The 53610-nt window shown below is 62.7% G+C and carries 62 protein-coding genes, 1 tRNA gene and 1 pseudogene (2 of these 64 only partly in view); 33 read left to right on the forward strand and 31 right to left on the reverse strand.

Going from position 1 to position 53610, the window contains the following annotated elements; all coding sequences use genetic code 11:
• Positions 1 to 51 carry the beginning of a hypothetical protein gene (locus LB532_RS10000; protein ID WP_140637949.1) on the reverse strand. The gene continues 192 nt to the left of window position 1, outside the view, so 51 of the gene's 243 nt are visible here — the first part of the coding sequence; the start codon lies at positions 49 to 51; its stop codon lies off the left edge, out of view.
• Positions 52 to 80: 29 nt separating this feature from the next.
• On the reverse strand, positions 81 to 308 hold the full coding sequence (locus tag LB532_RS10005; RefSeq protein ID WP_140637948.1) for a hypothetical protein: 228 nt from the start codon (positions 306 to 308) through the stop codon (positions 81 to 83).
• A 311-nt stretch (positions 309 to 619) separates the two neighbouring features.
• Between LB532_RS10005 and LB532_RS10010 the strand changes: the two genes are divergently transcribed.
• Entirely contained in the window at positions 620 to 919 is a 300-nt protein-coding gene (locus LB532_RS10010) for a DUF1236 domain-containing protein (protein WP_140638308.1), read from the forward strand.
• 409 nt (positions 920 to 1328) lie between these two features.
• Positions 1329 to 1414 (forward strand) — tRNA-Leu (locus LB532_RS10015).
• Between the two features lie 39 nt (positions 1415 to 1453).
• Here the strand turns inward: LB532_RS10015 and LB532_RS10020 are convergent.
• Positions 1454 to 2032 (reverse strand): NUDIX domain-containing protein, encoded by a 579-nt coding sequence (locus tag LB532_RS10020; RefSeq protein WP_140637947.1) that lies wholly within the window; start codon positions 2030 to 2032, stop codon positions 1454 to 1456.
• 153 nt (positions 2033 to 2185) lie between these two features.
• Here LB532_RS10020 and LB532_RS10025 point away from each other — a divergent pair, with 153 nt between their 5' ends.
• The 3 genes from LB532_RS10025 (at position 2186) to LB532_RS10035 (ending at position 3970) form a co-directional block, all read left to right on the forward strand.
• On the forward strand, positions 2186 to 3289 hold the full coding sequence (locus tag LB532_RS10025; protein ID WP_140637946.1) for an NADH:flavin oxidoreductase/NADH oxidase: 1104 nt from the start codon (positions 2186 to 2188) through the stop codon (positions 3287 to 3289).
• Positions 3290 to 3420: 131 nt separating this feature from the next.
• Complete coding sequence (locus LB532_RS10030) at positions 3421 to 3699, forward strand: DUF982 domain-containing protein (protein WP_224556753.1); 279 nt, start codon at positions 3421 to 3423, stop codon at positions 3697 to 3699.
• Between the two features lie 31 nt (positions 3700 to 3730).
• Positions 3731 to 3970: a DUF2188 domain-containing protein gene (locus LB532_RS10035; protein ID WP_140493732.1), complete on the forward strand. Its 240-nt coding sequence runs from the start codon at positions 3731 to 3733 to the stop codon at positions 3968 to 3970.
• A gap of 106 nt (positions 3971 to 4076) precedes the next feature.
• Here LB532_RS10035 and LB532_RS10040 read toward each other — a convergent pair whose 3' ends face one another.
• Both LB532_RS10040 and wrbA read right to left on the reverse strand, forming a co-directional pair.
• Complete coding sequence (locus tag LB532_RS10040) at positions 4077 to 4373, reverse strand: hypothetical protein (protein ID WP_140637945.1); 297 nt, start codon at positions 4371 to 4373, stop codon at positions 4077 to 4079.
• A gap of 171 nt (positions 4374 to 4544) precedes the next feature.
• On the reverse strand, positions 4545 to 5144 hold the full coding sequence (gene wrbA / locus LB532_RS10045; protein ID WP_140637944.1) for an NAD(P)H:quinone oxidoreductase type IV: 600 nt from the start codon (positions 5142 to 5144) through the stop codon (positions 4545 to 4547).
• 173 nt (positions 5145 to 5317) lie between these two features.
• Between wrbA and LB532_RS10050 the strand changes: the two genes are divergently transcribed.
• The 6 genes from LB532_RS10050 (at position 5318) to LB532_RS10075 (ending at position 13146) form a co-directional block, all read left to right on the forward strand.
• On the forward strand, positions 5318 to 6061 hold the full coding sequence (locus tag LB532_RS10050; RefSeq protein WP_140637943.1) for a competence/damage-inducible protein A: 744 nt from the start codon (positions 5318 to 5320) through the stop codon (positions 6059 to 6061).
• Positions 6062 to 6142: 81 nt separating this feature from the next.
• Positions 6143 to 6976, forward strand: a complete 834-nt coding sequence (locus LB532_RS10055) for a universal stress protein (RefSeq protein ID WP_140637942.1) — start codon at positions 6143 to 6145, stop codon at positions 6974 to 6976.
• A gap of 114 nt (positions 6977 to 7090) precedes the next feature.
• Positions 7091 to 7591, forward strand: coding sequence for a xanthine phosphoribosyltransferase (gene gpt, locus LB532_RS10060; protein WP_140493737.1), 501 nt, complete (start codon positions 7091 to 7093; stop codon positions 7589 to 7591).
• A 208-nt stretch (positions 7592 to 7799) separates the two neighbouring features.
• Positions 7800 to 8288, forward strand: coding sequence for an NUDIX hydrolase (locus LB532_RS10065; RefSeq protein WP_140637941.1), 489 nt, complete (start codon positions 7800 to 7802; stop codon positions 8286 to 8288).
• A gap of 108 nt (positions 8289 to 8396) precedes the next feature.
• The gene (locus LB532_RS10070; protein ID WP_140637940.1) at positions 8397 to 8702 is read left to right on the forward strand and encodes a PilZ domain-containing protein; all 306 of its coding nucleotides are present in this window, start codon (positions 8397 to 8399) and stop codon (positions 8700 to 8702) included.
• Positions 8703 to 9378: 676 nt separating this feature from the next.
• On the forward strand, positions 9379 to 13146 hold the full coding sequence (locus tag LB532_RS10075) for a vitamin B12-dependent ribonucleotide reductase (RefSeq protein ID WP_140637939.1): 3768 nt from the start codon (positions 9379 to 9381) through the stop codon (positions 13144 to 13146).
• Between the two features lie 170 nt (positions 13147 to 13316).
• Here the strand turns inward: LB532_RS10075 and LB532_RS10080 are convergent, their stop codons facing one another.
• From LB532_RS10080 to LB532_RS10120, 9 genes and pseudogenes are all read right to left on the reverse strand, one after another.
• On the reverse strand, positions 13317 to 14381 hold the full coding sequence (locus LB532_RS10080; protein ID WP_140637938.1) for a GH25 family lysozyme: 1065 nt from the start codon (positions 14379 to 14381) through the stop codon (positions 13317 to 13319).
• Positions 14382 to 14532: 151 nt separating this feature from the next.
• On the reverse strand, positions 14533 to 15324 hold the full coding sequence (locus LB532_RS10085) for a phosphodiester glycosidase family protein (protein ID WP_140637937.1): 792 nt from the start codon (positions 15322 to 15324) through the stop codon (positions 14533 to 14535).
• 132 nt (positions 15325 to 15456) lie between these two features.
• Positions 15457 to 16083, reverse strand: coding sequence for a transglutaminase-like cysteine peptidase (locus LB532_RS10090; RefSeq protein WP_224556756.1), 627 nt, complete (start codon positions 16081 to 16083; stop codon positions 15457 to 15459).
• Positions 16084 to 16301: 218 nt separating this feature from the next.
• A pseudogene (locus LB532_RS10095) lies at positions 16302 to 16469 on the reverse strand (undecaprenyl-diphosphate phosphatase); the annotation flags it as partial.
• A 209-nt stretch (positions 16470 to 16678) separates the two neighbouring features.
• Complete coding sequence (locus LB532_RS10100; RefSeq protein WP_140637935.1) at positions 16679 to 16876, reverse strand: hypothetical protein; 198 nt, start codon at positions 16874 to 16876, stop codon at positions 16679 to 16681.
• A 270-nt stretch (positions 16877 to 17146) separates the two neighbouring features.
• Positions 17147 to 17542: a GFA family protein gene (locus tag LB532_RS10105; protein WP_140637934.1), complete on the reverse strand. Its 396-nt coding sequence runs from the start codon at positions 17540 to 17542 to the stop codon at positions 17147 to 17149.
• Between the two features lie 149 nt (positions 17543 to 17691).
• A complete protein-coding gene (locus tag LB532_RS10110; RefSeq protein WP_140637933.1) occupies positions 17692 to 18648 on the reverse strand; it encodes an alpha/beta fold hydrolase in 957 nt (318 codons plus the stop codon).
• Between the two features lie 207 nt (positions 18649 to 18855).
• The gene (locus tag LB532_RS10115; RefSeq protein WP_006206067.1) at positions 18856 to 19104 is read right to left on the reverse strand and encodes a ParB N-terminal domain-containing protein; all 249 of its coding nucleotides are present in this window, start codon (positions 19102 to 19104) and stop codon (positions 18856 to 18858) included.
• A 125-nt stretch (positions 19105 to 19229) separates the two neighbouring features.
• A complete protein-coding gene (locus LB532_RS10120; RefSeq protein ID WP_140637932.1) occupies positions 19230 to 20189 on the reverse strand; it encodes a LysR family transcriptional regulator in 960 nt (319 codons plus the stop codon).
• A 132-nt stretch (positions 20190 to 20321) separates the two neighbouring features.
• Here LB532_RS10120 and LB532_RS10125 point away from each other — a divergent pair, with 132 nt between their 5' ends.
• The 9 genes from LB532_RS10125 (at position 20322) to LB532_RS10165 (ending at position 28779) form a co-directional block, all read left to right on the forward strand.
• Entirely contained in the window at positions 20322 to 21104 is a 783-nt protein-coding gene (locus LB532_RS10125; protein ID WP_140637931.1) for an ABC transporter substrate-binding protein, read from the forward strand.
• Positions 21105 to 21167: 63 nt separating this feature from the next.
• A complete protein-coding gene (locus LB532_RS10130) occupies positions 21168 to 21815 on the forward strand; it encodes an amino acid ABC transporter permease (protein ID WP_140637930.1) in 648 nt (215 codons plus the stop codon).
• A gap of 12 nt (positions 21816 to 21827) precedes the next feature.
• Positions 21828 to 22487, forward strand: coding sequence for an amino acid ABC transporter permease (locus LB532_RS10135; RefSeq protein ID WP_140637929.1), 660 nt, complete (start codon positions 21828 to 21830; stop codon positions 22485 to 22487).
• Entirely contained in the window at positions 22484 to 23248 is a 765-nt protein-coding gene (locus tag LB532_RS10140) for an amino acid ABC transporter ATP-binding protein (protein WP_318011215.1), read from the forward strand. Before LB532_RS10135 ends, LB532_RS10140 begins: the two co-directional genes overlap by 4 nt.
• Positions 23249 to 23256: 8 nt before the next feature.
• On the forward strand, positions 23257 to 24897 hold the full coding sequence (locus LB532_RS10145; protein ID WP_140637927.1) for a N,N-dimethylformamidase beta subunit family domain-containing protein: 1641 nt from the start codon (positions 23257 to 23259) through the stop codon (positions 24895 to 24897).
• 1 nt (position 24898) lies between these two features.
• A complete protein-coding gene (locus LB532_RS10150; protein ID WP_140637926.1) occupies positions 24899 to 26284 on the forward strand; it encodes an aspartate aminotransferase family protein in 1386 nt (461 codons plus the stop codon).
• Positions 26285 to 26288: 4 nt separating this feature from the next.
• A complete protein-coding gene (locus LB532_RS10155; protein WP_140637925.1) occupies positions 26289 to 27218 on the forward strand; it encodes a 3-keto-5-aminohexanoate cleavage protein in 930 nt (309 codons plus the stop codon).
• Between the two features lie 26 nt (positions 27219 to 27244).
• Positions 27245 to 27754, forward strand: a complete 510-nt coding sequence (locus LB532_RS10160; protein WP_140637924.1) for a GNAT family N-acetyltransferase — start codon at positions 27245 to 27247, stop codon at positions 27752 to 27754.
• Complete coding sequence (locus LB532_RS10165; RefSeq protein WP_140637923.1) at positions 27751 to 28779, forward strand: histone deacetylase family protein; 1029 nt, start codon at positions 27751 to 27753, stop codon at positions 28777 to 28779. Before LB532_RS10160 ends, LB532_RS10165 begins: the two co-directional genes overlap by 4 nt.
• A 15-nt stretch (positions 28780 to 28794) precedes the next feature.
• On the opposite strand, the gene LB532_RS10170 is transcribed toward LB532_RS10165, so the two are convergent.
• The 3 genes from LB532_RS10170 to LB532_RS10180 form a co-directional block, all read right to left on the reverse strand.
• Positions 28795 to 30063 carry a cysteine desulfurase-like protein gene (locus tag LB532_RS10170; protein ID WP_181169279.1) on the reverse strand — a complete coding sequence of 423 codons (1269 nt, stop codon included), beginning with the start codon at positions 30061 to 30063 and terminating at the stop codon, positions 28795 to 28797.
• Between the two features lie 47 nt (positions 30064 to 30110).
• Positions 30111 to 31178 (reverse strand): aldo/keto reductase, encoded by a 1068-nt coding sequence (locus tag LB532_RS10175; protein WP_140637922.1) that lies wholly within the window; start codon positions 31176 to 31178, stop codon positions 30111 to 30113.
• A 121-nt stretch (positions 31179 to 31299) separates the two neighbouring features.
• Positions 31300 to 31767 (reverse strand): hypothetical protein, encoded by a 468-nt coding sequence (locus LB532_RS10180; RefSeq protein WP_140494990.1) that lies wholly within the window; start codon positions 31765 to 31767, stop codon positions 31300 to 31302.
• Between the two features lie 281 nt (positions 31768 to 32048).
• On the opposite strand from LB532_RS10180, the gene LB532_RS10185 reads away from it, so the two are divergent.
• On the forward strand, positions 32049 to 32321 hold the full coding sequence (locus LB532_RS10185; protein WP_181169284.1) for a hypothetical protein: 273 nt from the start codon (positions 32049 to 32051) through the stop codon (positions 32319 to 32321).
• Between the two features lie 57 nt (positions 32322 to 32378).
• On the opposite strand, the gene LB532_RS10190 is transcribed toward LB532_RS10185, so the two are convergent.
• Positions 32379 to 32885 carry a DUF1993 family protein gene (locus LB532_RS10190; RefSeq protein ID WP_140637921.1) on the reverse strand — a complete coding sequence of 169 codons (507 nt, stop codon included), beginning with the start codon at positions 32883 to 32885 and terminating at the stop codon, positions 32379 to 32381.
• Between the two features lie 142 nt (positions 32886 to 33027).
• On the opposite strand from LB532_RS10190, the gene LB532_RS10195 reads away from it, so the two are divergent.
• On the forward strand, positions 33028 to 34065 hold the full coding sequence (locus tag LB532_RS10195) for a DUF1176 domain-containing protein (RefSeq protein ID WP_140637920.1): 1038 nt from the start codon (positions 33028 to 33030) through the stop codon (positions 34063 to 34065).
• Positions 34066 to 34109: 44 nt separating this feature from the next.
• Here the strand turns inward: LB532_RS10195 and LB532_RS10200 are convergent, their stop codons facing one another.
• The 8 genes from LB532_RS10200 to LB532_RS10235 form a co-directional block, all read right to left on the reverse strand.
• Positions 34110 to 35282 carry an epoxide hydrolase family protein gene (locus LB532_RS10200; protein WP_140637919.1) on the reverse strand — a complete coding sequence of 391 codons (1173 nt, stop codon included), beginning with the start codon at positions 35280 to 35282 and terminating at the stop codon, positions 34110 to 34112.
• A 100-nt stretch (positions 35283 to 35382) separates the two neighbouring features.
• The gene (locus LB532_RS10205; RefSeq protein WP_140637918.1) at positions 35383 to 36294 is read right to left on the reverse strand and encodes an alpha/beta hydrolase family protein; all 912 of its coding nucleotides are present in this window, start codon (positions 36292 to 36294) and stop codon (positions 35383 to 35385) included.
• Between the two features lie 32 nt (positions 36295 to 36326).
• Positions 36327 to 37937, reverse strand: a complete 1611-nt coding sequence (locus tag LB532_RS10210) for an NTP transferase domain-containing protein (protein WP_140637917.1) — start codon at positions 37935 to 37937, stop codon at positions 36327 to 36329.
• Complete coding sequence (locus LB532_RS10215; protein WP_140637916.1) at positions 37934 to 38638, reverse strand: XdhC family protein; 705 nt, start codon at positions 38636 to 38638, stop codon at positions 37934 to 37936. The genes LB532_RS10210 and LB532_RS10215 overlap by 4 nt, the downstream gene beginning before the upstream one ends.
• Before the next feature lie 6 nt (positions 38639 to 38644).
• Entirely contained in the window at positions 38645 to 38983 is a 339-nt protein-coding gene (locus LB532_RS10220; RefSeq protein ID WP_140548880.1) for an XdhC family protein, read from the reverse strand.
• A gap of 57 nt (positions 38984 to 39040) precedes the next feature.
• Positions 39041 to 40285, reverse strand: coding sequence for a vWA domain-containing protein (locus LB532_RS10225; RefSeq protein WP_140638305.1), 1245 nt, complete (start codon positions 40283 to 40285; stop codon positions 39041 to 39043).
• A 10-nt stretch (positions 40286 to 40295) separates the two neighbouring features.
• Positions 40296 to 41225 (reverse strand): AAA family ATPase, encoded by a 930-nt coding sequence (locus LB532_RS10230; RefSeq protein WP_140493800.1) that lies wholly within the window; start codon positions 41223 to 41225, stop codon positions 40296 to 40298.
• Positions 41222 to 41749, reverse strand: coding sequence for a flavin reductase (locus LB532_RS10235; protein ID WP_140637915.1), 528 nt, complete (start codon positions 41747 to 41749; stop codon positions 41222 to 41224). The genes LB532_RS10230 and LB532_RS10235 overlap by 4 nt, the downstream gene beginning before the upstream one ends.
• Positions 41750 to 41929: 180 nt before the next feature.
• Between LB532_RS10235 and LB532_RS10240 the strand changes: the two genes are divergently transcribed.
• Complete coding sequence (locus LB532_RS10240) at positions 41930 to 43000, forward strand: branched-chain amino acid ABC transporter substrate-binding protein (RefSeq protein ID WP_140637914.1); 1071 nt, start codon at positions 41930 to 41932, stop codon at positions 42998 to 43000.
• Positions 43000 to 44019 carry a P1 family peptidase gene (locus tag LB532_RS10245; protein ID WP_140637913.1) on the forward strand — a complete coding sequence of 340 codons (1020 nt, stop codon included), beginning with the start codon at positions 43000 to 43002 and terminating at the stop codon, positions 44017 to 44019. Before LB532_RS10240 ends, LB532_RS10245 begins: the two co-directional genes overlap by 1 nt.
• Before the next feature lie 11 nt (positions 44020 to 44030).
• Here LB532_RS10245 and LB532_RS10250 read toward each other — a convergent pair whose 3' ends face one another.
• Positions 44031 to 44285, reverse strand: coding sequence for a DUF2171 domain-containing protein (locus LB532_RS10250; RefSeq protein WP_140637912.1), 255 nt, complete (start codon positions 44283 to 44285; stop codon positions 44031 to 44033).
• Between the two features lie 139 nt (positions 44286 to 44424).
• Here LB532_RS10250 and LB532_RS10255 point away from each other — a divergent pair, with 139 nt between their 5' ends.
• Genes LB532_RS10255 through purB form a run of 3 tightly spaced genes read left to right on the forward strand, consistent with a single transcriptional unit; the run spans position 44425 to position 47038 of the window.
• Positions 44425 to 45150: a DUF2259 domain-containing protein gene (locus tag LB532_RS10255; RefSeq protein ID WP_140637911.1), complete on the forward strand. Its 726-nt coding sequence runs from the start codon at positions 44425 to 44427 to the stop codon at positions 45148 to 45150.
• Positions 45147 to 45671 (forward strand): hypothetical protein, encoded by a 525-nt coding sequence (locus LB532_RS10260; RefSeq protein ID WP_224556758.1) that lies wholly within the window; start codon positions 45147 to 45149, stop codon positions 45669 to 45671. Before LB532_RS10255 ends, LB532_RS10260 begins: the two co-directional genes overlap by 4 nt.
• 59 nt (positions 45672 to 45730) lie before the next feature.
• Complete coding sequence (gene purB, locus LB532_RS10265) at positions 45731 to 47038, forward strand: adenylosuccinate lyase (RefSeq protein WP_140637909.1); 1308 nt, start codon at positions 45731 to 45733, stop codon at positions 47036 to 47038.
• A 60-nt stretch (positions 47039 to 47098) separates the two neighbouring features.
• Here the strand turns inward: purB and LB532_RS10270 are convergent, their stop codons facing one another.
• Complete coding sequence (locus LB532_RS10270; protein ID WP_140637908.1) at positions 47099 to 47911, reverse strand: VOC family protein; 813 nt, start codon at positions 47909 to 47911, stop codon at positions 47099 to 47101.
• A 243-nt stretch (positions 47912 to 48154) separates the two neighbouring features.
• Between LB532_RS10270 and LB532_RS10275 the strand changes: the two genes are divergently transcribed.
• Complete coding sequence (locus LB532_RS10275; RefSeq protein ID WP_140637907.1) at positions 48155 to 48709, forward strand: RBBP9/YdeN family alpha/beta hydrolase; 555 nt, start codon at positions 48155 to 48157, stop codon at positions 48707 to 48709.
• Between the two features lie 27 nt (positions 48710 to 48736).
• On the opposite strand, the gene LB532_RS10280 is transcribed toward LB532_RS10275, so the two are convergent.
• Both LB532_RS10280 and LB532_RS10285 read right to left on the reverse strand, forming a co-directional pair.
• The gene (locus LB532_RS10280; RefSeq protein ID WP_140637906.1) at positions 48737 to 49510 is read right to left on the reverse strand and encodes an HpcH/HpaI aldolase family protein; all 774 of its coding nucleotides are present in this window, start codon (positions 49508 to 49510) and stop codon (positions 48737 to 48739) included.
• 166 nt (positions 49511 to 49676) lie between these two features.
• A complete protein-coding gene (locus LB532_RS10285) occupies positions 49677 to 49997 on the reverse strand; it encodes a DUF1476 domain-containing protein (protein ID WP_140493820.1) in 321 nt (106 codons plus the stop codon).
• Positions 49998 to 50272: 275 nt separating this feature from the next.
• On the opposite strand from LB532_RS10285, the gene purC reads away from it, so the two are divergent.
• The 5 genes from purC (at position 50273) to LB532_RS10310 (ending at position 53278) form a co-directional block, all read left to right on the forward strand.
• Entirely contained in the window at positions 50273 to 51067 is a 795-nt protein-coding gene (gene purC, locus LB532_RS10290; protein WP_127282327.1) for a phosphoribosylaminoimidazolesuccinocarboxamide synthase, read from the forward strand.
• Between the two features lie 68 nt (positions 51068 to 51135).
• Positions 51136 to 51375, forward strand: coding sequence for a phosphoribosylformylglycinamidine synthase subunit PurS (purS, locus tag LB532_RS10295; protein WP_140517697.1), 240 nt, complete (start codon positions 51136 to 51138; stop codon positions 51373 to 51375).
• Positions 51376 to 51500: 125 nt separating this feature from the next.
• Positions 51501 to 52169, forward strand: a complete 669-nt coding sequence (gene purQ / locus LB532_RS10300; RefSeq protein ID WP_140637905.1) for a phosphoribosylformylglycinamidine synthase subunit PurQ — start codon at positions 51501 to 51503, stop codon at positions 52167 to 52169.
• A 40-nt stretch (positions 52170 to 52209) separates the two neighbouring features.
• The gene (locus LB532_RS10305; protein WP_140637904.1) at positions 52210 to 52620 is read left to right on the forward strand and encodes a hypothetical protein; all 411 of its coding nucleotides are present in this window, start codon (positions 52210 to 52212) and stop codon (positions 52618 to 52620) included.
• 1 nt (position 52621) lies between these two features.
• On the forward strand, positions 52622 to 53278 hold the full coding sequence (locus LB532_RS10310; protein WP_140637903.1) for a Pr6Pr family membrane protein: 657 nt from the start codon (positions 52622 to 52624) through the stop codon (positions 53276 to 53278).
• Between the two features lie 49 nt (positions 53279 to 53327).
• Here the strand turns inward: LB532_RS10310 and LB532_RS10315 are convergent, their stop codons facing one another.
• On the reverse strand, positions 53328 to 53610 hold the 3' portion of the coding sequence (locus tag LB532_RS10315; RefSeq protein WP_411908875.1) for a DUF1127 domain-containing protein. It continues 59 nt past the right edge of the window; only the last 283 of its 342 coding nucleotides appear in the window; its start codon lies off the right edge, out of view; the stop codon is at positions 53328 to 53330.

The raw sequence follows: 53610 nt of genomic DNA on the forward strand, positions 1-53610 counted from the left end.
AGGAATCTCGGTACGGACGTGGCCATCAACTTTGATGGAACCAGGGGTCATGCTTTGCCTCATGATGCGTCGGATTGACATCAACCGCCGTTCGACGGCGCGGCTGGTGCTGCCGGCTTCGCCGGTGCGGGCGCGGAAGGCGCCTCGACCTTGGGAACGTCAACTTTGACGTCAATGTTTTTCCCCCCACCACCAAGATTTATCACGCCCGTAAAGATGAGCAGGACAACAATCGCGACAATTGCGAGAACTACCGCCACAGCAGTGCCGCCGCCGCCAGAATTTACCACAGTAGGGCCGTCGGCCATGATCAGTCTCCTTTTGAACATTAGTAGCAAACGCAACGCCCGTTTCTGGGGAGCAGTTCCATTGCGGGGCTTAGGTCCTATTGAACATGCGACCAAAGTCAAATGACAGGACGCAAAGGGCCCAAACCCACCGTTGTTCGGAACTCATGGGTTTGAATGCAATTTGCCTGACAGGTCGTTCGAACGAGATCCCCTTGTCGGCGGCCAAGTTGGGCGCCTGCCAACTCCTGGCGATCTTGGGCGCGCCACTTCGTCTAGCGCAAAAGACTCGCGAGCGCTTCGCGCCAAGCTCAAAGAAGAAAGGAAGCAACATGAGAACCGATCTTACAGCCGTCGCAGCGGGAGTTTTGCTACTTGCCGGCATCGGCGCCGCCGCGGCACAGGACGTGGTCATTCAGCCGCAGGACGAGACAGTCATACAGGAGTACGTCAAGAAAGAGCCTCTGGCCTCAGTCAAGGTTCCCGGCGTGGAACTGAATGTCGGGACCGCTCTGCCCGACACGGTCGAACTCCATGAGGTTCCGAACGTCAAATATCGCTACGTTGTCGTGGACAATCGCACGGTTATCGTGGATCCCGGCACCCGCAAGATCGTAAAGATCATCAAGTAAGCGATTGAGCGCACGGTTCGCCGCTTCGGGCGGCGGACCGTGGCAACATCCAGCCGAGAGACCTGTGGAGGACGGCGCGCCTCGTTGCGCGCTCCCCGAGCCGCCGCTTAAAAGACCCCGACCGGTCCGGTGCACCTGCAGGCGCGGTTCGCGTATCTCCTCCACCTCATGCGCCGTCATCATCTGAAAACTCCCTGTTCCCCATGCCGCATCCCCTGCCCTTCGATGCAGTTCGGTGCAACACTTGACGCCGGTCATGATAGAGGCGTTGAGCGCCTGCCGGCTTGGACGAAAAAGATCGGCAAATCGGGTACAGGGGAATAAAACAGACCATGTTTTGCACAACGCTTTTTCGGGACTACATGACGCCGATTGACGAGACCGCCTAAGTAGTTGAAACGAAACGGGCGCGGACGTGGCGGAATTGGTAGACGCAAGGGACTTAAAATCCCTCGATCTCTGATCGTACGGGTTCGATTCCCGTCGTCCGCACCACCCTTCGCTCTTCTCGCTTCGGGGTGGCAGGCCACCCGCTCAGCCGACAATCGGGTTCAGCTTCAGATGCTGGATCAGAATAATGGTTTTGGCGTCGATGATGCGGCCGTCGGCGATGCCGGCAAGGGCCTCGTCGAGCGGCATTTCCAGCACTTCGATGTCCTCGCCTTCGTCTGCTGCGCCGCCGCCGGCCGAAATGCGGTCGGCGGGCGAATAGAGGGCGGTGAAGAACCAGAGCCGCTCTGTGACGCTGCCCGGGCTCATATACGGCGAGAACAGCCGCTCCACATGGTTCAGCCGATAGCCGAGCTCTTCCTCCGCCTCCTTGCGGATGCAGGTCTCCGGATCGTTTTCGTCGAGCAATCCCGCGCAGGCCTCGACCAGCGGCTCGCGGTGGCCGGTGACATAGGCAGGATAGCGGAACTGGCGCACCAGGAGCACGGTCGAACGCTGGGGATCATAGGGCAGGATCACCGCGCCATCGCCGCGATCGTAAGTCTGGCGGATTTGTGTCTCCCATTGTCCGTCGCGGCGACGGTAGTCGAGGACGGTCTTCTTCAGAACCGCCCAGTCGTCGGATAGGATTTCTTCAGAACGGATGCGTATACGATCTTCCATCGGCGGCCTCCACGTTATCCGGGAGGCGTAGCCGCGAACCGGCGTTCACGCAATCGGGGCGGCGGTTGGTCCAGCAAGCGTTTCACTCTCTCGTGTGTGGCATGGCGGCGATCGATTGCCTAAATAGCGCATCCTGTTCCCGGAGTTTCGTTGATGACCACATCGCTTTTCCAGCCGATCACGCTCGATGGCTTGAGCTTTCCCAACCGCATCGCCGTCGCGCCGATGTGCCAGTATTCGGCCGAAGACGGCTCGGCGAGCGACTGGCATCTCCACCACTGGATGAACCTCGCAATGTCCGGCGCCGGCATGGTCACGGTCGAGATGACCGATGTCGAGCGGCGTGGCCGCATCAGCCATGGCTGCCTTGGCCTCTATTCCGAAGACAATGAAGCCGCTGCGCGCCGCGCCCTGGACGCAGCAAGGCGCGTGGCCGCACCCGGCACCAAATTCGGCACTCAGCTTGCCCATGCCGGCCGCAAGGCCTCGAACCGCAAGCCCTGGGAGGGCGGCGGACCGCTGCAGCCGAACGAGGATCCCTGGCAGACCGTCTCGGCCTCGGCAATCGCCTACGATACCGGCTGGAACGTGCCGCGGGCGCTGGAGGACGAGGAGATCCTGCTGCTCATCGAGCGGTTCGCCGAGGCGGCAAGACGGGCTGAACGCGCGGGCTTCGACTTTATCGAGCTGCATGCAGCGCACGGCTATCTGATCTTCCAGTTCCTGTCGCCACTCTCCAACCAACGCGCGGACCGCTGGGGCGGCTCGCTGGAAAACCGCATGCGTCTTGTGGTCGAGATCGCCAAGGCGGTGAAAAAGGCAGCGCCAAAACTGATGCTGGGCGCCCGGCTGTCGGTCAAGGATTGGGTCGATGGCGGTTTCGACGTCGAGGATGCGATCGAAGTGGCGAAAGCGCTGAAGGCCGAAGGCGTCGCTTATCTCTGTTGCTCGAGCGGCGGCAATTCGCCCTTGCAGAAACTGCCCTCCGGCCCCGGCTACCAGGTGCATCTGGCGGAAGCCGTGCGCAGGGGCGCCGGCATCCCTACCCGCGCGGTCGGTCTGATCGATGATCCCAAGCAGGCCGAGGCGATCATCGCCGAAGGCCGCGCCGACATGGTGGCGCTGGCGCGCGCCTTCCTCGCCGACCCGCGCTGGGGATGGCGAGCCGCCGCCACATTCAGCGAGACGATCCATCCGGCGCCGCAGCTCGCGCGCTCGGTGACGACGATGCAGCACTGGATGAAGGCGACGGGCTGAACGGCCCTTCCGAGAAGGGCGGAACGCGTCGTCGGATGACCGCCGAAATAGAGCTTCCAAGGAGGTCTGGGGCGTTTGGGCGCAGGCTGAGGACACGGTTGCAACCAAATTGACTGCTTTGCGTTGCGCCCATGATGGACAACAAGCCTTTTGAAACACCGGTCGTGGTCGAACTCGGCCATGTCGGCAAATATCGCCCTATCCGCAGCACCCAGGAGGCGGCGGAATGCCTGATGACGGTTTGGCCGCTCAATCGCGGCCCTCGTCATCGTGATGCTCTCGACACTTGCCTCAAAGTGCTGGAAGGTTATCGTTCGACAGCGGATGCGCGCCGGGCACTTATCGAAGCCGCCAGGGAATCGGAAGTGCTGGTGCCAGACGACAAGCTGTCCGACGACCGGCTGCATTGAGCGGACGGACCTTTAAACCGGAGGTTTTTTGATGGCGAAGCTGACTTACAAGATCGTCGAGCATGACGGCGGCTGGGCCTACAAGGTCGGAGCGACGTTCTCGGAGACGTTTCCCACGCATCAGGACGCGTTGCGGGCCGCCGAGATCGCTTCGGCCGAGCAGCAGGTCGCTGGGTCGACTGACGGCATTCAGTACGAGGATGCCGACGGCAAATGGCATGAGGAACTGGCTGATGGACGCGACCGGCCGCAGACCGAGGTTTCCGACTGATCTTTCAGCCCAAAGCCCGATCGCCCCAATGGCCGGCTGCCCCGGAGCGCCGACCGAGGACGTAGGAGAGAAAACGTCCTACGGTCAGCAGGGAGCCTACGGCTGATTATTTGCCGCAGTACTGGTCATTGACGTTGCCCTGAGCATTGGCGTCCGGACCTGGAGTGTTGTGAGCACATGGGCCCATCCCACCGGTATTGCCTTGGGTGCTCAATCCGGAGCCGTATGCGTTGATGCTGCCGGTGGTGCTCTGGTCGATGGCTGATGAATCGTCATTGCCGAACAGCGACCAATTGTTCCCCCAATTGTCATGGTTGTAGTACCTGCCGTCCGTCGACTGCGCCATCGCCGATGTGGCAAGACCGGCCGTCAGAACGAATGCCGCAAGAAGTTTTTTGTACATTGGATCACTCCGTTTTGTCTTCGTCGCCTTGGGTGCGACACGGGGCAAACCAGTCATCAGCCGAATGGTTCCTTGAATTCCTTGTGAAGCATCGGTGAAGCGACGATCCACGGCGTGGACCACAAGCATCGCAAGCAGGAGTAACGCCGCCAGGCGCCGGCGGCACAACGATCAGCCGTGCAGCTTCGCGGCGATTTCGGCGACGCGCCCGCCCTGGAACTTCGCGCCTTCGAGTTCCTGCGCAGAAGGCTGGCGCGAACCGTCGCTATCGCTTGTGGTGGTCATGCCGTAGGGCGCCCCGCCACGCACGACATCGTTGCCCATCTGAGCCTGATAGGCATAGGACAGGGGAACGATGATCATGCCGTGGTGCTGAAGCATGGCCTGGGTGCTGATCAGCGCTAGTTCCGCGCCGCCGTGCTGGGTCGCGGTCGAAGACATCACCGAGCCGATCTTGTTGACCAGCGCGCCCTTGACCCATAGTGGGCCGGTCTGGTCGAAGAAGTTCTTCAGTTGCGCGCACATCATTCCGTAACGCGTCGAGGCGCCGACGATGATCGCGTCATAGTCGCGCAGTTCCAACGGGCTGGCGATCGCCGCTTCCTGGTCGAGCTTGTAGTGGGCTGCCTTGGCGACCGCTTCGGGCACAAGTTCGGCGACGCGCTTGATGGTCACCTCGGCACCGGCTTCGCTTGCGCCTTCGGCTGCGGCCTTGGCCATCTGCTCCATGTGACCCCAGCTCGAGTAGTAGAGAACAAGTACTTTCGCCATTTGCGTCTCCTTGACGTGATGATCCTCGGCCGCCCGGCCACGCCAGGGCACTTAGGGCGCGGATATTCGGGGAATACCGCGTATGCGGGCACAGTTTGTTCACCGGTCGGGTGGCATTGCCGCTGGCCGCGTGCCGCGCTATTTCAGGCGACCCGTTTTTGCCGGAGCCATCGATGTCCGAAATCGTTACCGCCGCCATGCTCGTCATTGGCGATGAGATCCTGTCCGGCCGGACCAAGGACAGGAATATCGGCCATCTGGCTGACATCATGACGGCCATCGGCATCGACCTGAAGGAAGTGCGCATCGTTCCCGATGAGGAAGACGAGATTGTCGCAGCGGTAAATGCAGTGCGGGCCCGCTATACCTATGTGTTCACAACCGGCGGCATTGGCCCGACCCATGATGACATCACAGCTGATTCGATTGCCAAGGCCTTCGGAGTGCCGTGCGAATACGATGCCAAGGCCTATGCCCTGCTGGAAGCAAGCTATGCCGCTCGCGGCATCGAATACACCGAGGCCCGCAAGCGCATGGCCCGGATGCCGCGCGGCGCCGACCATATCGACAATCCGGTGTCGGTCGCGCCCGGATTCCGCATCGGCAATGTCCACGTCATGGCGGGTGTGCCCTCGATCTTCCAGGCCATGCTCGACAATGTCGTGCCGACGCTGAAAGCCGGCACGAAAATGCTGTCGGCGGCGGTGCATTGCCCGTTCGGCGAAGGTCTCGTCGGCGGGCCGCTGGGCGATATCCAGAAAGCGCATCCGGATACGATCATCGGCTCCTACCCGAAATACGGCGACGGTAAGTTCTGGACCGAACTGGTGGTTCGTGCCCGCAGCCAGCAGGCCCTGGACGCCGCGCGCGCCGATGTCGAGGCGATGGTGGCCGGCTTTGCCAGCAGCGCGAGCTGACCCGGTCCAGGCCGGAACCAAGCACAACGCTGCGACGTTTCCTTGCCGCGGGCGGATCGCTCGCAAAATGAGGGGATCACGATGCGCTTCAAGACGATCGTCGCCATTCTGCAGAACGAGCAGGACGCAGAGCGCGTACTCGACTTCGCCATTCCGCTTGCAAACCGCTTCCAGAGCCATCTGATCGGCATCCACGCTGAAGCGCTTCCGGTGCCCTACACCTCGGCCACCGGCTTCCCCGACACCGAGTTCCTGCAGGTTTCGGCCGACATGAACCGCGAACGGGCCGAAAAGCTGCGGGCCGCGTTTCTCAGGCATATCGAGAATTCCGGCCTCTCCTTCGAATGGCATAGCCTGGAGAGTTTTTCCGGCGACAGCGCCTTGACCGGCATTTCAAGCGTGCGTGCCGCCGACTTGATAATCGCCGCCCAGCGCGAGACGGGCGGCGATGCGAGCGCCGACGTCGACACGCTGGTCTACGACGCCGGACGGCCGGTGCTGGTGGTGCCGCACCTGGGCCCACTGATCACCACTTTCAAGCGTGTGCTGCTTGCCTGGAACGGCAGCAAGGAGGCCGCACGCGCCGCCTTCGATGCGCTGCCCTTCATCATTGAGGCCGAGAAAACCGACATTCTGGTCATCGATCCGCCGGACACGCTCGATGAACGCCCCGAGGCCGCTGGAGCGGAAATCGCTTCCGCTTTGTCGCGTCATGGCGCCACCGTGAGCGTCTCGGTGCAGAGGTCGGGCGGCACCTCGGTCGACGAGATAATCCAGACCAGGATCGCGGAGACCGGCGCCGATCTATTGGTCCTTGGCGCCTACAGCCACTCGTGGCTTCGCCAGCTCCTGTTCGGCGGAGTGACGCGCTCCGTGCTGCGCACCGCGCCGGTAGCGGCTTTCCTGTCGCGGTAAGTCCACAATGATCGCTTGCGGTCGCTCTTGCCAAGCGCGAGGTTTTCCAGTTACTTCCGCGCGCATTCCCCTGTTTTCTGCGCGCGACCGCGCGTGCTGCGGAGTGCGCGAAAAATGTCCCTTCCCGAAAAAGCCTTTCCGGTCTCGTGGGATCAGTTCCACCGCGATGCGCGCGCGCTTGCCTGGCGGCTTGCCGGCACCAACAAGGCGCAATGGAAAGCCATCGTCTGCATCACGCGCGGCGGGCTGGTGCCGGCGGCGATCATCTCGCGGGAGCTCGGCATCCGCGTTATCGAGACGGTCTGCGTCGCCTCCTATCATGACTACAGCAGCCAGGGGCAGCTGCAGGTGCTGAAGGAGGTCACGCCGGCCCTGCTCGCCGACGACGGCGCGGGCGTGCTGATCATCGACGACCTGACCGACACCGGAAAGACGGCGGGCATCGTGCGCGCCATGATGCCGAAGGCGCATTTCGCCACCGTCTACGCCAAGCCGAAGGGGCGGCCGCTGGTCGATACTTTCGTCACCGAGGTCAGTCAGGATACCTGGATTTATTTTCCCTGGGATATGGGCTTCACCTACCAGAAGCCGATCGCCGACGATCACGCCGGCTGATTCGCGGCAAGCAACCTGCTGCAATCGAGCCGCAGGGAAGTCTCATCCACTAGGCAAAGGGGTCTCGCGAGGCAGGCTGGCGCGCGGAAATCGGCGTCTATTGGCGAAATCGGCCATCCTAATGAAAGTTTTTACTTTTATTGCCGATAATTAGCCGTAAGATTCGTGAGACGGCAAACGATTCTGGAGGCTGGGGCTAGCTTCTCCGATGCTGACGAGGCCAACGACGCACAACCATCTGGCCGAAAGGGTCCGGCGACTCTTCGGCACCGCGCCGTGCCGTCTGCAGGTAGCCGCCCTGCCCTGGCGTGAAAGCGGAAACAGCGTCGAGATCATGCTGATTACCAGCCGCGACACCGGCCGCTGGGTGCTTCCGAAGGGCTGGCCTGAGGCCAGGGAGCCGCTTTGCGAAGCCGCGGCGCGCGAGGCTGTCGAGGAAGCCGGACTGCGCGGGACGATCTCGCATCTCGAGGCCGGCCGCTATTTCTACGCCAAGGCCCTGGCCTCCGGCGAGGAGGTGCCATGCGAGGTATTGGTGTTCCCGCTGCATGTCGACAAGGTCGCCGACCATTGGAAGGAAAAACGCTCCCGCACCCGCAAATGGGTCAGTTCGAGCGAAGCAGTGCGCATGGTCAACGAACCGGATCTTTGCCAGATCATCGCTTATTTCTGCGCCGACCCGCGCCGGTTTGCCTGAACCGGGACCGGCCGCGCCACCAAGCAGCTCGGACGGGCGCGCCTGCCGGCGTGAATGCTTTTCTAATGAAGACGTCATAGGATCTCATCCGATCCTGGCGTTTCACCGATGACAAATCCCGCAAATCCCAATCCAGAGCGATCCGATGAGCACAAGCGCGAGCATCGCCAGCGCGTGCTCAAGGGCGGCACGATCATCACGGGCATCTCGAATTCGGAAGTTGGCTGCACGCTGCGCAATCAAAATGAAGGTGGCGCCGAACTCAAGGTTCCGCCCGAAGCAAGGATTCCGGATCATTTCCTTCTCTATGTGCCCGTCGACGGCATCGGCTATCGATTCGAAGTCCGCTGGCGCCGCAACGGCCGGATCGGGGTGCACTTCACTGGAACCGAGCCGAAGCCCAGGACGCATTAGGGCTGATCCGCGACGCCGGATGGGCCAGATGGTCTGTGTCTGGATCACGCCCCGGAGCCGTCGCGGAGCCTGACAAGCGCGTCTTTGTCCGCTCGGCCGGCGGCTACCGCGGCAGCTCCATTCTGTCCCCGTTATCCACATGTGTGACACACAAGATGTTGGGGTCACAAAACCTACGCAAACGAATCCTTGACGGCGCAAAACGAGTCGCCTTTTATAGGCCATGCGCTCCTGTTGAGAGCGCGACCGGAAAGTTCTGAGCCCGGTCATTTTCCCGGATTATGTGCGTTTTTTCCCGCATTTCCGCCTGTTTACGAGGCCGGCGGAAGCGTTGGGATGTGGGGGTCGTGGGACAGCGAAAGGGAGAATTGTCGGGCTGGAAAAAATGATCTGTTAACACTATATTTAGTGTTTGCAGGCAGGCTCGACGCTAGATAGTGTGAACTTCCCTCGATTGAGGGAATCGAAAAATTCAGTTTTGAGGGACCCGCGTGGTCGGCTGGCAGCCTCGGCAAAGTGCCCGGCAAGGCGTTTGGCCGTCCGCTGCTGCGGCGCCCGCGACGAGGAGATGCCGGCATCGTTCGAAATGCCGGCAAACGGCGGACTGCGCGTTTCACCTTTGGGGGCAGAAATCCCTTGGGAAAAGCGCTATATATAGACAAAAGGGACCGGACCAATGCGCATCGAGCGTCGTTTCACCAGACAGGGACAATCGGCTTACGCGGAGATCGAATTCCGCAAGGCGCTCTCCGAGATCAAGAATCCGGATGGCTCGGTGGTGTTCCGCTTGGACAATATCGACGTGCCGGCGCAGTTCTCGCAGGTCGCCGCCGACATCCTGGCTCAGAAATATTTCCGCAAGGCTGGCGTCCCCGCGCGGCTGAAGAAGGTCGAGGAGAACGATGTCCCCTCCTTCCTGTGGCGCTCCGTCGCCGACGAGGCGGAATTGGCCAAGCTGCCGGAAGCCGAGCGCTACGGGTCCGAGATCGATGCCCGCCAGGTGTTCGACCGGTTGGCCGGCACCTGGACCTATTGGGGTTGGAAGGGCGGCTATTTCAAGTCGGAGGAAGACGCGCGCGCCTTCCGCGACGAGCTTGCCTACATGCTGGCCACCCAGCGCGTGGCGCCGAACTCGCCCCAATGGTTCAACACCGGTCTCCACTGGGCCTATGGCATAGACGGCCCGAGCCAGGGCCACTTCTATGTCGACCCATTCACCGGCAAGCTGACCAAGTCGAAATCCTCCTACGAGCACCCGCAGCCGCATGCCTGCTTCATCCAGGGCGTGCAGGACGATCTCGTCAATGAGGGCGGCATCATGGATTTGTGGGTGCGCGAGGCGCGCCTGTTCAAATATGGCTCGGGCACCGGCTCCAATTTCTCGCTGCTGCGCGGCGAAGGCGAAAAGCTGTCCGGCGGCGGCCGTTCGTCCGGCCTGATGAGCTTCCTCAAGATCGGCGATCGCGCTGCGGGCGCTATCAAGTCGGGCGGCACGACGCGCCGCGCCGCCAAGATGGTCATCGTCGACGCCGATCACCCCGACATCGAGGAATTCATCGATTGGAAGGTCAATGAAGAGCAGAAGGTCGCCTCGCTGGTGACCGGCTCCAAGATCGTCAAGAAGCATCTCGAAGCGATCATGAAGGCCTGCGTCAACTGCGAAGGCCATGACGACGACTGCTTCGACCCCGCCATCAACACGGCGCTGAAGCGCGAGATCAAGGCGGCCAAGAAGGACGCGGTGCCGGAGAACTACATCTACCGCGTCATCCAGTTCGCCAGGCAGGGCTACACCTCGATGTCGTTCAAGACTTACGACACCGACTGGGATTCCGATGCCTACCTCACCGTGTCGGGCCAGAACTCCAACAATTCGGTGTCGCTGAAGGACAATTTCCTGCGCGCCGTCGAGGATGATGCCGACTGGCATCTCACCGCCCGCAAGGACGGCAAGGTGCTGAAGACGCTGAAGGCCAGGGATCTCTGGGAAAAGATCGGCTACGCCGCCTGGGCATCCGCCGATCCGGGCCTGCACTTCAACACGACGATGAACGACTGGCACACCTGCGCGTCCGCCGGTGCGATCCGGGCCTCCAACCCGTGCTCGGAATACATGTTCCTCGACGACACAGCTTGCAACCTGGCCTCGATCAATCTGCTGCCCTACCGCAACACCGACGGCACGATCGACATCGCGGCCTACGAGCACACGGTGCGGCTGTGGACCATGGTTCTCGAAATCTCGGTGATGATGGCGCAGTTCCCGTCGAAGGAGATCGCCAAGCTTTCCTACGACTACCGCACGCTCGGCCTCGGCTACGCCAATATCGGTGGCCTGTTGATGACGTCGGGCATTCCCTATGATTCCGACGAGGGCCGCGCCATCTGCGCCGCGCTGACCGCCGTCATGACCGGCGTCGCCTACGCCACCTCGGCCGAGATGGCGTCCGAACTCGGCGCCTTCCCCGACTACGACCGCAACGCGCAGAACATGCTGCGCGTGATGCGCAATCATCGCCGCGCCGCCTATGGCGACAAGGACGGCTACGAGAAGCTGGCCGTCAACCCTGTGCCGCTGGTCGCCTCCGACCTCAAGCAGCAGGAGCTGGCGACGCATGCCAAGGCTGCCTGGGACCGCGCCATCGAGCTCGGCGAGGAGCACGGCTATCGCAACGCCCAGGCGACCGTGATCGCGCCGACCGGCACGATCGGGCTGGTCATGGATTGCGACACCACAGGCATCGAACCCGACTTCGCGCTGGTGAAGTTCAAGAAGCTCGCCGGCGGCGGCTATTTCAAGATCATCAACCGCGCCGTGCCGGAAGCGCTGCGCACGCTGGGCTATTCGGAAAGCCAGATCGCCGAGATCGAGGCCTACGCCGTCGGCCACGGAAATCTCAACCAGGCGCCCGGCATCAATCCCGGCTCGCTCAAGGCCAAGGGCTTCACCGACGACAAGATCGCGGCGCTGAATGCCGCGCTGAAGTCGGCCTTCGACATCAAGTTCGTCTTCAACCAGTGGACGCTCGGCGCCGACTGGGTGAAGGAGACCTTTGGCTTCACCGACGAGCAGCTCAACGACTTCTCGTTCGAGATGCTGCCGGCACTGGGCTTCTCCAGGAACGACATCGAAGCCGCCAACATCCATGTCTGCGGTGCGATGACGCTTGAGGGAGCGCCCTTCCTCAAGGCCGAACACCTCCCCGTGTTCGACTGCGCCAGCCCCTGCGGCAAGATCGGCAAGCGCTCGCTGTCGATCAACAGCCACATCCAGATGATGGCGGCCGCACAGCCCTTCATTTCCGGCGCCATCTCCAAGACCATCAACATGCCGAACGACGCCACGGTGGAGGACGCCAAGAACGCCTACATGCTGTCGTGGAAGCTGGCGCTGAAGGCCAACGCGCTCTACCGCGACGGCTCGAAGCTGTCGCAGCCGCTCAATGCCTCGCTGCTCGCCGATGGCGAGGAGGACGAGGACGAGGCGATCGAACAACTGGTCGCCGCGCCCGCCGCGCAGCGTGCGGTGCAGGTCACCGAAAAGATCGTCGAGCGCGTCGTCGAGCGTCTCTACCGCGACCGCGAAAAACTGCCGAACCGCCGCAAGGGGTATACGCAGAAGGCGGTCGTCGGCGGCCACAAGGTCTACCTGCGGACCGGCGAGTTCGACGACGGGCGTCTCGGCGAGATTTTCATCGACATGCACAAGGAAGGCGCGGCCTTCCGCGCGATGATGAACAATTTTGCCATCGCCATCTCGCTCGGCCTGCAATATGGCGTGCCGCTGGAGGAATTTGTCGAAGCCTTCACCTTCACCAAGTTCGAGCCGGCCGGCATGGTGCAAGGTAATGACGCGATCAAGAACGCGACGTCAATCCTTGACTATGTGTTCCGCGAACTTGCGGTCTCTTATCTCAACCGCCACGACCTCGCCCATGTCGATCAGTCGGATTTCGACAAGACGGCGCTCGGTCGCGGCATCACCGAAGGCAAGGCGACACCCTTCTCCAAGGGGCTCTATCGCGGTGCCTCGCCGGTCAAGCTGGTGTCCGGCGCCGAACCGAAGGGATTTGGCGGCTCTGGTCCGGCTACGCCCCCTGCCCGCATGATGCCGACGGCATTCTCCGGGTCCAATGTGCTGGCGCTGAAGCCGGCGAGCGACGAGGCCATCGCCTACAAGCGCGACTATGAGGAACGCGCCAGGGAGCTGGTCGAGGACATCGCCGAGGAGGAAGCCGAGACTGAGGGCGCCGAAGGGCTGTTCTCTGACGCCGCGGCGCACGAGGCCGCGGAAGCCAAGGCACTCGCCGCCACCCGGCGCCAGCAATCGCTGATGCAGGGCTATACCGGCAACGAGTGCTCGGAGTGCCATAACTTCACCATGGTGCGGAACGGCACCTGCGAAAAATGCGACACCTGCGGCTCGACGAGCGGGTGCAGCTGAGAAATTTGAAATTTGAGACGCATCGGCCCGGTCGCAAGATCGGGCCGATTTGTTTCAATGTCTCGGACCGGGGCTGTGATCGACCACAATCGAAGTGAGGGACAACGAGAGGAGTAAGCTCTTCTACGAGCAGGCTTTCGCGCCGTTAGACTATGGCCTCTTCTTCGGCCTCAATCCGCGTCCGCCACCATCTGCCGGCTGCCGGCCCAGGCGCGCCATTGCCGCTCGTCGCCGTGGAAGACGTTGAGGTCGATGCGGCCCGTCACGCCGTGCGAAAGGCCCGAGCCGGAATACTGCCAGAACAGCCATTTGCGGCCGGGATAGACCTTTGAGGGATGCTGCGCCACGGCGCGGAGCCAGAACGGGTAATCGAGGAATTCGCCCCTGAGATTGTCGCGGTAGAAATCGGGCGCTGTGTAAATGATGGGCCGCTGGCCGTAATGGCGCTCCAGCTTGTCCATGAACACCTGCATCTTCTCCAGCACCTTTTCGCGCGACGGCCGCCGCTTGCAGCTGGATTCGCCGTTCCACTCCACGTCGATCACCGGCGGCAGGGCGCCGTCGACCTTCGGCACGTTGCGGATGAACCAGTCGGCCTGCTCGCCGGCCGTGCGGCACCAGTAGAAGAAATGATAGGCGCCGCGCTTCAGCCCGGCGGCATCGGCGTTGCGCCAGTTCTTCATAAACATCGGATCGAGATGGTCGCCGCCGTCGGTCGCCTTGATGTAGGCGAAGTTGGCCCCCTGGGCGCGCAGCTTCTCCCAGTTGACGTTGCCTTGCCAGCGCGACACGTCGACACCATGCACGGCAAGACGGCGTGGCGAGGAGCGGCCGAAATTGATCGGCTTGGCATCGCGAAAGCTGTAGCGCGTGACCGGTCCGGCCAGCATGGGCGGTGCTGCCCGCGACAAAAGCTTCGGCGGCGATACCAGCGCCGCCGGTTCGACGACCGGCGGCTCGATGCTGTCCGGCAGGTCGGGCGCCGGAAACGCCACCGTCTCTTCCTCCGTCAGGCCGAAAGGCCGGACACTCTCGTCCTCCGGCGTGGCTTCCGCCACTCTCCGCTCGGCCTTTCTCACGGGGACGGATGCGATCGGTGCGCTTGGCCGCACCACGGAGCTGGTGATCTCGTTCGACGGCCTCTGCATGTCCAGCGCGTCCACGCCGGATGTCGACGAACAGCCGGCAAGGCACAGCGATGCGATCACGAAACTGATGACGCCTGGTAACCGCATCTGGACCTGTACTCAAACACAACAGACCGAAGGCGACGGCCGACGGACAAACCAGTTCGAGTTATGAACGAGAAATTACCAATAAAGATTGAATCAAGTTTTTAAGCATGTTGGAGCGGCTACTGTGGAGAGCGCGATGCGCCGACGGCCGTCAGCCCGGATTCCTGAACACGCCGATCATCGGCCCCAGATTCCAGTAGTCGTCATTGCGGCCGATGGCCGGCGCGAGCAGGCTCGATATCGACCCGTCGAGGAACAGCGCATTGTCGCAGCCGAGTCCGTCGCGAAACAGGCGTGCGAATGCATGGAATGTCACCGTGCCATTCGAAATGGCGAAGACGGCGACACCGTCCCTTCGCACCCCGACACCGTCGCGCGTCTTGCGCGAGGTGCCGTCGGCCCGGAATTTCTGGTGCAATCGGCCGTCGATCACCAGCATCGGCCCGGACTGCGTGGCATAGTCGGTGGGCGGACGCTTCTTTAGGAAATCCCTTGTCGCGCGGACCGCGGCCTTGCCGTCGCTGATGTAGAAGATGCCATTGGGCTGGAGCGAAAAATTGCCGCTTCCCGAACCGACCTTCGCCGAGGCCAGCTCCTGCCCGCGCTCGACATACAGGCCGACCGGCGCGAGGTTTGGATGGTACATTCCGGCATTGATGGCGAACAGCATCGTGCGCCCGGCCCGCCGCTGGGCGTCGTCGAGATTGTGCAGCGATTGATAGGGCTTGCCGGCCGGGTCCTTCCAGAACAATTCGATCCGGTATCGTCTGGGATCGACCTCGCAGACCAGGTAGCTGGTGGCCTCGAAGACGAAATCGCGGCATGGCGGCAACGAAGCGAGCCATTGGCCTAACCCCATGCCGATCGCCGCTGCCGACGGCAGCGCGGTCTTGATCAGCGCCAGCAGCAAAGGCGCGGACTGCAGGATAGTCAGAAGATCCATGCGCGCACCGGATTACCAGTTCCAACGGGCGGCCGCCAGCACTCACCGGCACGAAGCAAGGTCGTCCCCAAGGGAGGATGGATCAAACGGCTAAGGTCGAAATGCGGCTGCCGACACAAGGGACCGGCGACATCATTGAACAGAGCTGACGAGCCGCTCGTCGCCGCCAAGGATGGAAACCCAGCGACCGCTGTTGTCGCTAGCCTGTCTCTTCAGGTAGCGATAGCCGGTCTGGTTCCAGAGGCGAACCTTGTCGCTGAGATTGTCGAGGATGAAATCGCCCTTGTCGGTGCGCACCGTAAGTACGGCGTGGCCTTCGCCGTCCGGCTTGCGCACCACCGTCATCAGCAGATTGGATATGGCGATGCCGGCGGCCTTGAGCTCGCGCTGCTTTTCAAGCGCGTAGTCTTCGCAGTCGCCAAACCCGTTGTCGGGGTAGGCCCACCACTCGTCCTTGCCGTAATTGTCGATGTCGCTCATCGGCTTGACGCGCGTGTTGACCGTGAGATTTACGGCGGAAATCTCCCGCAACAGCTGGCCGGTCATGCTCTCCGGAGCGTTGGCGGGCGAGCGGATGGAGCATTCGGCAGAATGGACCTTGCAAAAATCATAGTGTCCGATCGGTTGGGAGGTTTGGCCGCCGATGGTCATGGAAAGCGACGCCGCATTCGCCAAACCCGCCGCCGAACAAGAAGTCGTCAGCGCAAGCGCAAACCCAAACCCCTTCGCCTTGCGGCGCCAACCCACCGAGGATGCCATACGGCCCCACCCATCTGTTTTTCTTAACAGAACGTTAAAAGTGGATTTTTGCCCGAAGTCAATGAAGGCGGCCGATCACATCTTCGACGATCGACGCGTGGCTGCCCGGGGTTGCGCCGGCGCAACACCGGCACCCACGTTTCTGGAATTACCTTTTTATCCTTGTCTGACGAATTCCGGACGGAAAACCGCTACGCACTTTTCCTGGAATTGCTTTAGGAGCCGGGATCCTGCCAGCCCAGCACCACCGGAACGATGCGCATATGAGCGGTGGAGGAAATCGGCAGCAGTTCGGTGATGCCTTGGACCAGGCCGAGAAATGCGACCTTGGCGTATCCCAGACCGACAAAGCCGGTGTCCATGCCTTGCATGCAGATGTCGGCCATGACGAATTTCATATGTGAGAGATCGAGTGGGCGGAGGACGACCGCTGGCGATCGGCCCGGGCAAAGCCATACCGCCATGGGCCGGAAAATCAATTCACCGAGTGTGGAAGGCGTGTTCGAATATCAACACCGCGCCGCCTCGGCGCGCTGGCAGCGCCAGACCCGGCCCGTTGAGTCGGTCTGCAAAACTGGAGCAAATCACGATGCGATCAGGGGCAAAGCCAGAGTTTCTGGCACGTCCTAGCGATCACGTGCGCCGGCGGGACAACCGGCTCCTCGACGGAAGGCCGGCGCGCCCGTTCGAGCAGCATGCGCACCTGTTCCGGGCGCACACGATCGCGCTCCATCACAAGCAGGACCATCGGATCGCTCAAAAGCTCGTCCAGGGTGCTGATGCTGTCGTTCATCCGTCGTCTCCTCGAATGCCGGCCCGCACCGGTTAAATAGGGGGACAATGATGGCTCGCCAATGACGGTTTGCCGGCTTTCGCGTGACTGTTTCGGTTATTTCGTGACTGTTTCGATTAATTTTTGTCATGGTCGCGTAACGTCACCCTTCTGTTGGTCCGAAGGGTGGATGCGTGGCCATGCCGCACTTCATCCGGCACGGCTCATCGGTTTCGGCGCTCAAGCGCAGATTCATCTTCTTTCATAAGGCGTGAAGGAAGGCCGGAGGCCTCAGGCAGGCGGCGCGCCTTCGTGCTGCGGCAAGCCGTCATCGAGCACCACCCAGGACTGCTTGGAGACGATCCAGATGTGCATCTGTGGCTTGAAGACGGACGGATCGTCGAGTGACCCGGTGGTGACGCCTATAATGCCGGCGGCATCGCGCCGCGAAAACATCGTCGTGCCGCAGCTTGGGCAAAACCCCCGTTTAATATCCGGCGAGCTGTTCACGGTCGCCACCGGCCCTTCGATCGTCACATCGTCGATGCGAAACAGCACACGCGCATTGAAGGCGGCGCCGATTGCCTTTTGACAAAGCCGACAATGGCAGATGCGTTCGTTGACGGGCTCGACGTCGGCGCGATAACGCACCGCGCCGCACAGGCATCCGCCCTGATAATTAGCCATTGCCGTATCCATTCCTGAGAAGATTTGATGCGAGACTATCGACGCCCGACACCGGGTCAATTCAAAAGCATTGATACGATCGCATCGACTGCGGCGATAAAACTGCCAGCCGCCTCGAGGGAGACCGCCGGCAGCCAATGCCGGGCAAGCTATTCGGTTTCGCCGACCACCTCGTCCCAGCTCTTCACCTTGGTCTCACCGTTGAGGAACGGCAGCGCGGCGGCCGTCAGCTCTGGAGCGAAGAAGACGTCGTAGTGGGTTCGGTTGGGCAGGATCGCCAGGCGGTTCCGCGACAGGTTTTCACGCATCCAGCCCGCGTCCTTCAACCCGCCGCCGAGCATCTGGTAGAACTTGATCTCGTGCTCGAGCTTGTACATGTCGCTGTCGCCGTAGGCCAGCATGACCGGCATCTTTAGCCTGGGAACATCGGCCGAGTAGTCGTAGTTCTGGCGCATGAAGTTGCCGAGTGTGTCGAGCAGCTTCGGGAACTCCTCGGGATGCGGCGCCACCGCGACGTAGGATTTGTACATCGGCGTGTCCTTCATGAAATCGGCCGCTGCCGCGCTCACCTGCGCCTGCTGCGGGCGCATCTCGTCATAGAAACCGTCGGCGGCATAGCCGGTCGAAACCAGCACAAGCCGGCGCACCGTTTCGGGGTGCTGGACGGCCATGCGGAAGGCGACGCCGCCGCCCAGCGAATAACCCATGACGTCGACCTCGCCGTAACCAAGCCGTTTGACGATATCAGCCATGTCGTCGCCCATTGCTTCCAGCGTGAACGACCGGTCGCCAAGCGCAGTGCGGCCATGGCCTTGCAGGTCGACGGTGATGACAGTGCGATGCTCGGCAAGCTTCGGCAGGAGGGGGGCGAACATGTCCGATGTACCGAGACCGCCATGCAGCAGAAGCAGCGGCTCACCCTTGCCGTAGACGGCATAATAGTAATTCAGGCCGTTGATCGGCAGCAGGCCGGATTTTTCAGGCTTCGGCGGTGTCTTCGCTTCGGTCGTCATGGCAGATTTTACCTCTTTTGCGTTGGTGATGCCCGGACCGGCGAGAAGCGCCGCGGCCGAAGCAAGAATGGCGAAAAGCAGGGCTTTGGACATATCGATCTCCTCCAGTCTGTCCGTGTGTCGGTGCGTTCTTGAGATGGCTGGTGCATCGGCCCCAACCCGCGCGAAAACCGATCGAGAATATTGGTCTGACCCGGCTTCCGTCCCAAGGACGAACCAGCGAAATGCAGACCGACATCATCAAGGAGAAATTCTGGGGCTTTCCCGTGGATGGGGACCAACGGCGAAATCGAGGACGCGTCAGTGACGCTTGGCTTGCACCAGATAGGCATCAATCTCGGTCTCGCCGAGCCACTTGGCCGCTTCCAGCCGATGCAGGCCTTCTACCAGGATATGACGCTTGCCGTCGTGACGGACCTGGATCGGCATCTTCATGCCATTCTCCAGAATGTCCTCGGCGAGATGACGGACCGTCTCGGGATGCAGCGTCTTCTTGCGCGCCGTCGGCACGTAGATGTCGTCGACCTTGACCTTCTGCACTCTGAGCATGTCGACCCCCTGGGCGGAACGCCGCCTTGTCCTGAGATAGTCGCTTTGTCGACGAGGGCCAAGGGCATGGCGATGAATAGGGAGGCAAGCGGGTTTGTCTGCCGCCGCACATTCGATATTGCATATCAGCCTTTGTAGATACGGTCCTCGAGCGGCGTCTCGGCGATCAGCGTCTGCAGGCCCGACAGCAACGCCTTCTCGGCGCGGTTCATCGCCTTGTCCGGATTGACCAGCAGGAAGATATCGATGGCCGGCGGCTCATCATAGGGCGGCAGCCGCCACAGCGCGCCGTCCGCCACATCGCGCCGCGCTACATGCAGCGGCAGCGGGCCGATGCCGAGCCCGGCGACGATCATGCGCCGCACCTCCTCCAGGCTCGACGACACACCCACGACATCCGCGTTCAGCCGTGCTTCGCTGCGCAACAGCGCGACCGGCCGCAGCGCATCCGAAATATGGTCGGTCTGGAACGATACCGAGGGCTCGTCGCGGAGATCGGCCAGCGTCAGTCCGGTTTGCCCGTAGAGCCTGTGCCGCGGCCCGCAGAAGAAGCCGAAGAACTCGCGATAGACCATGTCGTATTGCAGCGCCGGATCGCGCTGGCTGACCAGGCAGACGCCAAACGAAGCACGGCGCTCCCTCACCTGCTTGGCCACTTCGGTGCTTGCCGCGACCGAAATGGTGATGCTGGCGCGCGGATAGTTGCGGTGGAATTCCGACAGCGCCCGGTCGAACAGCGGCGAGACCACATGGCTGGCGGTCGCGATCATGACATGGCCGGTAACATCGTCGCTGATGCCGCGCATCAAGAGCGGCAGTTGCGATATGGTGCCGAACACCTCGATGCTCTGCTCGTAGAGAAGCCGTCCAACCTCGGTGAGTTCGAAGCGCGTCGCATCGCGCTCGACCAGCCGTCTGCCGACCCGGTCTTCCAGCCGCCGCAGCGCATTGCTGACGCTTGGCTGCTTGAGGTTCAGCCTCTCGGCGGCACGCGTGATGCTCTTCACCTCCGCGATGACGACGAATGTCCGCAAAAGGTTCCAGTCCAGATCCCAGACCAGCCGTTCGGGGCGCGGCAATGCCATTCCTGATATCTATGCTCCCTATTTCCATTATCTATTTGCGCAATGCTACCGCAAAGGCAATCATTGCCGTCAGGAGGCGCCCCAATGCCTCCCAAGAACAAGCCTTCGCGCTCCATCCAGAGGACGGTTCAAATGAACAAGGTATTTTCCGGCATTGCCGTCGCGGCGCTGCTGTTTGCGTCTTTCTTCACTAACGTCTCGGCCAGGGCCGATGACCTCGAGAAGATCAAGGCGGCGGGCGAATTGAAGATTTCCATGAGCGGTCAGTATCCGCCTTTCAACTTCGTCAACGATCAGAACGAGGTCGTCGGCTTCGACGCCGATATCGGCAAGGCCATCGCCGAGCGCATCGGCGTCAAGGGCACCATCATCACCACCGCCTGGGACGGCATCATCGCCGGCCTGCTCGCCAACAAATACGACACCGTGGTCGGCTCAATGACGATCACGCCGGAGCGTGAGAAGGTGGTCGATTTCGTCGGCCCCTACTACCACGCCGGCCGCGCGGTTTTCGTCAACCAGGATTCCAAGGTGCAGAGCCTCGACGATCTCAAAGGCAAGACCCTTGGCGTGACGCTCGGCGAAACGCATGAGAAATGGGCGCGCCAACAGGGCGGCTGGGACATCCGCACCTATAAGGGGCTGCCGGAATTGCTGCTGGAATTGAAGGCCGGTCGCGTCGACGCCATCGTCGTCGACAACATTCCGGTCATGGTCGCCGTCAAGGAGACCGGCGAGAAGGTACGCAAGCTCGACACGCCGGGTATCGAAGGCGGCAGCGTCGCCATCGGCATCGCCATCCGCAAGGACAATCCGGAGCTCAAGGCCGCCATGCAGAAGGCGCTGGACGGCATGATGGCCGACGGCACCTACCAGAAGATATCCATGCACTGGGTGGGCAGCGACATCCGCTAATTTCGCCAAGGCTTCGACGGTTCAGGCCGCCTGAAGCCGAAAGCCACTGCGCCGGGCCATTTCATGGATTTCTCTTTGATGCAGCGCGTCTTCCCGTTCTTCGTGGAAGCCGCCTTGGTGACGCTGGAACTGACAGCGCTGGCCCTGGTCCTGGGGCTGGCCGCGGCAGCACTTGCCGCGACCGCGAGAATGTCGAGATCGGCGATCCTGCGGGCCGTCGGCACACTCTATGTGAGCCTGTTTCGCGGCACACCGTGCCTGATCCAGCTCTTCGTGTTCTATTTCGGCGGCCCGCAGATCGGCATCAATCTGGATCCGTTCGCGGCCGGCGTGATCGGCCTCGGGCTGAACATCGGCGCCTATATGGCGGAATCAATCCGCGGCGCCGTGGTGGCGGTCGACCGGGGCCAGACGGAGGCGGCGCGCACGATCGGGTTTGGCCGGTTCCAGACCTTGCGCAAGGTGGTGCTGCCGCAAGCCGCCAGGCTGATGATCCGCCCGCTCGGCGTCAACACGGTCGCGCTGCTGAAAGGCTCGGCCCTGGTGTCCACCATCTCGGTCGTGGAATTGACCTACACCGCCCAGCGCTTCATCGGCTCCACCTACAAGCCGTTCGAGATCTTCGGCGTCGCGGCCCTGCTCTACATGATCATGGTCTATGCCGTCGCCCGCATAGTCGACGTGCTCGACAAACGCTTCGCGATCGTCTGAGGGCAGAACACGATGCAAGACCTGGATTTCACCGTCGTCGCGCCCTACTGGGATCTTCTGCTGACCGGCGCCTGGTGGACATCAGTGCTGACGGTCTCGGCGGGAGCGATGAGCTTCGTCGTCGGCATCTTCTTTGCCGTTGTCGTACTCTACGCACCGGCAATCCTGGCCTACCCCGTGCGCGCCTTCATGTGGGTGTTCATGGGCACGCCGCTGCTGTTGCAGCTCTTCCTGATCTATTTCGGCCTGGTGCAGGTCGGTATCGACATCCCTGCGCTGGCGGCCGGCATTGTCGGCCTTGGACTGCATTTTGCCGTCTACAATGCCGATGTCATCCGGGCGGGCATCGTGGCCGTCGATGTCGGCCAGACGGAAGGCGCGCGCAGCATCGGCTTCGGCAAGTGGCAGACGCTGCGCCATGTCGTGATACCGCAAGCCATCCGCAACACGGCGCCACCGATCGGCAGCAATTTGATCGCGCTGTTGAAGGAATCCTCCATCGTCTCGGTCATCGGCATTGCCGAGCTGGTTCACTCGGCGCAACTGGCGATCAGCGAAACGTTTCGCCCTTTCGAATTCTACATCACTGCCGCGGCACTCTACTACATTCTCAACCTCGTGCTCGAGGCGGCCCTGCATCGGTTTGAAAGACATGTGGAGGTTTCCCGATGAGCACGCAGCGGCCAATGGTCGAGGTCCGCGGCGCACGCAAATCGTTTGGCGCCGTCGAGGTCCTCAGAGGTATTAACCTGTCGGTCGAACGTGGGCAGATCGTCGCCATCATCGGCCCGAGCGGCTCCGGCAAGAGCACGCTGCTGCGTTCCATCAACCATCTCGAGAGTTTGAACAGCGGTGAAGTCTGGCTGGACGGCCTGCAGGTCAACCAGAAGCTGCAGGGCCAGGCGTTCGAAAGGCACATCAACAAGGTGCGCCAGCAGATGGGCATGGTGTTCCAGCACTTCAACCTGTTCCCGCATTTGACCGTGATCGAGAACATCACGATGGGGCCGGTGATCCTGAAAAGCATGCCGAAAGCCGAGGCTCGTGCGCTGGCGCTTGGTCTTTTGTCCAAGGTCGGTCTCTCCGACAAGATCGACGCCTATCCCTCGCGTCTTTCGGGCGGGCAGAAGCAGCGCGTGGCGATTGCCCGCGCGCTGGCCATGCAGCCCAAGGTGATGCTGTTCGACGAGGCCACTTCGGCGCTCGATCCGGAGCTGGTCGACGAGGTCAACGCGGTGATGAAGCAGCTTGCCGCCGAGCACATGACCATGCTCATCGTAACGCATGAAATGCGCTTTGCCGGCGAAGTGGCCGACAGGGTGCTGTTCATGGATGGCGGCGTGGTGGTGGAAGAAGGCCCGCCGGGCGACATCTTCCGCGCCCCGCAAAAGGAACGCACCCGCACCTTCCTCAAGAAATACCTTTCAGCCTGAGCATGACAATGACCAGATTGACCACTGAATTCCCCGATTTCGGATTGACGCCAGAGCAACGCCGGCACGCGGTGCGCGGCCACTATTACGAATGGCCGGGTATGGATGGCGAGCGCGGTGAAATCTGGTGCTACAGCGACCGGTTTTCCTATCGCGCTGGCGAGACCGTGGCGCTGCATGTCAGTTCGACTGCACCGTCCTTCAGCATGACGATCGTCCGCGACGGCGGCACCGAAACAAAGGTGTTCGAGAAGTCCGGCATTGCGGCGCGTTGGCAGGAAAGTCCAGACCAGTGCTCGGCCGAAGGCTGCAGCTGGGAAGCCTCGTTCGAATTCACCGTCGGCAGCGACTGGCCGTCCGGCGCCTACCGCGTGACGCTGACCGCGGACGGCCGCGACGGCAAGCCGATCCTCTCCCATCATCTCTTCATCGTCGCGCCGCTGCCCGGCAAGAAGCCAGGCCGTGTGCTGCAGGTGGCGGCGACAGGCACCTGGCTCGCCTACAACACCTGGGGCGGCTCCAATCATTATCAAGGCATCACCGGGCCGGACCGCAACCAGTACTCGCCTGTTGTCTCGACGCAGCGCCCCTGGTGCCGCGGCTTCGTCGTGCTGCCCACGGAGGCGCCGCGCGTGCCGCTGGAGGTCGCGGTGCCACCCAGGACCGTGCCGCGCTATCCGCACATGGAATGGGCGCTTGCGACCGGCCATTCGAAGAAATACGCCTCGTCGGGCTGGGCGAGCTATGACAGCCATTTCTTCCGCTTCGCCGAACGGGCGGGCTACGCCGTCGACCTCGCCAGCCAGCATGATCTGCACTTCTCGCCTGAGATTCTCGACGGTTACGATTGCGCCGTCTTCGTCGGCCATGACGAGTACTGGACCTGGGAAATGCGCGATGCGGTCGACAGCTACGTCGAGCGCGGCGGCCATGCGGCGCGTTTCGCCGGCAATTTCATGTGGCAGACGCGGCTGGAGGATGAAGGCCGGCGGCAGGTCTGCTACAAATACCGTGCCCGGGCCGAAGACCCCGCCTATCGCGGCGGCGACGTCACCCGCGCCACCAACTCCTGGGAGGCGCCCGAGATCGGCCGGCAGGGTTCGGCGACCTTCGGGCTCAACGCCACACGCGGCCTCTATGCCGGCTGGGGCGGCTGCGCCCCACGCGGTGTGCGCGGCTTTCCCGTGTATCGACCCGAGCACTGGGCCTTTGCCGGAACCGGCATCTACTATGGCGACCTGCTTGGCGCCGACAGCCATGTCTATGGCTATGAGGTCGACGGGCTGGACTTCGAAATCCGCGGCGGCCTGCCCTACCCGACCGCGACCAGCGGCGCGCCGGATGGCTTGCAGGTTCTCGCGGTTGGCATGGCCAGCCAGGTCGAGGAAAGCGCCGATATCCCGATCGAGGATCAGTTTCTCACCGACGAGGATGGCCGCTTCAGCGCCGAGACGCTGTTTGGCGATCGGAGCGACGCCAGCCTGGAAAAAGTCAAACGCGGCAACGGCATGATCGTCAGTTTCCCGCGCGGCAAGGGCGAGGTCTTCCACGCCGGGAGTTGCGAATGGGTCGCCGGCCTGCTGAGGCAGGACCCGATGGTCGAACGCGTTACCCAGAATGTCCTCGATCGTTATCTCGGAAAGTCCTGACATGTCGAAAGCCCCGACCGCAGCCTTGGACACTGACTCCCGGCGCCAATCGCATCTGTTCTACCTCTCCAGCCTGCGCCGGCCGCTAATCGACCGCGCCGAGGGCATCTATATGTGGACGCAGGACGGCCGCCGCTTCATCGACGGATCGAGCGGCCCGATGGTCGCCAATATCGGCCATTCCAACCGCAATGTGCTCGACGCCATGAAGCGGCAGATGGATCGCGCTACCTTCGCCTACCGGCTGCATTTCGAGAACGAACCGGCCGAAGAGCTGGCGCGCGAACTCGCCGTCAAACTGCCCGAAGGCATGGATCGTATCTTCTTCGTCTCAGGCGGCTCGGAAGCGACCGAATCCTGCATCAAGCTGGCGCGGCAGTGGGCGGTGGCCACCGGCCAGGCCAGCCGCTGGAAGGTCATCACCCGCTTTCCTTCCTACCATGGCGGCACGCTGGGTTCGCTCTCGATCACCGGCGACGATGCGCTGGCCGAGACCTTCACGCCGATGATGCGGGTGATGCCGACAGTGCCGTCGCCTACCGCCTGGCGCGACCGCGACAATCTCTCGATGGAACAGCGCGGCGTCCGTTATGCAGACATGCTTGAGGAGAAAATCCTGGCCGAGGGGCCGGAAAGCGTGGTCGCCTTCATCATGGAACCGATCGGGGGTGCTGCCACCGCGGCGCTGGTGGCGCCGGACAGCTACTATGCGCGCATCCGCGAGATCTGCGACCGCTACGGCATCCTGCTCATCCATGACGAAGTGATGAGCGGCGCCGGCCGCACGGGAAAATTCCTCGGGGGCGACCACTGGAACTGCAAGCCAGACATCGTCGCGCTGTCAAAAGGCCTGGGATCGGGTTACGCGCCGCTCGGCGCGCTGGCGGCGCCGATGCGGCTGGTGCAGCCGCTGCTTGCCTCCGGCGGCTTCCAGCACGGCCATACCTATGCCGGCAATCCGCTCGCCTGCGCCGCAGGGCTGGCCGTGCTCGGCGAAATGGACCGCCTCGACCTGATCGCCAATGCGGCCGCCATGGGCGATGTGCTGATGGAGGGATTGCAGGGGCTCACCAAGCGCTTCCCGTTCATCGCCGACGTGCGCGGAAAGGGCCTGCTCACCGGCGCCGAGATGGTTGCCGACCCCGAAACGCTGCGGCCGATAGACCAGGGCAAAAAGGCCACCCAGCGCCTGCTCGACCTCGCCTATGAGCGCGGGCTGATCATCTATGGCCGCAAGGTCAAGGGCGGTGTCGACGGCGACAATTTCATGGTTGCGCCGCCAATGATCGTCACCAAGGAGCAGGTCGGCGAGATCGTCTCCATCATCGGCGACTCGCTCGAAGTTCTGGCTGCCGAACTCAACCTGCCGGTCGAAGGCCAGGGATAAAACAATGGCGCCGAGAAAGGTCATCATCACCTGCGCCGTCACCGGCTCGGTCCATACACCGTCCATGTCGCCTTATCTGCCGGTAACGCCGGATCAGATCGCGGCGGATGCCATCGCCGCGGCCGAGGCCGGCGCCTCCATCCTGCATCTCCATGCCCGCGACCCAAAAGACGGCCGGCCAACGGCTGATCCGGATGTGTTCATGCAGTTCCTGCCACGCATCAAGCAGGCGACGTCGGCGGTGATCAACATCACAACCGGCGGCTCCTCCCTGATGACGCTGGACCAGCGTCTGGCCGCGCCGTTGCGGGCCGAGCCCGAAATGTGTTCGCTCAACATGGGCTCGATGAATTTCGCGCTGTTCCCGATGCTCGACAAGCCAAGGGAATGGCAACACGAATGGGAACCGAAGCTGCTGGAAGCCACACGCGACACGATCTTCAAGAATACCTTCGCCGACATGGAGGGCGTTCTCGAGAGACTGGGCAAGGGCTGCGGCACGCGCTTCGAATTCGAATGCTACGATGTCGGCCATCTCTATTCGCTGGCGCATTTCCGAGACCGCGGGCTGGTGTCGGGGCCGCTGTTCATCCAATTCGTGCTGGGCATTCTGGGCGGCATCGGCGCCGATCCGGACAATCTCATCCACATGAAGCGCATCGCCGACAAGCTGTTCGGCGACAGCTACCAGTTCTCGGTGCTGGCCGCGGGCCGCCACCAGATGCCGCTGATCTCGATCGCCGCGGCCATGGGCGGCAATGTCCGTGTCGGGCTCGAAGACAGTCTCTACGACGGCCGCCAGCTGGCGAAGTCCAATGCCGATCAGGTGCGCCGTATCCGTGGCATTCTCGATGGACTGTCGCTGGAGGTTGCCACGCCGGCCGAAGCACGCGACATGCTGGCGCTGAAGGGTGGTGACAGGGTAGCGTTCTAGTGATGGTGATCCGAGATGCGCCTTCAATGACTGTTCCCACGCCCAGGATCGTCTTGCGCCCCGGACGGATCGAAGACGTCGAAACCATCCATGCCGCAATTCTGAAGCTCGGCACCCATATCGGCGCGCCCGAGGAAATCCTCTCAACGCCAGACGATCTCAGGACCTGGGGCTTTGGCGAAAGACCCGCCTTCTCGACCCTGATCGCCGAAGTCGATGGCGAATTCGCCGGACTGTGCCTCTATTTCCCGATCTTCTCGACCTGGATGGGGCGGCCCGGCGTCTATGTGCAGGACCTCTATGTCGAGGACCGGTTTCGCGGCCGCAGGATCGGCGAGCGCCTGCTGCGGCGCGTCGCGGCCGAGTGCCGCAAGCAAGGCGGCGCTTATCTCAGATTGTCCGTCGATACCGACAATGAGAGCGCAAAGGCGTTTTATGAACGGCTGGGCATCGCTTGGTCGAGCTACGAGCAGACGCAGAAGATCATCGGCGACGCTTTCTTCGCCTTTGCCTACGCGCCGGAGGAAAAAGAATGAAAGCCTTCTACGCGCAGGAGCAGAAGCGCCACGACCCCAAGGCTTTCCTTTCCAGCGGCGCCCCGCAGCCCAATCCCGAAAAGCCGGAGCGCGTCGAGAGATTGTTAGCAGGCGCAAAATCGGCCGGCTGCACGATCGAGCGGCCGCGCAATCACGGACTTGGTCCGGTCGCGGCGGTGCATACGCCCGAATATCTCGATTTCCTGGAGCATATCTACACGCGTTGGGAACGCATCGAGGGTGCCTCGGCGGAAGTGATCCCCAACATTCACCCGATCGCGCGCAACGGCTCCTATCCGGCCTCCGCGGTCGGCCAGGCTGGGTACCACATGGCCGACACGGCTTGCCCGATCTCGGGCGAGACCTGGCAAAGCGCGCTGTGGAGCGCGTGGAGCGCGGTCGAGGCGGCGGAAGCGGTGATGGCGGGCGCGCCGGCCACCTATGCGCTTTGCCGCCCGCCCGGTCACCATGCGTTCGCCGACGTCGCCGGCGGCTTCTGCTTCATCAACAATTCGGCCCTCGCAGCACAGGTACTGCGCCGCCAAGCGGCACGGGTTGCGATCCTCGATGTCGATCTGCATCACGGCAACGGCACGCAAGGCATTTTCTATGCGCGGCCGGACGTGCTCACCGTGTCGCTGCATGCCGACCCGGTGCGCTTCTATCCGTTCTTCTGGGGACATGCCGACGAGCGCGGCGAAGGGCTCGGTCTCGGCTACAATTTCAACCTGCCCTTGCCACGCAAATCCGCCGACGCGGCGTTTCTGGAAGCGCTTGAGGTGGCGTTCCAGCGCATCCGCGCCTTCTCGCCCGACGCGCTGGTCGTGGCGCTCGGGCTCGACGTGTTCGAGGGTGATCCGTTCGGCGGACTTTCGGTGACGACGCCAGGTTTCTCGCGCATCGGCGAGGCCATCGCCAAGCTCGGCCTGCCGACGGCAATCGTCCAGGAAGGCGGCTACCTCTGCGACGGACTCGGTGACAACCTCACCGCTTTCCTGACCGGGTTCGGCACCAAGGCACGCTGACCGGTCGATCTCGGGTCAGGGCCGCTGCTGCCTGAGCATGGCGATGATCCGATGCGCGCTCTCCAGCGTCTCGTCGATCTCGTCGGATGTGTTGTAGTGGGCGATGCCGATGCGCACGACGCCTTGTTCGGCCGGAATGCCGAGCTGGTGGACGATCTCCCAGGCGTAGTTGTGGCCGGACCAGAGGAAGATGTTCTCTGCGTTCATCTGCCGGACGATCGTTTCCGGCGCGATCCCGTCGACGGTGAAGGATACCGTCGGCACACGCTCGCCGATCCGGGCAGGATCGGTGATGCCACGGACCGTCAGCCCCTGGATATCCGACAGGCCTTCGATCAGCCTCCGGGTCAGCACATTCTCATATGGGATCGACACTTCGAACGCCTTGGCAATGCTTTGCCGCCGTGAACCGCCCTCGCCCGCCGCGGCACCGAGATCGGCGAAATAGTCGACGGCCGCCGTCAAACCGGCCATCAGTTCGATCTGCGGCGTGCCAAGTTCGAACCGCTCCGGCAGCCTGTCTGACGAGCAGCGGCATTTGTAGGGTTGCAAGTCATCGATGACATCGCGACGGCCCCACAATATGCCCATATGCGGTCCGAAGAATTTGTAGGCCGAGCAGATCAGGAAATCGCAGCCGAGATCCTGCACGTCGATCAGCCCATGCGGCGCGAACTGCACCGCATCGACATAGACCAGGGCACCAGCTTGTTTTGCGAGGCGCGTCAGAGATTTAACCCGGTTGATCGAACCGGTCAGATTCGAAGCGTAGTTCAACGCGACCATTCGTGTCTTCCCGGACAGAAGCCCGGTCAGCGCGGCCTCTTCGATCTGCCAACTCTTTTCATCGAAGGGCAGCCAGCGCACGACGAGACCAAGATCCTCAGCAAGCTGCAGCCACGGCGAAACATTGCCCTCGTGGTCCATGCGCGTGAGGATGATCTCGTCGCCGGGCTTCATCGTGCGGCCGAGCGTACGCGACATGTGGTAGGTCATCGTCGTCATGTTGGCGCCGATGATGATCTCCTCAGGGCCCGCGGCGCCAAGGAAGTCGGCCATTGCGTGATGCGCTTCGTCGACGACAGCTTGAGCCGCGATCGTCGTTTCGAAATAGCCGCCGAGATTGGCGTTGGTGGTCAACAGGCAGCGCGACACTGCGTCTGCCACAGCCTGCGGCACCTGCGTGCCGGCGGGATTGTCGAGATAGATGCGCCGGCGCCCTTTATCGGTCAGAGCGAGCGCGGGGAATTTTCCACGCACTGTTTCAATCGGAAAATCCACCATCATCTGCACCCCACTGTTATTCTTGGTTAATTCCACTCGCGAGCCAATCAAGGACAGGGATTGCCGACCCGCTGGTGAATGGCGTCCACCGCCTTCTGCATCTCTTCGGTCCAGACGACCTCGACTGAAGACAGCGCCATTTCCAGCTGCGAAATGGTCGTCGCGCCAATGATGTTCGACGTGACAAAGGGCCGGCTCGATACATAGGCGTTGGCGAACAGCGCCGGCTCCAGGCCGAAGGAGCGCGCCAGCTCGTTGTATTCAAGCTGCGCCTCGGCGGCATTGGGCGTCTCATAACGCTGGCCGCGGTTGAAGAGCTGCGAGCGCGACCCCTGCGGGCGCGCGCCGTGATCGTATTTGCCCGAGAGGTAACCCTGTGCGAGCGGCGAATAGGCAAGCAGCGAGACCTCTTCGCGATCGCAGACTTCGGCGAGGTTCACCTCGAAGGTCCGGTTGACCAGATTATAGGCGTTCTGGATCGAGGCGACGCGCGGACCAATGGCTTTGTCAGCCTCTGCAATGAAGCGCATGACGCCCCAGGAGCTCTCGTTCGACAGGCCGAAATGACGGATCTTTCCCGCCTTCATCAGTTCATCAAAAACGGCAAGGGTCTCCGCGATCGGCGTTTCCCCGGTCGGCGCCCCGACGGAATCAGTGCGGCGCGCCACGGCGCCGACGCGCGTCGGATTGGCGCCCCAGGGTATATCCCGCTCCGGCCAGTGGATCTGGTAGAGATCGACATAGTCCGTGCCGAGCCTGGTCAGCGACTTGTCCACGGCATCGAAGATATCGGCGCGCACCAGCTGCGACGGCCTGTCGCCGCGAAACCAGCTGTTGGCGGTGCGGCCGACGACCTTGGAGGCGAGTATCATCTTGTCGCGGTTGCCCTTTGCCTTCATCCAGCTGCCGATGATCTTCTCGGTCCGCCCCTGGGTCTCCGCCTTGGGCGGGATCGGGTAGAGCTCGGCAGTGTCGATGAAATTCACCCCGCGCGAAAAGGCCAGGTCCATCTGGGCGTGGCCGTCGGCTTCGGTGTTCTGCTGGCCCCAGGTCATCGAACCGAGGCATATCTGGGTGACAAGAAGATCGGTCCGACCGAGACGGCGTTTGTGCATGGAAGTGTGCTCCGGCGGGAAAAGCTTGCGCGGCTGCGCGGGGAAGGAAGTTTCATCCTACAAGAAAGCAGAGGCGCTCTCCAAGCCTCGGCAAACCGACTTTTGCGTGAACCAGGCTGCGCTAGCGGCGAGCCCCTGCCAGGGCGCGCCGCTTGGCCTCGTCGATCAGCATGTTGGCCACCTGCATGCGGATCATGGCGCGCTGGCGCAGGTGCGGCGCGACGCGATCGGGATGGTTCGAAAAGGCGAAGCTGCGGCGCATGCGGCCAAAATCGGCGACAGCCTTAGGCGTGTCCAATCCCAATTCCACGGCAATTGATTCGGGATCGATCGGTGGCAGTTTTTCTTCGGGCCTTGTCTCTTCGCCCGCAAGTGCCAGCTTCGCATGATCGAGCAGGGCCGCGAATTCTGCGGCGAGATCCGCGCCTGCCTCGCGATACTCGGTGGCAAATCCGCTGCCAGAAACCTTGATACGGCCGGAATGGAGCTCGTCGGCGACGGAAAGATAGTCAAATGGAATCGACGGGCGAGTGGCGGCCTCTTCGCCTCCCCCGTCCTTGTCGGAGGCGACGAAGAGATCATCGAGCAACGAAGCGAAATCCCGCTTGGCGCTGGTAACGATGTCTGCCTCCCCAGTCTCACGGTGTGTTCGAGACATCCACCTTAGGGTCGGCTCGTTAAAAATGCATGCCGCCGATTTTAACAATTGAAAGCGTTGGCGAGACTGGACCGCAGCCCCGTCACTCACAAAAGCCAAGCCGCACTTTCAGCAGTCCGCAATTCGCCAGAAGCGGCGAGGAAAAACCGGCCATGTGCCCAGCAAGAGGGATACGATTCGCGATCTGCGAAAGTTTCAGGCGATGCAGGATCATGGCAGAAAAATTTTGCAGAGCATGGCAGGCATGCAAATGCTGCACTGCACAATTGTCACGAATCCCCTATATTCCGACGCTGGGAGGTCCAACAGGGGCCTGGATTATGGGGTTCTTCACTGAAATGTTCGCGCGGCCACGGCCGCAGGAACATCTGCGTTATCGTGCCGCGCTCGCGCTGCTGCATTCCATGAGCAATGCGGACCGCGCCGACATCGGCGTCAAGCCCGCCGATTTCCCGCGCATCGCCCGCGAAATGTCCGTTCGCTAGTTCGCCCAGCCAGGATATTTCCGCTCCTGATGCGCAACGCCTTGACGGCGTGATCCGTCAACGCGAGCCCAGGAACGTTGCCTTGCCCAACGGCACACCATTGTGGCGAAGAATGTCGTAAGCGGTGGTGAGGTGGAAATAGAAATTGGGCATGGCCAGATGCAAGAGATACTGCAGACCGGCCATCGAGACCTCGCGCCCGCCGAGCCTGACCTCGACAATCCGCTCGTCCGAACCTTCGAGATCGGCCGCAGAGAACGTCGCCAGATGGTCAAGCGTCTTGGCGATGCGTGCCTGCAATTCGGCAAAGCTCGCCTCATTGTCCTCGTATTTGGGAATCTCCCGGCCGGCGAGCCGCGATGGGGCTCCCTTGGCATGGTCGGTGGCGATCTGCACCTGCCTGGTCAACGCGAACATGTCGGGCGCCAGCCGCGCCGTCAGAAACACCTGCGGGTCGATCTTGCGCTCGCCGGCGTTCTGTTCGGCCGTGGATAGCACGCTGGACAGCGCTTTCAACCGGGCCGAAAACACGGCTACCGATACTTCATACATGGATAGGGTCACGCAATTATCTCCCGGGGCAGTTGAGGCGCCGCGAGCGCGAGCTAGCGCCTTCCCGGGCGATTCTTCAAGCGATACCCGCAAGGCGTCACCACGTCGCCGCAATCACCGTGGTAGAATTTCCGTTACCGCGTGGAGATTCCCGATGAGACACGCTTTTCTCGCAGCGACTGCCTTGTTCTCCCTTGCCTCGATCGCCCAGTCGGCACCTGCCGACGAGGCGCCCTACGTCGATGACAGGTCGAGCGCCGAGGCGGTTGTCCGCTCGCTCTACAGTGCCATCAACCGGCATGAATTCGCACGTGCCTGGGGTTACTATGGAGATACCAAGCCGGCCAAGGACTTCGACAGCTTCGTCAAGGGCTATGACGGTACCGACAGGGTGGATGTCAGGACCGGCGCCGTATCCAACGAGGGCGCGGCAGGCAGCATCTACTACAGCGTGCCGGTCGCCATCCAGGCAACCGACAAGAAAGGCGAGGCGAAGGTCTTTGCCGGCTGCTACACGCTGCGCCAGGTCAATGCCCAGATTCAGGCGCCGCCATTCCAGCCGATCTTCATCGACAGCGGAGCGCTGAAGCCGTCGAGCGCGGATTTCGAGGAGGCTGTGCCGGCTAGCTGTGGCGACGGCCCGCCGCCGCCGAAGAAGGATGCAGCCCTGGAGCAGGCCAGGAAGGCTTTCCTGGCCAGCTATAGCGATCAATGCGACAGGGATCTCGCGGCCAAGGAGCCGGAGATTTTTTCCATCAAATACAGGGACAAGGATGCGGCGGCCGGCGATCCAGACAAGGAAACGCGCCTGTTCCATTTTTCCTGCTCGGCGGCCGCATACAATGAAAGCTCGATCTACTACATGACCGACGAGGCGAACGGCGTCAGGCAATTGCAGTTCACCGAACCGGAGATGGACATCCGCTACGTGAACAACGACAGCGAAGGCAAGGTCGAATCCATGCACATCGTCGGCTTTCAGACCACCGGCTGGGCGATCAATTCCAGCTACGACCAGGACGCCCACACAATCACCACCTTCAACAAATGGCGCGGCGCCGGCGATGCCTCGTCAGCAGGCACCTATCTGTTCCGCAACGGCGATTTTTCGCTCGTCCAGTACGACGTCGACGCCTCCTATGACGGCGAGGAAAACCCGCAGACGGTTGTCGACTACAACACCGCTCCGTAGGGAAGACTCAATCAAGGACGCCGCGTTCGACCCGTCCTTCGCATTCACCTTCTCGATTCACGCCGCGAACGCATCGGCCGAAAGAAGGCGCGAATGTCCTGGACCAGAAGATTGGGTTCCTCCAGCGCAGCGAAATGGCCGCCCCGCGGCATCGGTGTCCATCGCTGCACGTCGAAGACCCTCGCCACCCAGGAGCGCGGCGGCATTGGCAGTTCGCGGGGGAAAAGCGCTACCCCAAGTGGCGGCGAAACGCGTTCCTGCGCCTTGAACGCAAGAGGGGACAGCCGATTCTCCTTGTAGAGCCGCAAGGACGAGGTGAGCGCATTGGTGAACCAGTAGAGAGAAACGTCCGTAAGGAGCGCGTCCATGCCAAAGGCGCGTTCCACGTCACCGTCGCAATCGCTCCAGGAACGGAACTTCTCGATCATCCAGGCTGCGAGACCGATCGGCGAGTCTGTCAGCGCATAAGCAAGCGTCTGAGGCTTCGTGCCCTGCAGATGGGCATAGGCACCCTCCGTTGCCGTCCAGGCCGCAGCCTTGTCCAGAAATGCCTGTTCCTCAACAGTGACAGGTGGCTCAGTTGCACCCAAGGGTGGCCGATAGCTCCCGGGAATGTAATTGACATGGACGCCAAGCACGTTTTCAGGAAGGAGCCGTGCCATCCAGGCGGAGACGCCCGCGCCGATGTCGCCGCCCTGGCAAGCGAAGCGGTCATAGCCGAGCCCGCACATCAACTGCACCCACAGCTCCGCGATGCGGCCGGAGTGGAAGCCTGGTTCCGTCGGCGCCTGCGAGAAGCCATATCCGGGCAACGAGGGAACCACGACGTGGAAAGCGTCGGCTGGGTCACCACCATGGGCAGATGGATCCGTCAGCAATGGAATGATGTGTTCCATTTCGATGAAGGAACCGGGCCAGCCATGCGTGATGATCAGCGGCAGCGGCGCCGGTCCGGTGCCTGGCTGGTGAACAAAATGGACGTCCAGGTTGTTCACCCTGGCCAGATATTGCGGAAGCCGGTTCAGCCGCGCCTCCTGCGCTCTCCAGTCGAAGCGATCTCGCCAGTAATCCGCAAGGCGCTCCATGAACGGCAGGTCGGCCCCATCGTTCCAGCCTGTTTCGATTGGCGGAACTGGCCATCGCGTTGCGTGAAGACGGCCCTGGAGATCCTCAAGTTGTCCGTTCGGAATCTGGATATTGAAGGGGCGAGCGTCCATCGCCGTGCTTCCGAGCCGTTGGATCATATCAGCCTACACCTGCAAGAGGATATCGGCCGAACGATGATAGCCAAACCCAACACACTTTGGCCGATATGCATCAAGGCGCCTTCGACAGCATCCAGTTGAGCGTGCCGCGCCAGTCGGTCATGCGGATCGGCGTACCATGGGTGCCGGTCTCGAAACGGACAAACCGCGTCGGATAGGGATAGGCTTTCGATCTCGCGATGATGGAGCGGAAGAACGCTTCCTGCTTTTCCACGGGGAAGACCACGTCATGGCTGCCCTGGCCGAAGAAGACCGGGACATGGCGCCTGAAGGCCGGGCTTGCGAGGAAACTCTCGTCCCATAGCGAGCCGAGCAGCAGCAGCCCGTTGATGCGCCGGCCGGTATCGTTGCGGGCGGCTAGTTTCCAGCACAGGGCGCCGCCCATCGAGCCACAGGCGACGAAGATTTTCGCGGCTGGCGATTGTTCGGCATAGTGATTGATCAGGGCCGCGACCTGCGCCGCGCCGGTGTCGCCGAAATCGGAAAAGTCCGGGCTGAGATAGAGGCCGCCATTGCCGGCCATCAGGTTTTTCAGTCGGTTGAAATTACCGCCGAAGGTGAAGTCGTCGACGCCCTGCTTGCGGCTGCCCCCCTGCCCGTGCAGGTAAAGCACGATGATGCCGGCGCCTTGCGTCTTGCCAACGGCAATGTGCCTGACATCACCGGCATCGGTCTTCAACAGCAGATCCTGCTGCACCTTGCGTACGCCGGTGTCGGTATACTGGGCGTGCACCCTTCGCTCCGGCACCTGGTCACGCTGGTTGATGTCACGCATCTCGCGGTAGTCGATGACCGTATAAGTGCCATTGGTGTCGGACGACAGCGTGGCCGGATAGGCGAAGAGGTCGTCTTTGAAGGGTTTTAGTTCCAGAGCGGCAGCGTGGGCGGCGACGCAAAAAACAAATGTCGCTGCCAGAAAGTGGAGTAAGGGCGCAAACGCGGAGGGAAGGAACCGAATAGCCATGCCCAAGGCATGCGTAATTCGGCTCGGGTTTGTCAATCCTGCAGCACGCCGCCGGCGCCTTCCAGCGCCTCGCGGGTGTCGACATCGACGGATGCACCCTCGCCGATCTCCACATCGATGACGTCGAGCCCCTCGGCCTCCACCAGATGACGTGCGCCGGTATCGCCTTCGAGATGGGCGATCGCCGGGAACAGCGCGCGCGGCAGAAGTACCGGGTTGCCGCGCTTGCCAAGGTGCGAGGCGCGGACCACCGAATTGCCTCCTGCCCCGCGAAACGCATCGATCAGCCGGTCGAGATCGGCGGACGAGACACCCGGCATGTCTCCGAGAACAATCATCGCACCGGCGGCATCTCCCGGCAGATAGGCCATACCGGCTTTCAGGGAGGTGGAGAGCCCATCGGCAAAATCGGGATTGTCGGCGAAGGTCACGTCCAGGCCCGACAACGCGCCGCGCACCCGCTCACGCTGGTGGCCGGTAACGACGATCATGCCCGAAGCTTTCGAGGCGAGCGCACGCTCGGCGGTGCGGCGCACCAACGGTTGGCCGTCGAACAGCGCCAGGAGCTTGTTCGGCCCGCCCATGCGACTCGAACGACCTGCTGCCAAAAGCACGATCCCAACCTTGAGCCGGCTTACGGCCGGCAGCGGTTCGCGCGGCTGCGGGCGTGTCGGGATTTCCATCAGCAGGCCGCCGACGCCCATGCCGGCGATGTCGGCCGCCGTTACGTCGAGGCCGGCGATCAGCCGGTCGAGCACCCAGTCGAAGCCATTCTCCTTGGGGCTGCGGGCGCAGCCCGGCGCGCCGATGATCTGCTTGCCGGCGAGTCTGCCGAGCACCAGCAGATTGCCGGGGTCGACCGGCATGCCGGCGCGGATGACACTACCGCCCGCTTCCTCGATCGCGGCCGGAACGACGTCGGCGAAATCGCTCATGGCCGAAGCGCCGAAGATCACCACCATGTCGTTATCGCGCGCCAGCGAGGCGGCCGCCTCGGCAACCGGCGCAACCTCGTGCGGCGTGCGGCGCTCGGCCGTCAGCCGCCCGCCCGAACGCGCCAACCGTGCCTCGGTGACGCGCAACGTCTTGTCGAGCACGCTCGGCTTGACGCCTGGCAAGACGGTCTGGATGACACCGACACGAATGGGCCGATAGGCATTGACGGCAAAGATCTCGCCGCCGGCGCAGATCTTCATGACCGCATCGACCAGCGCCGACCCGACGGCGAAGGGAATGATCTTCACTGTCGCTACCATCTGGCCCTTTTCAACCGGCGCATGCTGGCCAAGCGTGGCAATGGTGATGGTTGGATCGACGGCATTGATGGCGTCGATCATCGCGCTGTTGACGGTGAAGACGCCAGCGGCTTGGGCATGGAGGTTGACCCGCCCGGTCGCGGCAGGCTTGGCCGCGACATTGCGGTGGCGCATACCGGTCGCGATCCGTTCAGCGGCGGCGTCTTCGCCCAGATCGCCGGGAGAAAGCACGGCCGCAACGACTTCGCCGATGCCCGCCGCTTTCAGCAAGCCGACATCCTCTGCACTCAGCCGATGCGCTTTGCGGAAACGTCGCTCGCCGACCGTCGTCGCGTGCGCAAGCACGGCGCCCTCAGCCTGTTCGATAGGAACCGGGCCGAATTTCACGCTGCGGCGTCCCTGGCTTCAAGGCCGCGCAAGCGAAATGCGTGAATAACCTGCGCCAGCACGGCGACGGCGATCTCGGCCGGGCTGGCCGCACCGATGTCGAGACCGATCGGCGCATGGATGCGACCGATCTGCTCGGAACTGGCGCCCAGCGCCAACAGGCGCTCGACCCGCTTGGCGTGAGTTTTCCTGCTGCCGAGTGCCCCGACATAGAAGCACCTGGCGTCGAGCGCCGCTTTCAACGCGAAATCGTCGATCTTGGGATCGTGGGTGACGGCAGCGACCGCCGTGTAGCTGTCGAGTGGCTGTCGTTGCAGGACCTCCGCAGGCCATTCGGCGTGCAACGCGACGTCGGGGAAGCGGTCCGACGTGGCAAAAGCGGTGCGCGGATCGATGATCTCGACTGGATAGCCGGCGATCCTGGCCATCGGCGCCAGCGCCTGGCTGATATGCACGGCGCCTATCACCACCAGGCGCGGATGCGGCAGATGCGCGTTGAGAAAGAAGGTCCGCCCTTCCGCTTCGACCGAGCCGGAATTCCCGGTGCGGAACGCCTTGCTGATCGCGGCACCGAGATCGCCGGCGACCGCATCGCCTTCGCGCACGACACGGTCGCGGCCATCACCAAGATCGGTGACCAGGATCGCGGCGCGGCGGGCACGGCGCTCGGCGTTGAGTGTTTTCAGCGCATAAGGATCCATCGAAGATCAGCCTAGCCTTTCCACATAAACTTTGATGCGGCCGCCGCAGGAAAGGCCCACCTGCCAGGCGGTCTCGTCGGCGACGCCGAATTCCAGCATTCTGGGCTTGCCGGTGCCGATGACGTCCATGGCCTCCGTGACCACGGCGCCTTCGACACAGCCGCCCGAAACCGAGCCGTGGAAATTGCCGTCGGCGTCGATGACCAGATGGCTGCCGGCCGGGCGTGGCGCGGAACCCCAGGTCTCGACGACGGTCGCGATGGCGACATCCTTGCCGTCCTTCATCCAGCCTTCCGCGATGATCAGCGGGTCGCGGGCCTCGTCGAGATAAATGCTGTCGCTCATCGTTGCTTCTCTCAGGGTCTGTTTTTCCCGGAAATATGTGTCTTCAGCAGCATATGGCTACGCGGCGCGCCTCGCGCCACTCTCCATCCATCGCCGCGGATCGACGGCATATCCAGGCTTCCGGTCCAGCGAAGCGCAGAGATCGGCGAGCGCGTCGAGATTGTGCACGGCACGGAATTCATCGACATGCGGCAGCATCGCCCTGACGCCGCGGGCGCGCGCCTGGAAACCGTCGAAGCGCAGCAAGGGGTTCAGCCAGATCAGCCGCCGGCAGGATTTGTGCAGACGCTCCATTTCCTCCGACAGGCCGTCGACCTCGTCTCGCTCCAGCCCGTCGGTGATCAAAAGCACCACCGCGCCCTGTCCCAGCACGCGACGCGACCACATCAGGTTGAACTCGGCCAGTGTGTCGCCGATGCGCGTGCCGCCCGACCAGTCCTTGACCGCCGCGGAACAGTCGGCCAGGGCGGCGTCGGGATCGCGATGGCGCATCTGTCGGCTCAGATTGGTGAGCCTGGTGCCGAAAACGAAAGTGTGCACCCGCCGGCGCTTTTCCGTCAGAGCATGCAGGAAATGCAGGAAGATGCGCGTGTACTGGCTCATCGAACCGGAAATGTCGGCAAGCACGACCAGCGGCGGATACACTTCGCGGGGCGAGCGGAATTTCGGCAGGATCAGTTCGCCGCCGGTACGTGCGGCCGAGCGCATCATGGCACGCGGATCGATGCGGCGACCGTGCGCATCCGCCTTGAAACGGCGCGTCCGCACCATGTCGAAGGGCAACCGCAGTTCGGCGATCGCTTTCCTGGCGTCGGCCATCTCGGCGGCATTCATCTGAGCGAAATCCTTGGCCCTCAGCACCTCGTTGCCGGAGAAAGTAAAGCGCGCGTCGACCTCGATCTCGGGGATTTCCTGCGCCGGCTGGTTCCTGCTGTGGCCTTCGAACATGGCCTGGCTGACACGGCTTTCGGCCGCGCGTGGCTTCTGCTTCTCCCTGGTATCGGGCGCCACCGGCGAAAGCATCGCCAGCATCTTTTCGATCAGTTCACGCGACTTCCAGAATAGCCGGAAGGCTTCGTCAAAGATGGCATGGTCCTCATGCCGCGACACCAGCACGGCATGCAGCGTCCAGTAGAAATCGTCGCGCAAGCCTATGCCGGCGGCAAGTACCGCCTCGATGGCATCCTTGACCGAGGCCGGCCCGACGCGCATTCCTGATTTGCGCAAGACACGGGCGAAATAGACGATGTTGTCGGCGATGTGGCCGTCGACAGCCACCTCCTTGGGTTCCGCGCGAGGCATGACCATGACCCTACTCCGCCGCCGAAAGCTCGGCCTTCACCTCGTCGAGGATACGCCGGCCTTCACCCTCGCCGATGCGGGCAATGTCGTCCTGGTATTTCAGCAGCACGCCGATCGTGTCGGAGACGGTTTCCGGGTCGAGCGCGACCTTGTCGAGTTCGGTCAGCGCGCCGGCCCAGTCGATGGTCTCGGCAACGCCCGGCATCTTGAACAATTCGATCTGGCGCAGCTTCTGGATGAAGGAGACCACCTCGGCCGAAAGCCGGCTGTTCGCCTGCGGCACCTTGCGGCGCACGATCTCCAACTCCCGCTCGGCGCTGGGATAATCGACCCAGTGATAGAGGCAGCGCCGCTTCAGCGCGTCATGGATTTCGCGGGTGCGGTTGGTGGTGATGATGACGATCGGCGGCTCCTCCGCCCTGATCGTGCCGAGTTCGGGCACCGTCACCTGGAAATCAGAAAGGATCTCGAGCAGGAACGCCTCGAACGCCTCGTCGGTACGGTCGAGCTCGTCAATCAGGAAAACCGGGGCGGCGCCGGCCTTGCCGGTCAGCGCATCGAGCACCGGACGGCGTATCAGGTATTTTTCCGAGAAAACATTGCGCTCCATGTCGGACCGGTCAACTTTGCCGGCTGCCTCCTCCATGCGGATCTCGATCATCTGCGCGGCATAATTCCACTCATAGACGGCAGACGAGACGTCGAGACCCTCATAGCATTGCAGACGGATCAGCCGGCGGCCGAGCGCCTCGGCAAGCACCTTGGCGATCTCGGTTTTGCCCACGCCGGCCTCGCCCTCGAGGAACAGCGGCCGCTTCATGCGCAGCGACAGAAAAAGCACGGTGGCCAACGACCGGTCCGCCACATAGTCCGCGCCGGTCAGAAGATCGAGCGTCTCGTCGATCGTCCGCGGCACGGGGCGCGGTTTTAGCTCGGTCATTCCTTCTCCGTGGACGCCTCTGCCCCGCTTTCCAGAATGTGGTAGCCGCGGGCGTGATAGATCAGCGGCCGCAAATTATCGCCCATGCGCAGGCCTGTCACCTTGCCAAAAAGCACACGATGGGTGGCCAGGTCCTTGGTGTCGATCAGTTCGCAGTCGAACACCGCCAGCGCGCCCTTCAACGTCGGCGCGCCGGTGGAGATCACATCCCACTCGCCGAGCGCGAAACGTTCCTCGACCGGCAGGCCGGTCATGCCGGAAAAGCCTACCGACAGCGGCTCCTGGTGCGAGGCAAGCGTGTTCAAGGCAAACCTGCCGTTTTTCACGAACGGCTCGTTCTTGGGATTTTCACGGTTCAGGCAGACCAAAATGGTCGGCGGCGTATCGGAAACCGAACAGGCGGCGATGACCGTCGCGCCACGCTTGCCGGCCGGCCCGTCGGTAGTCACCAGATGGACGTGACCGGCAAAATGGCTCATCGCGTCGCGATAGGCCTGCGGTCCTATGTCGTTCTTCTTCAACACCGGAGATTTTCCATAGCCTGAACCCTACCGCTATATATGGCTAGATATGACATGCCACAAGCGAAGTGCTTGGCCCATATCCCGAAATTCGCGTGTTGCGCCAAGACCGGGCAGCCTTTAGGTCTTGGCGGGAGTGGCGCCGGGACCATCCGGGCTCGCTTGGAGGAAGTCTTCGACAGGATGCGACCCGGGGGAACGATATCTGCCGCGCTGGCCTGGCTGCTGCTGACCGGCGCCGCCAGCGCCCAGACGCTGCTTGTCGGCGTTGCCGCGCCGCTCTCCGGATCCTCGGCGATCCTCGGCAGGCAGATCGAGGCGGGCGCCGAGATGGCCCAGGTGAACGGCATCGAGCTCAAGACCATCGACGATGCCTGCACGGCCGAGGGGGGTGCCGCGGCAGCCCGGGAATTCGCGGCCGCGAAGGTCAATGTGGTGGTTGGATTTCTCTGTACGGAAGCGATCGAGGCGGCGATGCCGATCCTGAAGGACGCAGGCATCCCTGTCATCACTGTTGGCGTGCGAACCGAAAGCCTGACGGACCGCCGTCCCAAGACCGGCTGGCCGGTCTACCGGCTCGGACCGAGGGGCGACGACGAGCGCAACGCCGTCGCCGCCACCCTCACACGGCTTTGGCAGAATGAACTGTTCGCCGTCATCGATGACGGCACTATCTATGGCCGTGAGATCGCCGAGACGTTGCGGGCGGCGGCCGAACAGGCGGCGCTGAAACCGGTGTTCGTCGATACGTTCCGGCCGCAGCTCGACAACCAGATCGGTCTGGTTGGCCGGCTGAAGAAGGCGGGCGCGACCCATGTCTTTGCCGGTGGCGACGGCGACGACATCGCCATCATGGGTCGCGACGCCGCGCAACTCAACGCCGGCATCGTATTCGCCGGCGGTGAGAACCTGCGCACGCCGCCCGGCGCAGTGCCCTATGCCACGGGAACGCTGATGATCGCTCCCCCCGAATGGGCCGATGTCGCCGATCCCAAGGTGCTCGAGGCGTTTGCCGCGCAAAACATCGTGCCGGACGGCTACACGCTGCCGGCCTATGCGGCGGTAGAAACCGCCAAGGCGGCCATGGCGGAAGCGGCAAGCTCCGGCAGGCCGCTTGCCGAGGCCCTCATCCAACATGATTTCACCACGGCGATTGGGCCGGTGCGCTTTGATGCCAAGGGCGACCTCAGCCGGACTCCGTACCGCGTCTTCCGTTTCGATGGCGCCCGCTTCGTACCGCTGGAAAGCAACTGATGTTTCGCACCGGCCCGCGCAACCTGATCACAGACGTCGCCGGTCTCAGCGTCGGCAATGCCTCCGATGCCAGGCTGAAATCCGGCGTGACGACGATTCTTTGCGACGAACCGGCGGTGGCCGGCGTGCAGATCCTGGGCGGCGCGCCGGGGACCCGCGAGACCGACCTGCTGGAGCCGCACAATTTGGTCGAGGTGGTCCATGCCCTGGTGCTTTCAGGCGGTTCGGCCTTCGGTCTCGACGCCGCATCCGGCGTGCAGGCGGCACTGCGCGAGCGCGGCATCGGCGTTGAGGTGGGAGGCTTTCGCGTGCCGATCGTTCCGGCGGCGATCCTGTTCGACCTGCGCAATGGGGGCGACAAGGACTGGGGCCGTTATCCGCCCTACCGCGACCTCGGCTACGAGGCAGCGCAAAATGCCGCCGCCGATTTCCAGATCGGAACGGCGGGCGCCGGTACCGGCGCCCTGATTTCGGGCCTCAAGGGCGGCCTCGGCTCGGCTTCGACGCTGCTTGACAATGGCATCACCATCGGCGCGCTGGCGGCGGTCAATCCGACCGGCTCGGTGACCATTAGCCGAAGCCGCCATTTCTGGGCGGCTCCGTTCGAGATCGGCGACGAGTTTGGCGGGCTTGGCTATCCCTCGCCGATGCCGGACGACGCCAAAAGAATTCTTTTGAAGTTTCGCGACAAGGCCTTCACGGGCAAGGCGGATGCCGGCGGCAACACCACCATCGCCGTCATCGCCACCGACGCCGTTCTCACCAAGTCCGCCGCAAAGCGCCTGGCCATGTCGGCGCATGACGGTTTCGTGCGGGCCATATGGCCGACGCACACGCCGGCCGATGGCGATCTGGTCTTCGCGCTGGCGACCGGCAGGAGCGGTATCCGGCTCGAAGCCGACGCGGCAATCGACCTTTATGCCGCGGCAGGCGCCACGATGGCGCGCGCCATCACTCGCGGCGTTTTCGCCGCCACGCCCGCCGAGGGCGATCTGTTTCCGGTCTGGTCGTCGCGCTGACTTACAGGCGATCAGGTGGGGTCGGACTTTTCTTCCTCGAAAGTGACCGCGACGTCGGAATTCGCCGACAGCCAGACCTTCTTTCCCTCGACCTCCGCGACAAGACTCAGGGGAATGAAATGGTGGTGCCCCTTATGCGAGCCCATGCCGCTGTCGGACTTGGTCAGCTTGATCCGCTGCCCCTCGACCTTGTCGACGGTGCCGACATGAACGCCATCGGCACCGATCACTTCCATATGCTCACGAATTTTGCTGGTGTCGGTCATGGTGGTTCTCCATTGGGACTGCCGACAATAACAAACGAGGCCGCGATTGGATGCATGGCGCCTGCTTTATCGGACAGCGCGACGCCGGCGTCTTGCCGTGATAGGGAATGGCGATATCGTTGGCCCGGCGGAAAACCCTATGCAAAACCGTCTTCTGTTTGCCGTTTGCCTGCTTGCGCAGTTTTGCGCGCTCGTCGCCGCCCGGGCCGGGGATGTCGCCGAGCTTGAAATCCTGGGCTTCACCAAGGACGGCGGCGTCTTCGCGTTCGAGGAGTATGGCGTGCAGGATGGATCGGGATTTCCCTACGCCAATCGCTATTATATCGACACCAGCAACGACCGCTTTCTCAAGGGAACGCCTATCCGCATCCGGCTCGACGACGAGAACGCCACATTGGCGGCGGCTCGCGTTCAGGCCCGCGAGAAGGGCGAAGCGGTCGTCAGCCAGACGGAGTTGGCCGCGAACAAGGGCATTACCGCGGGCTTCAACCCGGTAACGGAGCTGTCCGCCGACCCGCATCGGATGGCGGTCAATCCGCGTCCGATCTTCTCGCCGGTCGACCAGCCGCTCGAGTTCCGGCTGGACGAGATCGGCATGAACGAGACTAAGGGCTGCGAGAGCCAGGGTGAGATCAACGGCTTTCGGCTGCTGCGCGTCGAGGCGCAAGCCGGCGGCGCGACGAAGCTGCTGCACGAGGACAAATCGATCCCCAAGAGCCGGGGTTGCCCGAACGGCTACCGCATCGGAGCCGTGCAGACCTTTTCGATGGACAGTCTCAGCGCCTATGCGGTGCTGATCGCGGTGCGCCAATATGGCTTCGAAGGGCCGGATTATCGCTGGATCGCGGTGACCGGTCGCCTGTGACACCGCTTGTCCAACCCGCCAGGCGTCTCCGCGCCCTGGGCCGCCTCCGCGGCGCCATACCGGAGCTGCGCACGGCGCTGCTCGGCGCTGTGCTGTGGGCCGCCACGATGGGCGCCAGCGCGCTCCTCAACCTGTTGCTGGAAAGCTGGGTGACGCCAGATAAAATCCGCACCGTGACGCTGCTGTTTGCAGGCGGCGGCGCTCTGGCCTTTCCTGTTGGCCTGTTCGCGGCACGGCTGGTCTCGCTCGGAAGGAGCCGGGAAGTCGCCTTCGCGGCCGCATTCGTGGGTCTCGCCGCCGCGACAATCGGCCTGACCGCCGGGCTGTATGCCTTGCAGTACCGGTCCTACTATGCCGAATGGCATGCACCCACCTTCACCCTCACCTGGGGGCTTCAGTTCATCTTCACGATGGCGGTGGCGCTCTACCAGTTCGCGGTGCTGGGCGTCCGGCTCTATTTTCCGCTCGGCTTCGTCGCCTTGTTTACCGCCAGCCTCTGGTTTGCGCGGTGGCGGCGTTGAGCATTTTGTCCGCCTCTGTTAGGACGCGGGCAAATTTCTCGACACGTCAGGACTGACCGATGATCCCTCGCTACTCCCGGCCGGAAATGGTGGCCATATGGTCGCCCGAAACCCGGTTCCGCATCTGGTTCGAGATCGAGGCCCATGCCTGCGACGCGCTGGCCGAACTCGGCGTCATCCCGAAACAGGCGGCGAAGACCATCTGGGAAAAAGGCAATGCCGCGAAGTTCGACGTCGATGCGATCGACGAGATCGAGCGCGTCACCAAGCACGACGTCATCGCTTTTCTCACCCATCTCGCCGAATTCGTCGGACCCGATGCCCGCTTCATCCATCAGGGCATGACATCCTCGGACGTTCTCGACACGTGTTTCGCGGTGCAGCTCACCCGTGCCAGCGACATGCTGCTGGCCGACATCGATGCGCTGCTTGCGGCGCTGAAGCGCCGCGCTTTCGAGCACAAGGATACCGTCACCATCGGCCGCAGCCACGGCATCCATGCCGAGCCGACCACTTTCGGCGTCAAGCTGGCGCAAGCCTATGCCGAATTTTCGCGCTGCCGCGAGCGGCTCGTGCACGCTCGCGAGGACATAGCCACCTGCGCCATTTCGGGAGCGGTCGGCACCTTCGCCAATATCGAGCCTTATGTCGAAGAGCATGTCGCGGCAAAGCTCGGGTTGAAGCCGGAGCCGGTATCGACGCAGGTGATCCCGCGCGACCGCCATGCCATGTTCTTCGCCACGCTCGGCGTCATCGCATCGTCGGTGGAGCGGCTGGCGATCGAGATCCGGCATCTGCAGCGCACCGAGGTGCTGGAAGCCGAAGAGTATTTTTCGCCTGGCCAGAAAGGTTCGTCGGCGATGCCGCACAAGCGCAACCCCGTGCTGACCGAGAACCTCACCGGCCTTGCCCGCATGGTGCGCTCCTTCGCGCTGCCGGCGATGGAGAATGTGGCGCTCTGGCACGAGCGCGACATCTCGCATTCCTCCGTCGAGCGCATGATCGGGCCGGATGCGACGGTGACGCTGGATTTCGCGCTGGCGCGACTGACCAGCGTCATCGACAAACTGCTCGTCTATCCCGACAACATGCTGAAGAACATGAACAAGTTCCGCGGCCTGGTGCATTCACAGCGCGTGCTGCTGGCATTGACGCAAGCCGGTGTCTCTCGCGAGGATGCGTACCGGCTGGTGCAGCGCAATGCCATGAAGGTGTGGGAGCAAGGCGCTGATTTTCTTGAAGAACTACTGGCCGACAAGGACGTCACCGCCGCCTTGCCGGAAGCCGAGATCCGCGAGAAATTCGACCTGGGCTATCACACCAAGCATGTCGACACGATCTTCCGGCGAGTTTTTGGAGAGGCGTGAGGGGCCTTCCTTCTCCCCGTCGCTATACGAAGAGAAGGTACCGTAGGACGTAACTGCCGATCACGCTTTGCCGGGAATGGTCCTGATCACCGTGCCCCACGGATCTTCGCGGGTCGTTTCATTGGTCACGTTGTCGGAACGCATCTCGACCCAGGCAAGGCCCGACCGGGCCGGATCGCGGCGGCCGGCGCCGGCGCTCTGCCACGCATTGGCGCCTATATGATGATGGTAGTGGCCTGACGACAGGAACACAGCCTGGCCGCCATACTTCGCCACCGTGTCGAAGCCGAATTCCTGGTTCCACCAGGCTTCCGCCTCTTCCGGCCGGCCGACGCGCAGGTGGACGTGGCCGACAATGCTGTTTTCAGGCGCTCCCTGCCAGCCCGCATCGCCAGCCGGCACTTCGGCGACGACCGAAGGAATGTTCAGCCGCTCGGTCGCCATCGCGATCTTGTCGCCGTTCCACGTCCAGTCCTGCGGACGGCGATCGGCATAGATCTCGATCCCGTTGCCCTCGGGATCGGTGAGGTACAGCGCTTCGCTGACCAGATGGTCCGAAGCGCCCTCTATGGCAATCTTGTCTGATATGGCGTGGTTGATCCAGCGGCCGAGATCGGCACGGCTGGGCAGCAGGAAAGCCGTGTGGAACAGGCCGGCGCTGCGCGGATCGTCAGGCGTGGCCGACGCATCCGGCTCCAGCACCAACAGCGGACGGTTAGCGGCGCCCAGCGTGATCGCGCCATCGGCGCGGCTCAATTCCTGCAAGCCGACAACAGCGCGATAGTAGGCGGCAAGGCCTTCGGCGTCGCGCGCCTTCAGCCCGACCCGGGCAACGCTCACCGGCGTGGTGGCGGCAAAGGGCAGTTCGCTCATCATTGTCTCCGTTGCGGCGACGCTTGGCATAAACCCAGAGGTCAGGAGCCCGGCGCCGGCGATCATTGTACGTCGTGTCAGCGCCCAAATGCGGTCCTTCACGGCGGTTTCTTTCCCGACGATAAATCGGGATCGTGATCGTTCACACAAGACAGCGAAAAGCGAACATGGTGTTCACCGTTGCAAGCAGGAGCGCGTCCATCGACGGTTGCATGAGGCAATCACGCTCGCTATCTCAGCGCCATGAAGGTCAGAGACGCAGATATTCTCATCATCCCGGGCTACACCAACTCCGGACCCGAGCACTGGCAGACCCGCTGGCAGTCGAAGCTGTCGACTGCGCGGCGCGTCGAGCAGGCGGAATGGTCTAAGCCGGTGCGCGAGGACTGGACGGCTAGCGTGGCCAGTGCGGTCAACGAGGCCGAGAGGCCCGTCGTCCTCGTCGCGCATTCGCTGGGCGTTGCCGCGGCGGTGCAAGCCATCCCGCAGTTCCGCAAGCCGGTCGCCGGCGCGTTCTTCGTGGCGCCGCCCGATGTCGCCAATCCGGAGATACGGCCAAGGCACCTGATGACCTTCGGCCCCTACTCGCGCGAGCCGCTGCCCTTTCCGTCCATGGTGATTGCCAGCCGCAACGATCCGTTCTGTGGCTTCGAGGTCGCCGAGGACATTGCCGGCGCGTGGGGATCTCTGTTCATCGACGCCGGTGAAGCGGGTCACCTCAACGCTGATTCAGGCTTTGGCCCCTGGCCGGAAGGTTCGATGACCTTCGCCAAATTCCTGACCGAACTGAAGGCCTGACGACCCCCACCGGATCATTGCTCTCAATCAGGCGCCGATCGAATCCTTGATGCCCCTCAAAAGCGCCTTCGCCCCCAGCGAAATCAGCGAGTGCTCGGACCCTGTGGCCAGCAGCCGGTAACCCATCGCCACGACGCGGCCGGCGATGGCCGGTTCGATGACGTAGATCGCCGCATGTTTGCCGGCCTTGCGGGTACGCTCGGCGATCGAACCCACCGTTTCCATCATGCTTTCGAGCGTCGAATTGACGGTCGCGCCGTTCGACCAGGCAATCGAGAAGTCCGATGGCCCCAGGAAAATGCCGTCGATACCGGGTGTGTCGAGGATGCCGTCCAGCGCATCGAGCGCCGCCCGCGTCTCGACCATGGCGAAGGCCATGGTGCGCTGGTTGCTGTCGCGCAGCCATTCGGCATGATCACCCTTGCCATGGCGTGGGAAGGCATAGGTCGGGCCCCAGGAGCGCTCGCCCACCGGCGGGTATTTCATCGCCGCAGCGAACAGTTTTGCATCCGCCACCGAGTTGACCATCGGCGCGATCACCGCCTCGGCGCCGAAATCGAGCGCCCGGCTGGCCATGTCGAAACGGCCGACGGGAATACGCACCAATGCCGGCTTGCCGGTGGCAAGCACGGGCGCCAGGCCGCGCAACACGCTGTCTTCATGATGGCCGCCATGCTGCATGTCGAGCGTGACCGCATCGAAGCCCTGCCTGGCAAGGATTTCGACGGTCAGCGCGTCCGGCACGCCTGACCATGCGGTGACCAGCGTTTCATCGGCCGCAAGGCGGGATTTCAGGGACATCGGCTCTTTCCTCGCTAAGGAGCGCAGTTTCAGCTGGAAACGACGGGAAACGCAAAGAAAAACGCCCGGCTGGGCCGGGCGGTCGATTGGTCCAGTCGTTCTCTTATTTGCCGCAGGTTCTGTCGCAAAATTGTGGGACACTTTCGCGGAACCTGCTTCGGCTGGATCAGGTGTTCTTGATCTGCTCGATCGCCTGCGCCATCAATTCGTCCATGGTGCGGCGGATCTGATGGTCCGACTGGCTGACGCCGGCAGCGTCGAAATCCTTACGGATCTTGCGGAAGACGTCGTGATCGCCGGCTTCCTCGATATCGGAAACAACCACTTCCTTGGCGTAGGCATCGGCCTCGGCGCCGGATTTCCCGAGCTTTTCCGCGGCCCAAAGGCCGAGAGCCTTGTTGCGGCGCGCCGACGCCTTGAACCGAAGCTCCTCGTCGAACACGAATTTGCGCTCAAAACCCTCTTCGCGATCCTTCATGTTGCTCATGGCGTCCCTCCGATGGAAATCGATTCGCTGGCATTGATGAATATGTGATGGCGAAGCACAAACCAAAAGGCTGGCGGCCGGTCAATACGCTTCGTGGCTTGCTGCGCTGCGGCATTTCGGTCCCGAAAGCAGTTGATTGAAAGGATTTGCCGATTGAGCAAACAAGGCGATTACGATAGACACCGGCATTGAACGCCCCCGTCGCCACACTAATTTAGGCAGACGGACAGGAACTGGTCGCTTGCCGCCTGCCCGCAAATCCAGAGAAAAATCAAATGAAAAATCGCCGCCGCATTTATGAAGGCAAGGCCAAGATACTTTATGAAGGCCCAGAGCCCGGGACGCTGATCCAGTTCTTCAAGGATGACGCCACCGCCTTCAACAAGAAAAAACACGAAGTCGTCGATGGCAAGGGCGTGCTTAACAATCGCATTTCCGAGCACATCTTCAATCATCTCAACCGTATGGGTATTCCGACCCACTTCATCCGCCGGCTCAACATGCGCGAGCAGCTGATCAAGGAGGTCGAGATCATCCCGCTCGAAGTGGTGGTTCGCAATGTCGCCGCCGGTTCGCTGTCCAAGCGCCTTGGCATCGAGGAAGGCACGGTCCTGCCCCGCTCGATCATCGAATTCTATTACAAGGCCGATGCGCTCGACGACCCGATGGTCTCTGAAGAGCACATCACTGCCTTCGGCTGGGCGAGCCCGCAGGAAATCGACGACGTCATGGCGCTGGCCATCCGCGTCAACGACTTCCTGTCCGGCCTGTTCATGGGCGTCGGCATCCAACTCGTCGATTTCAAGATCGAATGCGGGCGCCTGTTCGAGGGCGATATGATGCGCATCGTCGTCGCCGACGAGATTTCGCCCGATTCCTGCCGGCTGTGGGACGTGGCGACGCAGGACAAGCTCGACAAGGACCGTTTCCGCCGCGACATGGGCGGCCTCGTGGAAGCCTACCAGGAAGTCGCCCGCCGCCTCGGCATCATGAACGAGAACGAGCCGCCGCGCCCAACCGGACCGGTGCTCGTCGCGTCCAGCGAACCGCCGAAGGGCATGAAGCACTAATTGCCCGCAACGGCTTGCCGGCAACGGCAGGTCCGGCGCAGGCCGATACCGATCATTCAGGAGCATCGATGAAAGCCCGTATCACCGTAACCCTCAAAAACGGCGTGCTGGACCCGCAAGGCAAGGCGATCGAGCATGCGCTGTCGGGGCTAGGTTTTGACGGCATCGGCTCGGTGCGGCAGGGCAAGGTGTTCGACGTCGAGCTCGCCGGGACCGACAAGGCCAAGGCCGAGGCCGACCTGAAAGCCATGTGCGACAGACTGCTGGCGAATACGGTGATTGAGAATTATAGCGTAACGCTTACCTGAGGTTGTGCCGGAGGCACGGATGCCCGAAGTCACGAATGAGTTGATGTGCGAGTTGCTGAAGAACGCATAGACCGCCGTCTCGATTTGCGCGAATTTGCCGAAACTCAGAGGCCTTACGAACCAAAATGAAATCAGCCGTCGTCCTCCTGCCTGGCCTTAACCGCGACCGCGATATGATCGCGGCGCTGACCAAGATTTCCGGCAAGGCGCCAGCCACGGTCTGGCAAACCGACACCGAAATCCCGGACGTCGACCTGATCGCCATTCCCGGCGGCTTCTCCTTCGGCGACTACCTGCGCTGCGGCGCGATCGCGGCGCGCATGCCGGTGATGCGGGCGGTCGCTGAAAAGGCGGCCAGGGGCGTCATGGTCATCGGGGTCTGCAACGGTTTCCAGATCCTGGTCGAGGCCGGCCTGCTGCCGGGAGCGCTCATGCGCAACTCCTCGCTCAAATTCGTCTGCCGGCAGGTGAAGCTCGAGATCGCCAATGCCAACACCATGTTCACCCGCCGCTACCAGCCGGGCCAGATCATCCGCTCGCCGGTAGCGCATCACGACGGCAACTACTTCGCCGATGCCGAGACGCTTGCGCGCCTCGAAGGCGAAGGCCAGGTGGTGTTCCGTTATGCGGACGGCACCAATCCCAACGGCTCGATCAACGACATCGCTGGCATCATCAGCAGCCAGGGCAACGTGCTCGGCCTGATGCCGCATCCCGAGAACCTGATCGAAACGGCACATGGCGGCAATGACGGGCGGGCGCTGTTCGAAGGCGCGCTCGGCATCGCCGCCTGATATTTTCCGAAATTCTTTCAGAACCTGGGGCGGCCTGACCATGAGACTGACGATTGCTCGCTTTGCTCTCCTGGCTGCCACCGGTATTGCGCTGGCCTCCTGCCAGTCGGGCCCGAAAAGCGCGCCGCCGCCTTCCGGCAAGAGCGCGGCCCTGCTGGCCATGGAACAGGTGGCGATATCGGCGCATAACTGCTGGATCGCCAGCAAGGACCCGGCCTTCAAATCCTACCAGATGGCCAATGAGCTGAATTCGTTCAGCGGCACGCCGCGCTTCCTGCTGGTGCCCGCCAAGCATTATGGCGGCAAGCCGCTGCTGGTGGTGCAGGCGCAAGGCAATTCGAGCCGTGTCGACGTGTTCGGTCCGCTGATGGCCGAGCCCCTCGGCGCGCGCATTGGCTCCGACATCGCCCGCTGGCAGGCCGGCAATCCGGCCTGCGCCGCCGCCGCGTAGGATGGGCCGGCTGCTGCAGGTCGCGGGTCTGGTCGCAGGGCTGGCCGGTCTTTTCCTGCAGTTCTCGATCACCGTTCCGGCCTCGATGGAAGCGGGCCGCGGCCTATTCGGTTCCGTCGTCTTCTACTTCAGCTTCTTCACCATCCTGACCAATATCGGCGCGGTGCTCGTCCATGCGTCGCTGCTGTCGCCCGCCGGCCATGCCTGGTTTCCGGCCTTTGCCGGAGCGCGGATGCGGGCAGGCGTCGCCGTCGCCATCACCGTGGTCTTCATGGTCTACGCCACCGTGCTGGCACGCCTCTGGCAGCCGCAGGGCCTGTTCCTGCTATGCGACGTGCTGCTGCACTATGTGACGCCTGCACTGTTCGTGCTGTGGTGGCTGGCCGCCGGTGCCGACGGCAAGACGCGATGGCGAGACGTTTCCTGGTGGATGCTCTATCCGCTCGCCTATCTGGCCTATGCGCTGGCACGGGCGTCCATAACAGGCGAAGTGCCCTACCCCTTCCTCGATGTCGCCAGGAACGGCATCGCCAGCGTCGCCATCGCCTCGCTGGCCATCACCGCCCTTTTCCTGGCGCTATGCGTTGGCGCCGTGCTTGCCGACCACGGCCTATCGCGGATCAGGGCGCCAGCCGTGCGGCTACGCAAGCAGGATTGAACGCTGGCCGGGCTGAACATTGGCCGATTGAACGCAGCATCGCGCCTGTTCAATCCCAGAATGGCCTGATCCCTTCGCGATGGGCGTCGCAGCGGGAAATGCCGATGTCCTTCAACTGATCATCGGTCATGTCCAGCAAGGCAAGCCGGCTGCGCCTGCGCTCCAGCAGGCCGTCGATCCAGCGCCCTAGCGATTTGACCATACGCACGATGCGGCTGACAAAGCCGCCGCGGCCCACAGGTCGCGCGGCGAACAATCCTGCGCCTGCCTGGCTGATTGTCTCGATTGTATCCATTTTCGCTCTACCAAAGCTGCAAATTGCACTCTTTTCT

The organism is Mesorhizobium sp. ESP-6-2 (assembly GCF_020164675.1).
Classification (GTDB): Bacteria; Pseudomonadota; Alphaproteobacteria; order Rhizobiales; family Rhizobiaceae; genus Mesorhizobium.

What these genes read in the sequence shown, in the direction of transcription:
- LB532_RS10075 (WP_140637939.1), top strand. Translation starts at nt 9,379, where the DNA reads ATGCGCATCGAGCGTCGTTTCACCAGACAGGGACAATCGGCTTACGCG.
- LB532_RS10225 (WP_140638305.1), bottom strand. Translation starts at nt 40,285, where the DNA reads ATGCCTCGCGCGGAACCCAAGGAGGTGGCTGTCGACGGCCACATCGCC.
- LB532_RS10090 (WP_224556756.1), bottom strand. Translation starts at nt 16,083, where the DNA reads ATGGCATCCTCGGTGGGTTGGCGCCGCAAGGCGAAGGGGTTTGGGTTT.
- LB532_RS10110 (WP_140637933.1), bottom strand. Translation starts at nt 18,648, where the DNA reads ATGTCCAAAGCCCTGCTTTTCGCCATTCTTGCTTCGGCCGCGGCGCTT.
- LB532_RS10055 (WP_140637942.1), top strand. Translation starts at nt 6,143, where the DNA reads ATGCGCTTCAAGACGATCGTCGCCATTCTGCAGAACGAGCAGGACGCA.
- LB532_RS10070 (WP_140637940.1), top strand. Translation starts at nt 8,397, where the DNA reads ATGACAAATCCCGCAAATCCCAATCCAGAGCGATCCGATGAGCACAAG.
- LB532_RS10170 (WP_181169279.1), bottom strand. Translation starts at nt 30,063, where the DNA reads ATGGTGGATTTTCCGATTGAAACAGTGCGTGGAAAATTCCCCGCGCTC.
- LB532_RS10035 (WP_140493732.1), top strand. Translation starts at nt 3,731, where the DNA reads ATGGCGAAGCTGACTTACAAGATCGTCGAGCATGACGGCGGCTGGGCC.
- LB532_RS10245 (WP_140637913.1), top strand. Translation starts at nt 43,000, where the DNA reads ATGTTTCGCACCGGCCCGCGCAACCTGATCACAGACGTCGCCGGTCTC.
- LB532_RS10020 (WP_140637947.1), bottom strand. Translation starts at nt 2,032, where the DNA reads ATGGAAGATCGTATACGCATCCGTTCTGAAGAAATCCTATCCGACGAC.
- LB532_RS10185 (WP_181169284.1), top strand. Translation starts at nt 32,049, where the DNA reads ATGGCAGAAAAATTTTGCAGAGCATGGCAGGCATGCAAATGCTGCACT.
- LB532_RS10130 (WP_140637930.1), top strand. Translation starts at nt 21,168, where the DNA reads ATGGATTTCTCTTTGATGCAGCGCGTCTTCCCGTTCTTCGTGGAAGCC.
- LB532_RS10105 (WP_140637934.1), bottom strand. Translation starts at nt 17,542, where the DNA reads ATGGCTAATTATCAGGGCGGATGCCTGTGCGGCGCGGTGCGTTATCGC.
- LB532_RS10150 (WP_140637926.1), top strand. Translation starts at nt 24,899, where the DNA reads ATGTCGAAAGCCCCGACCGCAGCCTTGGACACTGACTCCCGGCGCCAA.
- gpt (WP_140493737.1), top strand. Translation starts at nt 7,091, where the DNA reads ATGTCCCTTCCCGAAAAAGCCTTTCCGGTCTCGTGGGATCAGTTCCAC.
- LB532_RS10025 (WP_140637946.1), top strand. Translation starts at nt 2,186, where the DNA reads ATGACCACATCGCTTTTCCAGCCGATCACGCTCGATGGCTTGAGCTTT.
- LB532_RS10005 (WP_140637948.1), bottom strand. Translation starts at nt 308, where the DNA reads ATGGCCGACGGCCCTACTGTGGTAAATTCTGGCGGCGGCGGCACTGCT.
- LB532_RS10310 (WP_140637903.1), top strand. Translation starts at nt 52,622, where the DNA reads ATGGGCCGGCTGCTGCAGGTCGCGGGTCTGGTCGCAGGGCTGGCCGGT.
- LB532_RS10050 (WP_140637943.1), top strand. Translation starts at nt 5,318, where the DNA reads ATGTCCGAAATCGTTACCGCCGCCATGCTCGTCATTGGCGATGAGATC.
- LB532_RS10085 (WP_140637937.1), bottom strand. Translation starts at nt 15,324, where the DNA reads ATGGATCTTCTGACTATCCTGCAGTCCGCGCCTTTGCTGCTGGCGCTG.
- purC (WP_127282327.1), top strand. Translation starts at nt 50,273, where the DNA reads ATGAAAAATCGCCGCCGCATTTATGAAGGCAAGGCCAAGATACTTTAT.
- LB532_RS10065 (WP_140637941.1), top strand. Translation starts at nt 7,800, where the DNA reads ATGCTGACGAGGCCAACGACGCACAACCATCTGGCCGAAAGGGTCCGG.
- LB532_RS10155 (WP_140637925.1), top strand. Translation starts at nt 26,289, where the DNA reads ATGGCGCCGAGAAAGGTCATCATCACCTGCGCCGTCACCGGCTCGGTC.
- LB532_RS10285 (WP_140493820.1), bottom strand. Translation starts at nt 49,997, where the DNA reads ATGAGCAACATGAAGGATCGCGAAGAGGGTTTTGAGCGCAAATTCGTG.
- LB532_RS10135 (WP_140637929.1), top strand. Translation starts at nt 21,828, where the DNA reads ATGCAAGACCTGGATTTCACCGTCGTCGCGCCCTACTGGGATCTTCTG.
- LB532_RS10255 (WP_140637911.1), top strand. Translation starts at nt 44,425, where the DNA reads ATGCAAAACCGTCTTCTGTTTGCCGTTTGCCTGCTTGCGCAGTTTTGC.
- LB532_RS10030 (WP_224556753.1), top strand. Translation starts at nt 3,421, where the DNA reads ATGATGGACAACAAGCCTTTTGAAACACCGGTCGTGGTCGAACTCGGC.
- LB532_RS10240 (WP_140637914.1), top strand. Translation starts at nt 41,930, where the DNA reads ATGCGACCCGGGGGAACGATATCTGCCGCGCTGGCCTGGCTGCTGCTG.
- LB532_RS10165 (WP_140637923.1), top strand. Translation starts at nt 27,751, where the DNA reads ATGAAAGCCTTCTACGCGCAGGAGCAGAAGCGCCACGACCCCAAGGCT.
- LB532_RS10115 (WP_006206067.1), bottom strand. Translation starts at nt 19,104, where the DNA reads ATGCTCAGAGTGCAGAAGGTCAAGGTCGACGACATCTACGTGCCGACG.
- LB532_RS10140 (WP_318011215.1), top strand. Translation starts at nt 22,484, where the DNA reads ATGAGCACGCAGCGGCCAATGGTCGAGGTCCGCGGCGCACGCAAATCG.
- LB532_RS10230 (WP_140493800.1), bottom strand. Translation starts at nt 41,225, where the DNA reads ATGACCGAGCTAAAACCGCGCCCCGTGCCGCGGACGATCGACGAGACG.
- LB532_RS10200 (WP_140637919.1), bottom strand. Translation starts at nt 35,282, where the DNA reads ATGGACGCTCGCCCCTTCAATATCCAGATTCCGAACGGACAACTTGAG.
- purQ (WP_140637905.1), top strand. Translation starts at nt 51,501, where the DNA reads ATGAAATCAGCCGTCGTCCTCCTGCCTGGCCTTAACCGCGACCGCGAT.
- purB (WP_140637909.1), top strand. Translation starts at nt 45,731, where the DNA reads ATGATCCCTCGCTACTCCCGGCCGGAAATGGTGGCCATATGGTCGCCC.
- LB532_RS10120 (WP_140637932.1), bottom strand. Translation starts at nt 20,189, where the DNA reads ATGGCATTGCCGCGCCCCGAACGGCTGGTCTGGGATCTGGACTGGAAC.
- LB532_RS10100 (WP_140637935.1), bottom strand. Translation starts at nt 16,876, where the DNA reads ATGAACGACAGCATCAGCACCCTGGACGAGCTTTTGAGCGATCCGATG.
- LB532_RS10160 (WP_140637924.1), top strand. Translation starts at nt 27,245, where the DNA reads ATGACTGTTCCCACGCCCAGGATCGTCTTGCGCCCCGGACGGATCGAA.
- LB532_RS10270 (WP_140637908.1), bottom strand. Translation starts at nt 47,911, where the DNA reads ATGAGCGAACTGCCCTTTGCCGCCACCACGCCGGTGAGCGTTGCCCGG.
- wrbA (WP_140637944.1), bottom strand. Translation starts at nt 5,144, where the DNA reads ATGGCGAAAGTACTTGTTCTCTACTACTCGAGCTGGGGTCACATGGAG.
- LB532_RS10175 (WP_140637922.1), bottom strand. Translation starts at nt 31,178, where the DNA reads ATGCACAAACGCCGTCTCGGTCGGACCGATCTTCTTGTCACCCAGATA.
- LB532_RS10205 (WP_140637918.1), bottom strand. Translation starts at nt 36,294, where the DNA reads ATGGCTATTCGGTTCCTTCCCTCCGCGTTTGCGCCCTTACTCCACTTT.
- LB532_RS10215 (WP_140637916.1), bottom strand. Translation starts at nt 38,638, where the DNA reads ATGGATCCTTATGCGCTGAAAACACTCAACGCCGAGCGCCGTGCCCGC.
- LB532_RS10010 (WP_140638308.1), top strand. Translation starts at nt 620, where the DNA reads ATGAGAACCGATCTTACAGCCGTCGCAGCGGGAGTTTTGCTACTTGCC.
- LB532_RS10195 (WP_140637920.1), top strand. Translation starts at nt 33,028, where the DNA reads ATGAGACACGCTTTTCTCGCAGCGACTGCCTTGTTCTCCCTTGCCTCG.
- purS (WP_140517697.1), top strand. Translation starts at nt 51,136, where the DNA reads ATGAAAGCCCGTATCACCGTAACCCTCAAAAACGGCGTGCTGGACCCG.
- LB532_RS10275 (WP_140637907.1), top strand. Translation starts at nt 48,155, where the DNA reads ATGAAGGTCAGAGACGCAGATATTCTCATCATCCCGGGCTACACCAAC.
- LB532_RS10250 (WP_140637912.1), bottom strand. Translation starts at nt 44,285, where the DNA reads ATGACCGACACCAGCAAAATTCGTGAGCATATGGAAGTGATCGGTGCC.
- LB532_RS10080 (WP_140637938.1), bottom strand. Translation starts at nt 14,381, where the DNA reads ATGCGGTTACCAGGCGTCATCAGTTTCGTGATCGCATCGCTGTGCCTT.
- LB532_RS10125 (WP_140637931.1), top strand. Translation starts at nt 20,322, where the DNA reads ATGAACAAGGTATTTTCCGGCATTGCCGTCGCGGCGCTGCTGTTTGCG.
- LB532_RS10220 (WP_140548880.1), bottom strand. Translation starts at nt 38,983, where the DNA reads ATGAGCGACAGCATTTATCTCGACGAGGCCCGCGACCCGCTGATCATC.
- LB532_RS10280 (WP_140637906.1), bottom strand. Translation starts at nt 49,510, where the DNA reads ATGTCCCTGAAATCCCGCCTTGCGGCCGATGAAACGCTGGTCACCGCA.
- LB532_RS10145 (WP_140637927.1), top strand. Translation starts at nt 23,257, where the DNA reads ATGACCAGATTGACCACTGAATTCCCCGATTTCGGATTGACGCCAGAG.
- LB532_RS10040 (WP_140637945.1), bottom strand. Translation starts at nt 4,373, where the DNA reads ATGTACAAAAAACTTCTTGCGGCATTCGTTCTGACGGCCGGTCTTGCC.
- LB532_RS10305 (WP_140637904.1), top strand. Translation starts at nt 52,210, where the DNA reads ATGAGACTGACGATTGCTCGCTTTGCTCTCCTGGCTGCCACCGGTATT.